Below are 54,808 nucleotides of genomic sequence, written 5' to 3'. Positions count from 1 at the left end.
GACCAGCGTCTCCTTCTCCGTCGGGCGGCCTTCACGCTTGAAGAAGCCGCCGGGAATCTTGCCGGCTGCGAAGGACTTTTCCTGGTAATTGACCGTCAGCGGGAAGAAATCGACGCCCGGCTTCGGCGACTTGGCGCCGACGACCGTGCAGAGGACCGTGGTCTCACCATAGGTGACCAGCACCGCGCCGTCGGCCTGACGAGCGATCTTGCCCGTCTCGAACGTCAGCTTGCGTCCACCCCATTCGATTTCTTTGCGGAAAACTTTGAACATGGATTCTTCCTTCCATCCGACACCTAGGCCCGCCGGATTGCTGGCCTAAGCCGGGGTCATCGGTCGTCGGACCCCGCATGTGAAAACCCCAACAGGGGTGAAAACCCGAAAAGGGCCAAAAACATCAAACGGCCGGTCCCGGAAGGTCCGGGCCGGCCGTCTGACTAGAACATAGCTTCGCTAACAGCCGAACCTCCCGACCAGCACGGCGTCACCCTGTGCACCGGAATGCGGTGCGGCGGGTCGAGCGCTGGTCGGGACGGATGTTCGGTCACCAGGACGGACGCCTTTTTGGAAATCAGCGACGCAGGCCCAGACGCTCGATGAGCGTGGCGTAGCGGCTGTTGTCCTTCTTCTTGAGATAGTCGAGAAGACGGCGGCGCTGGCCGACCATCACCAGCAGACCACGGCGGGAGTGGAAGTCCTTCTTGTGGCCCTGCAGGTGCTCGGTCAGGTTCCGGATGCGCTCGGACAGGATCGCGACCTGGACCTCGGGCGAGCCGGTGTCGTTGGTGCCGCGGGAATATTCCTTAATGAGTTCCTGCTTGCGATCGGGAGTGATCGACATCGGGGTCTCCATCGTTCATAGGTTGAGAACGCGCACCGGACGGACCTCCGCCCCCTCCACGCGCGCCAGCGCCACCGGCTTGCCGCCGAAAAGCGCAATGACGGTGCCTTCCCCACCGGCAGCGTCCCGCAGCGCTGAAAGGCGCTCTCGGTCCTGCCGGGTGAGAAGGGCCACCGTCTGGCCGTGTTTCAGTCGGTGCGCTTCCGCCTCCGTCAGGGCCAGCGCCGGGATGTCGTCCAGCGCGGTCTCGATCGGCAGCAGAAGTCTTTCGACCGCGGCACCTTGCTCCATCGCGGTCAGATCGTCCAGGGAAATCGCCCCGTCCAGCGTGAAAGACCCGACGCGCAGGCGTCGCAGATCGCGGATATGCCCCACCGTCCCCAACCGTTCGGCGAGGTCGCGGGCGATGGAGCGGACATAGGTGCCCTTGCCGCAATCCACCTCCAGCACCGCGTGGTCGGCGTCCGGCGTCTCGATCAGCTCCAGCCGGTCGATGCGGACGGTGCGGGGGGCGATGTCCACCACCTCCCCTTCGCGGGCGATGTCGTAGGCGCGCTCGCCGTTGATCTTCAGGGCGCAGTATTGCGGCGGGATCTGCTCGACGAAGCCCAGGAAACCGGGCAGAGCGGCGCGGATCGCCTCGGTGTCGGGCCGCACGGCGGAGCTTTCCACCGCCGAGCCCTCGCGGTCGTCGGTGGTGGTGCGGGTGCCCCAGGCCACGGTGAAGCGGTAGGTTTTCTCGCCGTCCATGGCGTAGGAGACGGTCTTGGTCGCCTCGCCCAGCGCGATGGGCAGGATGCCTGTGGCGATGGGGTCCAGCGTTCCGCCGTGTCCGGCCTTTTCCGCGTTCAGATGGCGCCGCACCTTGGACAAAGCCTGCGTCGAGGTCATCCCCGCCGGCTTGTCCAGCACGACCCAGCCGTGGATCGGTTGACCCTTGCGCTTACGAGCCACGACGGCCCTCATCCCCGCCGCCGTTGCCCTCATCCTCGTCGTCGTCCTCGTCGTCGATGTCCTCATCGTCGTCAAGGTCGTCCGTCTCGTTCCCGTCCTCGTCCTCGTCCCAGCCGTCGTCCTCGTCGTCATGGTCGTCGTCGCCGTTCACGCGGTCGGCGAGCGAGCGGTAGCCGACGTCGCGGGCGACCGCCGGGCTGTGCAGGATGTCGTCGATGCGTCCGGCGTAATCGAAGGACGTGTCGGCCTCGAAGCTCAGCGTCGGGGCGTGGCGCAGGTTGATGGCGCGGGCGATCTGGCCGCGCAGGAAGGGCGCGGCGCGGCGCAGGGCCGTCAGCGTCTCGTCCATCGGGCCGCCGCCCAGCGGCGTGACGAAGGCGGTGGCGTTGCGCAGATCCGGGCTGATCCGCACCTCGGTCACCGTGACGTTCAGCTCCGCCAGTTCGGGGTCGTGGAAGTCGCCGCGCCGGAACAGGTCCGCCAGGGCGTGGCGAATTTCCTCGCCGACGCGGAGCTGGCGTTGGGACGGCGGCTTTCCGGCCAGATCGTGTTTCTTTCTCATGCTGTCGATCCCGAATGCGGTGCAAGGAGGGATGTGTCCCTCCGCAAAAACACGACAAGGGCGCACAGGCGCCCTTGTCATAGGTAGTCGGGTCCGGCGAGCCGGGGTGCGGCGGCGGGCTTACAGCTCGCGCGCCACCTCCTCGATCTCGAAGGCCTCGATGATGTCGCCGGCCAGGATGTTGTCGTAGTTCTCGAAGGCCATGCCGCACTCGTAACCCTCGCGCACTTCCTTGACCTCGTCCTTGAAGCGCTTGAGCGTCTTGAGCGTGCCCTCGTGGATGACGACGTTGTCGCGCAGCAGGCGGCAGCCGGCGCCGCGCTTGACGGTGCCCTGCGTGACCATGCAGCCGGCGACCTTGCCGACCTTGGTGATGTTGAACACCTCGCGGATCTCGGCGTAGCCGATGAAACGCTCGCGCAGGGTCGGGGACAGCATGCCGGTCAGGGCCGCCTTCACGTCGTCGATCACGTTGTAGATGATCGAGTAGTAGCGGATCTCGACGCTGTCGCGCTTGGCCATGTCGCGGGCCTGCGGGTTGGCGCGGACGTTGAAGCCGATGACCATCGCGTTGGAGGCGTTCGCCAGCGTGATGTCGGACTCGTTGATCGCACCCACCGACGCGTGCAGCACGCGGACCTTGACCTCGGTGTTCTCCGCCGTGAGCTTCTCCAGGGCGTTGGAGATCGCCTCGATGGAGCCCTGCACGTCGCCCTTGATGACGACCGGCAGTTCCTTGGCCTCGCCGGCCTGGATGCGGCTGAACATGTCCTGCAGCGAACCGCGGGCCGAGGCGGCGTTGGCGGCCTCGCGCTTCTTGCGCTGGCGGAACTCGGCGATCTCGCGGGCGCGGGCTTCCGACTCGACGACGGTGAAGTCGTCGCCGGCGAGCGGCGTGCCGTTGAGGCCGAGCACCTCGACCGGGCTGGCCGGGGCGGCCTGCTCGACGCTCTGGCCGCGGTCGTTGACCAGGGCGCGGACACGGCCCCACTCCGACCCGGTGACGAACACGTCGCCGACCTTCAGCGTGCCGCGCTGGACCAGCACGGTGGCGACCGAACCACGGCCGCGCTCCAGCTTGGCCTCGACCACGACGCCCTCGGCGGTCCGCTCCGGGTTGGCCTTCAGCTCCAGGATTTCCGCCTGCAGGAGGATGGCCTCCTCCAGCTTGTCCAGGTTGCGCTTGGCCTTGGCCGAAACTTCCACCGTCTGGATGTCGCCGCCCAGTTCCTCGACGACCAGTTCGTGCTGGAGCAGTTCCTGGCGGACACGATCCGGCTTGGCGTCGGGCAGGTCGATCTTGTTGATGGCGACGATGATCGGAACCTTCGCGGCCTTGGCGTGATGGATCGCCTCGATCGTCTGCGGCATGACGCCGTCGTTCGCGGCGACGACCAGCACCACCACGTCCGTGACGTTGGCGCCGCGGGCGCGCATCTCGGTGAAGGCGGCGTGGCCCGGCGTGTCGATGAAGGTGATGCGGGCGCCCGACTCCAACTGCACCTGATAGGCGCCGATGTGCTGGGTGATGCCGCCGGCCTCGCGGCTGACCACGTCGGTCTGGCGCAGGGCGTCCAGCAGCGAGGTCTTGCCGTGGTCGACGTGGCCCATGATCGTGACAACCGGGGGCCGCGGCATCAGCGCCGTCTCGATATCGTCGTTGAGGCGCAGGCCGACCTCGACGTCCGCCTCCGACACGCGGCGCACGCGGTGGCCGAACTCGGCGATGACCAGCTCCGCCGTGTCGGCGTCGATGGTCTGGTTGATGGTGGCCATCACGCCCATGCGCATGAGCTGCTTGATCACGTCCGCGCCGCGTTCCGCCATGCGGTTCGCCAGCTCCTGGACGGTGATGACCTCGGGCAGCACGACGTCGCGGGTCACTTTCTGCGTCTCCTGACGGCTCATCTGACGGAGCCGCTCGCGTTCGCGGGCACGGCGGACGGCGGCCAGCGAGCGCGTGCGCTCACCACCCTCGTCGCTCAGCGCCTGCGAGACGGTCATCTTGGAGCCCTTGCGGCGGTCGGCGCCCGGAGCGGCCTTGCGGACCGGAGCCGGCGCCGGGGCCTTCTTGTTCCCCGGCTTGCCGCGGCGGTCGTCCTCTTCCTCGCCGAAGCGGGGAGCGGCCGGAGCCCCCGGACCACGGGCGGCCGGAGCCTCCGTGGTGGCCGCGGTGCGCGCACCGGCGCCACCGGCGGCCGGACGGGCACCCGCGCCCTGCGGACGCGACTGTTCGGTATCCTTGCGCTTGGCCTCCTCGGCCTCCTTGCGCTTGGCTTCCTCTTCCTGGCGGCGGCGTTCGGCCTCCTGGGCCTTGGCGCGCTCCGCCTCCTCGATGCCGCGCAACTCGGCCAGCTCGCGCTGGCGCAGCGTCTCGGCGTCGAGAATCTCCGGCTCCTCAACCACCGGGGCGGGCTGGGACGCCGCCTCCTCGGCAGCGCGGGCGGCGGCTTCGGCAGCCAGAACGGCGGCCTCGGCCTCCTCCTCGGCGCGGCGCCGGTTGTCTTCGGCGGCCCCCTGCAAAGCGCGGATGCGCGCCTCGCGTTCCTGGTTGGTCAGTTGGCGGACGGCACCGCCGCCACCGCCGCGCTGGCGCTGGCCCGGCACACCCCGGACGGGGATGCCCTGGGCAGCCTGACGCGCCGCGGCGCCGCCATCGGCCACGCCCGGCAGGGCGCCCTTCTCCACGGCCCGCTTACGCTTGACCTCCACGGTCACGGGCTTCGACCGGCCATGGGAGAAGCTCTGCCGGACCTGGGTCTCGACCGGCTTCTTCAGCTCCAGCTTCCCTTTGCCGGAGCCGGAGAGGTGCAAGACTTTCTTTTGGTCCTGGTCGTTGCTGTCGGTCATCGGTTCCCGAATGGTCAGACGTTGCTTACGTGGCCGGCCGGCGGAGAGCCGGCGACAAAGCCCTTGATACCCTTGAGACGCGCGGAGTCGCGTGCCAATCCCTTGGCCAGCTTCCCGCGCGCCACCACCGCATGCACGGCGTTTTCCCGTCCCAGGGCCGCGGCCATCGCCGCGGCGTCGAACAGGTCCACGACCGGCATATCCGGCGCCAGCGCTGTAATCTTGCCCCGCTGGTCGGGCGATCCGTCGCTGGCTTCGACCAGCAGATAGGGCGGTCCGGCGCGTCCGACCTGATTGGTCTTCAGCGCCTCGCGCACCTTTTCGTATCCGGCCAGAGCCTGCCCGGCCCGGCGCGCCAGCCCGAAGGCATCCAGGCACCGCCGCTCCAGCAGCTTCTCCAGCCGCTCCGCCAGATCGGGCGGGACGCGCACCGCGCGCCGCGCCGCCTTGGCGAACATGTTCTTTCCGATGGCCTTCGCGAAGGCCGCCTTGTCCCCCGACAGCCAGAGGCCGCGGCCCGGAAGCCCTTCCTCCAGATCGGGCACGATCTCGCCGTCGGGTGATACCACGAAACGGATCATGCCGTCCTTCGGCTGCACAGTGCCGTTGGCGATGCAGCGGCGCAGCGGACCTTTTTCCAGGTCCGCCGGCAGCAGCGCCTCCCCTTCGACCGCAAGGTCGTCCGGTTCACCGTCCGCCGGAGTCTGTTCGTTCCTGTCGCTCAGCCCAACCATCCGTACCGTTTGTGAGTCCTGAATTCCGGCTTCAGCTCTGCGCCGCTTGGTCGTCGGCAGAGGGTTGCGCCGCCGTGGGCGCGCCTTCCTCGCCGTCGAACCAGTGGGCACGGGCAGCCATGATGATCTCGTTGGCCTCGTCTTCCGTCGGGGCCTCCTTGCCGAGAATGTCGCGCAGCTCATCCGCGGCGAGGTCGGCGAGGTCGTCCATCGTCTTCACGCCGTTCTCACCCAGCTTCACCAGCAGGGTGGGGCTGAAACCGGTGATTTCCGCCACCGCGTCCTCGACGCCGAGCGCCTGGCGCTTTTCGGTCATGCGGACGTCCTGCTCGTCGAGGAAGTTCAGGGCGCGCTGCTTCAGCTCCTCCGCCACGTCCTCGTCGAAGCCTTCGATCTCGGCCAGCTCCTCGGTCTCGACGTAGGCGATCTCCTCCACGGAGGTGAAGCCCTCGGCGACCAGGAGATGGGCGATCACGTCGTCCACGTCCAGCGCGTCCATGAAGAGCTGCGAGCGGGTGCGGAACTCGTCCGACCGGCGCTCCGACTCCTCCTGCTCGGTCAGGATGTCGATGTCCCAGCCGGTGAGCTGGGTGGCGAGGCGCACGTTCTGACCGCGGCGGCCGATGGCCAGCGACAACTGGTCGTCGGGCACCACCACCTCGATGCGGCTGTTGTCCTCGTCCATCACGACCTTGGCGACCTCGGCCGGGGCCAGGGCGTTGACGATGAAGGTCGCCGGTTCCTGGTTCCACTGGATGATGTCGATCTTCTCGCCCTGCAGCTCGCCGACGACCGCCTGGACGCGGCTGCCGCGCATGCCGACGCAGGCGCCGACGGGGTCGATGGAGCTGTCGTTGCTGATCACCGCGATCTTGGCGCGGCTGCCCGGGTCGCGGGCGACGGCCTTGATCTCGATGATGCCGTCGTAGATTTCCGGCACTTCCTGGGCGAACAGCTTCGCCATGAACATCGGATGGGTGCGCGACAGGAAGATCTGCGGGCCGCGCGCTTCCTCGCGCACGTCGAAGATATAGGCGCGCACGCGGTCGCCGTTCTTGAAGTGCTCGCGCGGCAGCAGCTCGTCGCGGCGCAGGATCGCCTCGGCGCGGCCCAGATCGACGGTGACGTTGCCGTATTCGACGCGCTTGACCAGACCGTTGACGATCTCGCCGGTGCGGTCCTTGTATTCGTTGAACTGGCGCTTGCGCTCCGCGTCGCGGACCTTCTGGACGATGACCTGCTTGGCCGTCTGGGCAGCGATGCGGCCGAAGTCGATGGGCGGCAGCGGATCGACCAGGAAATCGCCGACCTGGGCGCCGGGCTTGCGGCGCTGGGCGTAGGCGAGGGTCACCTGGGTCGCCTCGTTCTCCACCGTGTCGACCACCTCCAGATGGCGGGTCAGGTGGATGTCGCCGGTCTTGCGGTCGATGCGGGCGCGGATGTCGTGCTCGTGGCCGTACTTGGAGCGCCCGGCCTTCTGAATCGCCTGCTCCATCGCCTCCAGGACCTCGTCCCGGTCGATGTTCTTTTCGCGGGCGACCGCGTCAGCGACTTGCAGCAGTTCCATCCGTCACACTTCCTGGACTGGCGTTTGTTCTTGCGAGTTGAGCCCTGGCCGGACCGTCAACCCTGGCCCTGGCTGGCGCGGATCAGTTCGTCCGTCAAAACCAGCTTGGCGCGCAGGATGTTGTCGAATTCCAGGCGGGCTGCTCCCTGTTCCGATTCGATGCACACGAGGCCGTCCTCGACGCCCTTCAGCATGCCCTTGAAGCGCTTGCGGCCATCGACGGCGAGCCGGGTTTCCAGCTTGGCCTCGAATCCGGCGAAACGCTCGAAATCCTTCAGACGGGTCAGCGGCCGGTCGATGCCGGGCGAACTGACCTCCAGCGTGTAGGCGCTCTTGATCGGGTCCTCGACGTCGAGCACCGCGGAGATCGCGCGGCTGATGTCGGCGCAGTCCTCGACCGTCATGGGCGCGCTGTCGGCGCGTTCCGCCATGACCTGCAGAACCATGCGCTGCCCACCGGTCAACTGCACACGCACGAGTTCGTAGCCCATGGCCTCGACCGACGGCGTGATGATCTGTTCGATACGACCGGTTGCTTCCATTCCACCTGACCCGCCCCCGCGGTCTCCCCTGGCACAGCGCCCTGGGACCAACACGGGGATGCCATACGCTGATAAAAAAATAAGTGGGCCAAGGCCCACCCGCAAAGCGTCCCGCCGGCCCGGTTTCCCGAGCCGCCGATCCGTATGGGTTCATGCGGTGAATATAGACATTCCGGAGCAGGCCGCAAGCGCTTTTCCGCATGGTCCTATGCCCACCGCAAGTTCCCATGGCCGCAGGTCGCGGTCTAGCCCCGCGGCTTGCGGATGAATCGCATGAAAACCGGCTTGCGCCCGGCCTCGATGGCCTTTTCCTCGTACCGGGTGGACGGCCAGTCCGCCGTGCGGTTGCGCCAGTCGGAGGGAACGCGGGCGGTCCATTCGAAATCCGGGTGGCGCACCGTGTGCTCCAGCATCCAGCGAACCAGCCCCATGTCGTCGCTGGCCAGCCGCAGCTCGGCCCCGTCCTTCAGAACGCGCGCGAGGCGCGGCAGATTGTCCGGGCCGATGAAACGGCGTTCCCAATGGCGCTTCTTCGGCCAGGGGTCGGCGAACAGGACGAAGGCGCGCCCGATGGAGGCGTCCGGCAAGGCGTCGAGCAGCGGGCGGGCATCGTCCGGAAGGATGCGGACATTGTCCTGCACGCCCTCGTCCTCCACCAGCTTCAGCAGGCCGGCCACGCCGTTGATGAAGGGTTCCGCCCCGATCACCCCGACGTCGCGGTTGTTCGCCGCCTGCCACGCCATGTGGTGGCCGCTGCCGAAGCCGACCTCCAGCCAGACGTCGCGCATGGGTTTCGCGAACAGGGCGTGGGGGTCGATCCGGTCGTCCGGCTGCGGCACCGGGATTTCCAGCGACGGCAGCAGCCCGTCGAGCAGTTCGGTCTTGCGCTTGCGGAGCGGGCGCCCCTTGCGCCGCCCGTAGAGCCTCTTGGACGAGTCCAGGAAGGAGTCGGTCATCGTGAAAGCTAGGTCCCAAAACGAATGCAGGGGCCAAGCGGCCCCTGCATCCCGGACGAACGGGTCCGGTCTTCGAAAAGGCGGGCTTAGAGGAACGTCGCGCGCAGGTCGTTGACGAGGTCGGTCTTCTCCCAGGAGAAGCCGCCGTCGGCCTCCGCCTCGCGGCCGAAATGGCCGTAGGCGGCGGTGCGCGCGTAGACCGGCTTGTTCAGGCCCAGATGCGTGCGGATGCCGCGCGGGGACAGGTCCACCAGCTTCTGCAGGACCTCCGACAGCTTGTCCTCGTCCACCGTGCCGGTGCCGTGGGTGTCGACATAGACCGACAGCGGCTTCGACACGCCGATGGCGTAGGAGAGCTGGATCGTGCAGCGCTCGGCCAGGCCGGATGCCACCACGTTCTTGGCCAGATAGCGCGCGGCATAGGCGGCGGAACGGTCGACCTTGGTCGGGTCCTTGCCGGAGAAGGCGCCGCCGCCGTGCGGGGCCGCACCGCCGTAGGTGTCGACGATGATCTTGCGCCCGGTCAGGCCGGCGTCGCCGTCCGGACCACCGATCACGAAGCGCCCGGTCGGGTTGACGTAGAAGTTCGCCTCGTCGCACATCCAGCCGGCGGGCAGGCAGTTGACGACGTGCGGGCGAACGATCTCGCGCACCTCCTCCTGGGTCAGTCCTTCGGCGTGCTGGGTGGAGACGACCACCGCGGTGGCGCGCACCGGCTTGCCGTTCTCGTACTGCAGCGTCACCTGGCTCTTGGCGTCGGGGCCGAGCTGCGGGGCGGCGCCGGAGTGGCGGGCCTCGGCCAGGGACTTCAGGATGGCGTGGCTGTAATAGATCGGCGCCGGCATCAGGGCCGGGGTCTCGTCGCAGGCGTAGCCGAACATGATGCCCTGGTCGCCGGCCCCCTCGTCCTTCTCACCGGCGGCGTCGACGCCGACGGCGATGTCCGCCGACTGGGAATGGACGAAGCACTTGACGTCCATCTTCTCCCAATGGAAGCCGTCCTGCTCGTACCCGATGTCCTTCACCGCGGCACGGGCGACCTGGACCAGCATGTCCGGCGTGATGCTCTCCGGCCCGCGCACCTCACCGGCCAGAACGATCTGGTTGGTGGTCGCCAGCGTCTCCACCGCCACGCGGGCATAGGGGTCGTGCGACAGGTACAGATCGACGATGGCGTCGGAGATGCGGTCGCACACCTTGTCCGGATGGCCTTCGGACACGGACTCGCTGGTGAACACGTAGTTGAGCTTGGCCACGGCGAACCTCGGCAATGGGAGGGGGCTATTTCACATAAGAATCGGGAAAACCGGCGCAGCACCCACGGTAAGCCGGTCTTTTGCCGTATGTGACAAGCTTTGCGCCGCAGGTCAAGCGATCTCCCCATGGTTGGAAGAGACAAGCGGAACTTCGCTTTGGAAACACAATTGGGGAACGGGCCGGACGGCCGCGTTCCCCAATTCCTGCATGCCGTCCGGATTGATTCCGGTTGTTCGGCCTATTCGTCCGGTCCGCTTATTCCGCGGCTTCGGCCATGCCCGAGTTGGCGACGGCCTTGGTCAGCTCGAACAGGCGCTTGCGCACCGACGGGTCGTTGATGCGGTAGTAGGCGCGCACCAGCTCCAGCGTCTCGCGCTTGGCCATCGGGTCCGGCTCGTAGCCGCCCGAACGCTCCTCGGCACCGGCGGCGACTTCATCGTCGTCAACCGGAGCCGCGGCGGCTTCCGCCGGCATGTCGTCGAAGAAGAAGGACACCGGAACGTCCAGGACGCGGCTGAGGTCGAACAGGCGGGACGCGCCGATGCGGTTGGCGCCGCGTTCGTACTTCTGCACCTGCTGGAAGGTCAGGCCGATGGCCTCTCCCAGCTTTTCCTGGCTCATACCCAGAAGGGTCCGGCGCAACCGGACGCGGGAGCCGACGTGCACGTCGATCGGGTTCGGCTTTCCCGTCTTGGGACGGCCGGCAGTGGCCCGGCGGCCCCGCGCTGGCGTTGCTTGCATTGCTCTAATTCCCTGAAACAGTTGTGCAACCTTGATACGACATATCCATGTATGCAGTCAAGGGCGCCCGAGCGCTCCCCATGCGCGTGATTGAAAAAAGAGTCTCGGTTGCGCTAATTGCGATGTCGTGTGCGCAGGCCCACCGCGAAACAGGTCAAAAGAAGCAACCCAAACGCGCCATCTCCCACTCTGCCGTAAAGTGTGGGGTTGGGCAGCGCCTCAGGCAAGGCCGCGTCGACCACGCCCCTGTGTCCCAGCGGAAGCATGGCTGTGACGCGCCCATGGGAATCCACCACGCCGGAGATGCCGGTGTTGGCGACGCGGACCAGCGGCATCCCCTCCTCCACCGCGCGGGTTTGGGAGATGGCGAAATGCTGATACGGGCCGGCGGTGTTGCCGTACCAGGCATCGTTGGTCAGGTTCAGCATCCAGCGCGGGCGTTCGGCGCCCTCGGCGGCGGCGGGCACCACGGCGCCCGGAAAGATCACCTCGTAGCAGATCAGCGGGCTGACCGGCGGCAGGCCCTTCAGCGACAGCGAGACCGGCCCCGGCCCGGCGGAGAACTCCGCCCCGTTGCCGGCGATGGCCCCCACCGGCAGCCAGCGGCGCAGCGGCATGTATTCGCCGAAGGGGACGAGGTGGAACTTGTCGAAGCGGCCCGTCACCGCCCCGCTGCCGTCCACCGCCGCCAGACTGTTGTAGTAGAGCGGCTCCCCGTCCGGTCCCGGCTCCATCCGTGGGACGCCGGTGACGAGCAGCCCGCCGGACGGGGTGACCGACCCCAGCGCCTGGCGCAGGCGGGCGTCCTGGTCCAAAAACAGCGGCACGGCGGTCTCCGCCCAGATCACATGGGTGATGGGCTCCGTGGCCATGAACTCCGTGGAAGGCGCGGCGGAGAGTTCCATCTGCTGCTGGACGTTGCGCACCCGCTCGCCCGGCGCCCATTTCAGCCGCTGGTCGATGGCCGGTTGGACCAGCCGAAGCCGCACGCCGGGCACCGCCGCGTCCGTCGCACCGGCCAGCCGCTGCCCGCCCCAGACGCCCAGCGCCGCGAACAGCGCCAGACCGGCGGCCAGGGCGCCCCAGGCGCGGCGGCGCGGCACCGCCGGGTCGGCCAACCCCGCCGGCAGCGACGCCACCAGAACGGTCAGCAGGCTGAGGCCGTAGATGCCGATCAGCGAGACGCTTTGCAGCACCGGAAGGAAGCCCGTCCAGCCGTAACCGGTGAGATTCCACGGGAAACCGGTGAAGACATGCCCGCGCAGCCATTCGAACAAGGCCCAGGAGGCGGCGAACAGCACCGCCCGCCCAAGCCCCCTCGCCTTCAGCACCCAGACCAGCAGCGTGGCGAAGCCGGTGAACATCGCCAGAAGGATCGGCAGCCCCGCCGCGGACAGAGGCAAGGCCCACCAGAACCGTTCGATGTCGGTGAACAGAGCCGCGCTGATCCAGTAGAGGCCGAGCAGGTGGTGGGCGAAGCCGAAGAACCAGCCAACCGCGAAGGCTTGCCGCTTCGTCCGCGCCCCGTCGAGCAGCCAGAGCAGCCCCGGAAAGGCGATCAGCAGCAGCGGCACCGCGTTGGCCGGCGGCAGGGCCAGGGTCGCCAGCCCGCCGAAGCCCGCCGCCGCCGCCAACCTGCGCCAGCCGGTCAGCCCTGACAGGCGGGCGGACAGGCGGCCCAGCCGGGCCGGGGTGGTCATGGTGTCGGTGGCGGTCAAGGATCGGAACTCCGGATGCGGTCGTGCTGATCTGGAAAGGGATTCACCACGAAGACACGAAGGCACAAAGACTTTCACCAAGAAGCCCCTCGCATCTCCCATGGTCCTGGGAATGCGGTAGAGCTTCTTTGTGCCGTCTTTGTGTCCTTCGTGCCTTCGTGGTAAAAATCCCTGCCGGGGCCTTACCCCACTTCAGCCAGGGCGGAGTTTTCGGCAGGAGCGCTGCGGACGCGCAGGCGCTTGAGGCGCCGCGGGTCGGCATCCACGATCTCGAACTCCAGACCGGACGGATGGGTCAGAGTCTCCCCGCGGCCCGGCACCCGCCCGGCGAGCGACACGACGAGGCCGCCGAGCGTGTCGATGTCCTCGCGCTCGTCCTCCGTGAGGAAGGTGCCGACACGGTCCTCGAAATCCTCGATGGACACGCGGGCGTCGGCGATGATGGAGCCGTCGGGACGTTCCACGAAATGGGGAGTCGCCTCCTCGTCGTGTTCGTCCTCGATCTCGCCGACGATCTCCTCGACCAGATCCTCGATGGTCACGAGACCGTCGATGCCGCCGAACTCGTCCACCACCAGCGCCATGTGCTGGCGCTTCTGGCGCATCTGCACCAGAAGGTCCACCACCGGCATGCTGGGCGCGACGATGGTCAGGTCGCGCACGATGTCCTTCAGTTCGACGGGCTTCCGGTTCGCCATCGCGGTCAGCACGTCCTTGATGTGGACCATGCCGACGACGTCGTCGAGCGTTTCACGGAAAACCGGCATGCGGGAATGGGCTTCCTCCGCCATGCGCTGGACCAGGGCGGGGAACGGCGTGTCCACCTCCACCGCCACGATGTCCGCGCGGGGCACCATCACGTCGTCGACGGTGCGGTCGCGGAGCTTCAGGATGTTGGCGAGCAGGGCGCGCTCGCCCGCTCCCAGCGATCCCTCGCCGTTGTCCTGCTCCTCGATCAGTTCTTCGATCGTGGCGCGCAGGGTGGCGTCGTCGCGCCCCCCCAGGACGGTCCTCAGCCACCCGCGGAACAGGTGGCCCAAGGATTGTTGATCTTCGGCCCCGTCTTCACGGGGCGTTCGACTGTCGGAAATCTCGCTCATCGGTCCGGCGGTTGTTCGTCCAAATTCGGCTCTCCGGGCGGAGAGCGCGTGGCGGCGTACGGATCGGCGATGCCGAGGGTCGCGAGCACGTCGGTTTCGAGCTGCTCCATCTCCTCGGCCTCTTCGTCCGTCTCGTGATCATACCCGAGCAAATGAAGAACGCCATGCACCACAAGGTGGGTCATATGGTCCGAAGGGGTTTTTCCCTGCTCGGCGGCTTCACGGGCGACGGTTTCCCAGGCCAGGATCACGTCGCCCAGCATGACCGGTGCGTCCTCGCCCAGTTCGGGCTCCTCCGCCTCGGTCAGGGCGAAGGACAGCACGTTGGTCGGCTTGTCCTTGCCGCGGTATTCGCGGTTCAGCCGGTGCACCAGCGCGTCGTCGGCCAGCACGACGGACAACTCCGCCGGGCCTTCGTCCTCGTCGTAGGTGACGGACAACGCGGCGAGCGCCGCGCGTTCGCACAGCCACTCGGCGTTCTCCGCCCAATCGCCCGCTTCACGTGAAACGACGACATCGACGGCCATCACGGTGTTCCCTCCCCGTCTGGACCGCCATCCTTTGGACCGGCCCGCCGGGGCGTGGGCTTGCGCTGGCTTTCGGCGCGGGCACCCTCGGCGCGGTCATAGGCACGGATGATGCGGGCGACCAGCGGGTGGCGCACCACGTCGGCGTCGGTGAAATGGACGAAGCGGATGCCGTCCACCCCGTCCAGGATGTCCAATGCTTCGCGCAGGCCGGACTTCGTGCCGGCCGGCAGGTCGGTCTGCGAGATGTCGCCGGTGACCGCCATGCGGCCCCCCTCGCCCAGGCGGGTGAGGAACATCTTCATCTGCATGGGCGTGGTGTTCTGCGCCTCGTCCAGGATGACGAAGGCGTTGCCGAGCGTGCGGCCGCGCATGAAGGCGAGCGGCGCGATCTCGATCTCGCCGGACTCCAGCCGCTTCTTCACCTGCTCCGCCGGCAGCATGTCGTGCAGCGCGTCGTAGAGCGGGCGCAGATAGGGGTCCACCTTCTCCTTCAGGTCGCCGGGCAGGAAGCCCAGCCGTTCCCCCGCCTCCACGGCGGGGCGGGACAGGATGATGCGGTCCACTTGGCCCGTGGTCAGCAGAGCCACCGCCTGCGCCACGGCGAGGTAGGTCTTGCCGGTGCCGGCGGGGCCGAGCCCGAAGACCATCTCGCTTTCGGCCAAAGCCTGGAGATAGGCGGCCTGCATGGGGGAGCGCGGGGTGATGGCGCCCTTGCGGCGGGTGCGCACCGCAACCTCGCCCCGGCTCAGCGTCGCCAGATTCTGGTCGCGCACCGCCCCGCCGACGCCGGTCGCCATGCGGACGGCGGCGTCCACCTCGCCGGTGCCGACGGCCATGCCGCGCTTGAGGCGCTCATAGAGGGCGTCGATGGCCGAGCGCGCGGACTCCGCCGACTCCGCCGGACCGGCGATGGTCAGCGTGTTGCCGCGGGAGATCAGGGAGACGCCCAATTGGTTCTCGATGCGGGCGAGGTGGCGGTCATGCTCGCCGTACAGCATCGGCAGAAGCCGGTTGTCGTCGAAGTCCAGGTCGATACGCTGATCGGGGCGCTGGTCGGGCAAGCCGTTCAAACGGTCGCCTCCACGGGTTGCGTGCCGGTGGCGGAGCTGCGGTATTCACCGGTCGCCACGCTGCCGGCCAGGCTGTTCGGATGGGCGGCGTCGATGCGGACCTCCACGATGCGGCCCAGAAGCCGTTCGTTGGCGTCGGCGTGCACCGACTGCATGTAGGGGCTCTTGCCCAGAAGCTGGCCGGCGCGCTTGCCGACGCGGTCGAACAGGACCGGCACGGTGCGCCCGACGAAGCCCTGGTTGAAGGCCTGCTGCTGCGCGTTCAGCAATTGCTGGAGCGCGGCCAGACGGGCGTCCTTCACGTCTTCGGGAACCTGCGCGTGCTCCAGCGCCGCCGGGGTGCCGGGGCGCGGGCTGTACTTGAAGGAATAGGCCTGGGCGTAGCCGACGTCGGTCACGAGGCGCAGCGTCTCCGCGAAGTCCGCGTCGCTCTCGCCGGGGAAGCCGACGATGAAGTCGCCCGACAGCGCCAGATCCGGCTTGGCCGCGCGCAGCCGGTCGACGATGCGGCGGTAGTCGTCCGCCGTGTGCTTGCGGTTCATCGCCGCCAGGACGCGGTCGGACCCGGCCTGCACCGGAAGATGCAGGTAGGGCATGAGCTGCGGCACCTCGGCGTGGGCGCGGATGAGATCGTCCTCCATGTCGCGCGGGTGCGAGGTGGTGTAGCGGATGCGCTCCAGCCCGTCGATCCCGGCCAGTTCGCGGACCAACCGGCCGAGGCCCCAGGTGGTTCCGTCCGGCCCGTCGCCGTGCCAGGCGTTGACGTTCTGGCCCAGCAGGTTGATCTCCCGCGTGCCGCCGGCGACGAGGCGCCGGGCCTCCGCCAGGATCTGGGCGCCGGAGCGCGAGAATTCGGCGCCGCGGGTGTAGGGCACCACGCAGAAGGTGCAGAACTTGTCGCAACCCTCCTGCACCGCCAGGAAGGCGGTCACGCCCTGCCCGGCGTTCTCGTCCGGCAGGAAATCGAACTTGGACTCCACGGGGAAGTCGGTGTTCAGGACGCTGCCCGCCTTGCGGCTGGCCTTCGCCACCATCTCCGGCAGGGTGTGATAGGTCTGCGGCCCGAACACCATGTCCACATGGGGGGCACGCGCCACGATCTCCTCGCCCTCGGCCTGGGCGACGCAGCCGGCCACGGCGACGATCATGCGCCCATCCCCGGCGGCGGCCTTGACGTCCTTGAGCTGGCGCAGCCGCCCCAGTTCCGAGAACACCTTCTCGGACGCCTTCTCGCGGATGTGGCAGGTGTTGAGGATCACCATGTCGGCGCCGTCCGGCTCGTCCACCGGCCGGTAGCCCAGGGGTGCCAGGACATCCGCCATGCGGGCGGAGTCGTAGACGTTCATCTGGCAGCCCCAGGTCTTGATGAAGAGCTTCTTACTCAACGATCCCTTCCACACCACTGCGACACGGACCAACCGTGATCTCGGCCAATACAAAAAGGCGCGCCTGGACGGCACCGGTCCGAACGGCGCAATCCGGCGCGCGACCCGCCGCGTTGCGGCATCGCTTTCAGCCGATATGGTAGCACGAGTGCGGCAAAACGAGTCAATCGTGCCGGCAAGCCCGATTTCCATTTCACCGTGTGGAATATCCCGCTCAATGGGCCGGCGGGGAAAACGCCTTGCCGGACACCGCGCGTTCCACGCCCCGGGCGACGGCGCGCTGGCAATGGTCGGCCAGGGCCTTGCGGCTGGAGAATCCGTCGATGGTCACGGGGGGATGGAACTCCACCTCCACCGTCATGCGGCCCAGCGTGAAGACGGTCCACAAATGCGGGGCGAGATCCATGTCGCCGTACCAGGCGTAACAGGGACGGAAGGCGAGCCCCATCGGGATGCCGTCCAGCCGCGTCGGCGCGATGCTGACCGGCTGCACGGTCAGCGGCCGGTCCCCGATGCGCCGGGCGGCCACCGCGAACAGCGCCGTCTTGAAAGGGAGCGTGCGGTTGCCGTCGCTGGAGGTGCCTTCGGGGAACAGGATCAGATTGTCGCCGGAGTCCAGCCGGGCGCCCAGCTCGTCCCGCTGCCTCTCCACCCCGGCGCGGGCCTTGCGCTCCACGAAGACGGTCTGCTGGAGCTTCGCCAGAGCCCCGAAGAAGGGCCAGCCGGCCACCTCGCTCTTCGCCACGAAGGAGCCCGGTATGACCGACCCCAGCACCGTGATGTCGAGGTAGGAGGAATGGTTGGAGACGAACAGCACCGGCCCGTCCGCCGCCCGCTGGCCGCGCACCACGATGCCGATGCCCAGGATGGCGGCACAGACGCGGTGATAGACCCGCGGTATCCGGAAGCGCAGCGGCGAGCGCAGGGCGACGGCCAGGGCCTGCACCGGGATCAGCAGAAGCGTCCACAGCAGATAGAGGGCCAGACGAAGGGCGCCGCGCACCGGCGAACCCAAAGCGCGCGCCCCGGTCGCATCCACCGCCGTCATGCCAGCGCCTCCCGGTGCGCCCACCTTCTGATGCGATTGTGGATCACGCGATCTGGGCGTCGCGGCTGCGCCGCTCGTAATGCCTGGAATATTTGTTGGTGATGAGGTCCGTCTTCACCACGATCGAGACGTCGGTGGTGTTGAACTGGTGATCGATCACCGCGCCGTCGCCGATGAAGCCGCCCAGCCGCAGATAGCCCTTGATCAGCGGCGGCAGGACCGCCAGCGCGCGTTTGGGGTCGATGCGGTCGCGGGGCATCAGATCCATGCCGACATAGCGTTCCGGCAGGGCCACGGGGCGCAGCTCCTCCGGGGCCAGATGGAAATGATGGAGATAGGAGAGCGGCTCCGCCATCGCCTCGGGATCGGTGCCCGGCAGGCTGGCGCAGCCGAACATCACCGCGATGTCGTGGTGGAAGACATAGGCCGCGATGCCGCGCCACAGGAGCTGCATGCTGCTGCCGCGCGTGCGGTAGGCGGCGTCCACGCAGGACCGCCCCAGTTCCAGGATTTCCCCCGGATAGCCGACCAGCCGCCCGATGTCGTATTCGTCGCTGGAGTAGAAGCGCCCGGCCTTGGCCGCCGCCGGACGGCGGATCAGCCGGTAGGTGCCGACCACGGACTCCGGCCCGTTTCCGCGGGCGTGGTCGATGACCAGCAGATGGTCGCAGATCGTGTCGAAATCGTCGAAGTCGCGGTGGCGCGCGGCCATGTCCGGCGAGGGCACCGCCGACATCTCCTCGTAGAAGACGCGGTAGCGCAATGCCTGCGCCCAATCGATCTCGGCGGCGCTTTCGGCCAGCCGCACTTCGAGGGAGCCCATCCGCAGATCCGAAGAACTGCCCTGGTCCGTGCCTGTATCAGCCATACTCGACGCTTCGCTGGCGGTGTTCGGGTGGCGGCAACCGCCGGTTCTCCATCCGGAGCCCGTCGGGCACGGGACAGGGATAACACGAATGGCCGGTTGCCGGTCAACCGCGACGTGACGAACCAACCCCCGACAAGCCCGCTCCCGGGCATGTCCAATGGACCGGCCCCGGCGGATGGGGTCGGCGGCACGGCGGATGGGAGGAGTCACGCGGGAGACGTGGAGGAAGGATCAGATCCGGGCCATGGGGTCCGGGGCATGGGGTTCCGGGGCGGACCGGACCGAACGGCGGCCCGCCGGACACCAACGCACAAGCCCAGTGGTCCTTAGGCGGCGCCGCGGCGGGCGCGGGTGCCGAGACCGATCTGCTTGGCCAGCGAGCTGCGCTGGCGGGCGTAGTTCGGGGCGACCATCGGGTAATCCGTCGGCAGACCCCAGCGGTCGCGGTATTCCTCCGGCGACATGTTGTAGGCCGTCTTCAGATGGCGCTTCAGCATCTTCAGCTTCTTGCCGTCCTCCAGGCATACAATGTAGTCGGGAGTGACGGACTTCTTGATGGGCACGGCGGGCTGCGGACGCTCCTCCGTCGCAACCGGCTCAGTCCCGACATTCGCGAGTGACTTGTACACCTGCTCAATCAGCGTCGGAAGATCGCCCAGAGCGACTGTATTGTTCGAGACATGCGCCGCAACGATCTCCGTGGTCAGAGACAACAGCGCGTTGGAAGGGTTCCCATTGCTCATGTAAGCTTGCTCCGCGGCTTGGCGTTCCTCTCCATATAAAGAGGTTTGTGGCCGCGCGCAATATCCATCCTTTGCTCTTAAAGAGGAAGCAGTGTACGAAAAAAATTCACCGGATTTGTTTTTGGACATCACCTCCGAGGTGTGTCCGTTAACCTTCGTCAAGACCAAGTTGTCGGTGGAGCGGATGGCCGTGGGGCAAACGCTTGAAGTCCGGCTGAACGCTGGCGAACCCTTGGAGAATGTGCCCCGATCCTTGATCGAACTGGGTCACTCCATTCTTGCCGTGACGCCCGAAAATCCGGATGAGCCGGAGGGGGTTCACCGTCTTTGGATTCAAAAAGGTTAATGTTTATTCGTCAGTGTACGAATACCGCAGCACCAGGGCGGCAACCCTTCCGTCCGCTCGGCGGTAATATCCGGGACGGCGGCCCACGGGAAGGAAACCACAGGATTTATACAGGGATTGGGCCGCATCATTGTCTTCGGCGACTTCCAGGAACAGCGCCGTGGCGCCCAGCGCCCGCGCTCCGTCCAGCGCCGCCGCGACCAGACGGCGCCCGACGCCCAGCCCCCGCGCATCGGGGCGGACGCCGACGGCGATGATCTCCCCGTCGTCCGCGGCGACCCGCGCCAGGAGAAAGCCGACCGGGTCGTCGTCCCCGCCCTCCCGCAGGGCCAGCACGGAAAAGAAGCCCGGCTGGCCCATCAGGCTGGCGATGGAGCCGGTGCCCCAGGGGTCCTCCGGAAAGCAGCCTTGCTGGAGGGCGGCCACCACCGGCACGTCGGCCAATCCGGCGGTCTGAAGGCGGACGGGACGGGACGGGACGGACAGGGCGGCGGTCATGCCGTCTTCCGCGGCAGGGAGACGTCGGGCGGACGCAGGTAGAAGGGCTGGGCCGGCAAACCGGCCTCCCGCGCCGCGCCCAGGGCGGCGACCACGGCGGCGTCGGGCGTGCCCGGCCCGGCGGCGAAACGCGTGTCGGGGCGGTCCTCCAGAAGCGTGCGGAGCGGCGTGGCCCCGTCCCCGGCAACCAGCAACGGCACGGCCCCGTCACCGGAGGCCGGCAACAGCCCGTCCAGCCAGCCCGGCACGGCGGCGGGCTCCAGCATCGCCGGTTCTCCCAGCGGGGTCAGATCCGGATGGAAAAGCTGCAGGAACGGCTCGGTACGGCGGGAGTCCACGGCGACCAGCACCGCGCGGCCCTCCCGCTCCGCCACCGGCAGGCCGTGAAGGATCGCGTCGAAACTGGTGACGCCGACCACCGGAAGCCCGGCGGCCAGGGCGAAGCCGCGCGCCGCGGCCAGCGCGATGCGCAGCCCGGTGAAGGCGCCCGGCCCGACGGTCACGGCGACGCGGTCCAAGGCGCCGAAGGCGCAGCCCGCCTCCGCCAGCGCGGCCTGCGCCAGGGGCACCAAGGCTTCCGCCTGCCCGCGGGCCATCGGCTCGCGCCGCCGCACGGTGACGGTGCCATCGTCCCACAGCGCGGCGGAACAGCCGGAGGTTGCCGTGTCCAGTCCCAGAACTCTCATGACCCCCACGCCTTCATCAGATCCGCCATCTTCAAAGCCCCACTTCAGCCCTGGGTCAAGAGCGTGCTAGACAGCCCCGGTCTTCCCTGACGGCATGGATCATGCTCACACCCATCGCACCGCCGGACTTCGATGTCGACATCGACCTGCTCTACGCCACGCCGGACAACCTGACCGGCGTACCCATCTACCGCAACCCGGTCTGCCTGCTGCACCCCGACGCGGCGGCGGCGCTCCGCGCGGCCATCGGGCTGGCGCGGGGCATCGGTTGCCGGCTGCGGCTGTACGATGCCTTCCGCCCGGTCGAGGCGCAATGGGCGCTGTGGCGGGCGCTGCCCGACCCGTCCTACATCGCCGATCCGGCGGGCGGCTCCACCCACTCCCGCGGGATCGCGGTGGACCTGACGCTGGCCGACGGCGCGGGGCGCCCGCTGGACATGGGCACCGGCTTCGACGAGATGACCGAGCGGTCCCACCATGGCCGCACCGACCTGACCGCCGAGCAGCAACGCAACCGCGCCGCCCTTCTGGGCGTCATGACGGCGGCGGGCTGGCGGCACTACGCCTGCGAATGGTGGCATTATCAATTGCCGGACGAAGGGCGCTATCCCCTCGTGACGGACACGGCTCTGGGTGGGCTGATGATGGGCTGACCGGACCCGGCCCCTGCGACCGCATGCCACAGAACTTGTTGCACGGTTGCATCATGGAAAAGCCGGCTCGGCGCGGTTCGTGTTGCGGACTTGTTCCCGCCGGGGTGCTTGTGCCACATCAGCCTTGGCGCAATCCGGAACCCGTCCGGCCGCCCGATCCGCACCGGACCCACCGCACCGGACCCACGACACGCCGCCATGCCGTTCCGCCGCGCCGTCACCCTGTTCGCCGTGGCCGCCGCCTGGGCTTTCCAAGCCCTGGCGGGCAGCCCCGGCGTCGAGGCCGACGGGACGGGAAGCGCCGCCGTCGTCTTCGCCTACGACCGTTTCGGCGAGGATCAGAACCCGTCCATCAGCATCCGGATCGATCAGTTCGAGGCCCATCTGGATGAGCTTCGGGACAGCGATTACCACGTCCTGCCCCTGCTCCGCATCCTGGAGGCGCTGCGCACCGGCGCACCGTTGCCCGACCGGACGGTGGCGATCACCATCGACGAGGCCAGCCGCTCCGCCTTCCGGGAGGCCTGGCCGCGGCTGAAGGCGGCGGGGCTGCCCTTCACCCTGTTCGTGGCGACCGACGCCATCGACCGCGGATCGCCCGCCCACATGAACTGGACGGAGCTGCGGCAGCTCGCCGCCGCCGGGGTGACCATCGGCGGGCTCGGCGCCTCCACCCAGTCGCTGGTCTCCCGCCCCGCCGACGAGGTGCGGGCGGAGCTGCGCCGCATGGCCGACCGGCTGCAGGCGGAGACGGGCCAGCGCCCCACCCTGTTCGCCTACCCGCAGGGGGAGGTATCGTCGGCGGTGCGGGCCATCGTGACGGAGCAGGGGTTCGCCGCGGCCTTCGGCCAGCAGTCCGGCGTCCTGCACCCGCAGGCCGACCGGGTGGCCCTGCCCCGCTTCGTGATGAACGAGAGTTTCGGCAGCGTGGACCGTTTCCGGCTGGCCGCCAACGCGCTGCCCCTGCCGGTGACGGACATGACGCCCGACGACCCGCTGCTGACCGTTAACCCGCCGCCGCTCGGCTTCACCGTGGCGGACGGGTTGGGCGATCTGTCGCGGCTGGCCTGCTTCGCCGCCGGCCAGGGGCGCACGGCGCTGGAGCGGGTGACGGAGGACCGGGTGGAGGTGCGCATCCGCGATCCCTTCCCGCCGGGCCGCACGCGCGTCAACTGCACCCTGCCCAGCGCGGACGGGCGCTGGCGCTGGCTGGGCATGCAGTTCGTGGTTCCGGAATAGGCGCAGGGAAGCCGGGCGGGCGCGGCCCGTGCCGCCGCGCCCATCCGAAGGCCGTCAGCGGACGGCGCGGACCTCGACCACCTCGGGGATGTAGTGGCGCAGCATGTTCTCGATGCCGGCCTTCAGCGTGGCGGTGGAACTGGGGCAGCCGGAGCAGGCCCCCTTCATCTCCAGGTACACCACGCCTTCCTCGAAGCCGTAGAAGGTGATGTCGCCGCCGTCCTGGGCCACCGCCGGACGCACGCGGGTGTCCAGCAGCTCCTTGATCTGGGTGACGATCTCGTCATCGTCGGCGCTGGCGGCGTGGCCGTCGCCGGTCGCCTCTTCCAGAAGCACCGGGCGGTTGGCGGTGAAATGCTCCATGATGACGCCGAGGATCGACGGCTTCAGCAGGAACCACTCCTTGTCGCCGGCCTTGGTGATGGTCACGAAGTCGGCGCCCAGGAACACGCCCTGGACCCCGTCGATCTCGAACAGCCGCTGGGCCAGCGGCGAAGCGGCGGCAACATCGCGGGACGGGAAGTCCGCGGTGCCGCGTCCGAGCACGTCACGCCCCGGCAGGAACTTGAGAGTCGCCGGGTTGGGCGTCTGCTCGGTCTGAATGAACATGGCGATATCCTCCATCGGCGCCGAACAACACTGGCGGCGTAGGCGAAACTTGGGCAGAATCCGCCGACAGATCAAGCATCGCATCCTTATGGTCATCGATCCGTGAGCATGGCACCGCCCGCGGCCACCGCACCGGCCCCCACACCGGCGACCCCTGCGGCCCCATCCATCGACGCCGCCGCGCGGGAGGTCGTCGAATGGCTGCTGCTGGAGGGCCGGCACGCCCCCGGCTTCGAGCCGATGATGGACCGTTTCTGCCGCCGGCTGATGGCGTCGGGCGTGCCGCTGCTGCGCGCCGTCTGCGCCCTGCCCCTGCTGCACCCGCAGATCCGCACCATCGCCTTCTTCTGGCGCCGCAACGCGGACCATGTGGAGATCGCCACCCGCGCCCACGGCACAGAGACCAGCACCGAGTATCTGACCAGCCCCTTCGCCACCCTGATCGAGGACGGCGCCGACGGCCTGCGCTACCGGCTGGAGCAGATGGAGCCGCCCTGGCCTTACCCGGTCTTCGCGGAGCTGCGGGCGCAGGGGGCGACCGACTATGTCGCCATGACCGTCCTGTTCGCCGGCGGGCGGCGCAACGTGCTGAGCTTCACCACCGACCGGCCCGGCGGTTTCTCCACCGCCGATCTGGCGCTGGTGGACGCCGTGCTGCCGGCGCTGGGCGCGGTTCTGGAGACGCTGGCGCTGCGGCGGCTGGCGACGACCGTGCTGGACACCTATGTCGGCCACCGCACCGGCGCGCGCATCCTGTCCGGCGACATCCGGCGCGGCACCGGCGACAACGTCCGCGCGGTGCTGTGGTACTGCGACCTGCGCGGCTTCACCTCGCTGGCCGACCGGCTGCCGCGGGAGGAGCTGATCGCCCTGCTGAACGGCTATTTCGAGATCATGGGCGGCGCGGTGGAAAGCCGCGGCGGCGAGATCATGAAATTCATCGGCGACGCCATGCTGGCCATCTTCCCGCTGGAGGAGGGCGACCCGACCGGCGCCGCCGCCTGCACCAAGGCGCTGGACGCCGCGGAAGAAGCGCTGACCGACATGGACGCGCGCAACGCCGAGCGTGCCGCCTGGGGCCAGCCGACGCTGCGCTGCGGCATCGCGCTCCACATGGGCGAGGTGATGTACGGCAACATCGGCTCCGCGAACCGGCTGGACTTCACCGTCATCGGCCCGGCGGTCAATCTGGTCAGCCGGATCGAGGGGCTGTGCAGCCGTCTGGACCGCAACGTCCTGACCTCCGCCGAGGTGGCGGAGGCCTGCGCCAACCGCGTCGTCTCGGTCGGCTGGCATCCGGTGAAGGGGCTGAACGACCCGATCGAGGTCTATGGGCTGAAGGGAAAACGCAAGGACTGATGGACACAGCCATTCAACGAACGCGCAGCCAACGAACGCGCGGCCAACGAACGAACGGTCAACGAACGCCTGGGCGCCGGCCTTGACCGGCCTTCCTCCCCCCGCCCCCCTGCGTCCTCTCGCGCTGGCCGCCGCCGCCTTCTCCGCGGGCTGGTCGCTGATGATGATGGAGATCCTGGGCGGACGGCTGATGGCGCCGCATTTCGGCTACTCGGTCTACCAGTGGGGCGCCGTCATCGGCGTGGTGATGACCTTCATGGCCGCCGGCTATTGGACCGGCGGGCAGATCGGCGACGGGCCGAAGGCGGTGCCGGCGCTGCGCGCCGCCCTTCTCGCCGGGATCGCCGCCGCGGCGCTGACGCCCTGGCTGGGCAAGCCGATGCTGGCGGACGCCGCGGGCCGCTTCAACGCGGTGGAAGGGTCGGTCGTCGGAGCGGCGCTGATCCTGGGTCTGCCCTCCTTCGCGCTGGCCATGGTGTCGCCCATCTGCGCGGGGCTGAGCAGCCTGTCCGGAGCCGCTGCGGCGGGGCGGATCTACGCGGTCGGCACCTTGGGAAGCATCGGCGGCACCTTCTTCGCCTCCTTCTACGCGATCCCGGAGGTCGGGGTGTCCGCGGGCTACGCCCTGGCGGCGGTCCTGCCGGCGCTCGCCTGCCTGTTCGTTCCGGGTGGGAAACGGATGGCCGCCGCTGCGGCTCTGGCGGTTCCCGTGGCTTGGGCCGCCGGCCATGGCGAGGGGCAGGGCTTCGCCCTCTACCGCGAGACGCCCCACAACACCATCATGGTGCAGGAGGACGCGGAGCAGATCCGGCTGCATCTGAACGTGGCCTGGGCCACCCAGTCGCGGCTGCGCAAGGACGGCGGCCCGACCGGCCTCTATTACGACCTGTTCGCCGCCGTGCCGGCCCTGGGGAACGGCACGCGCGTTCTGGTCCTGGGTCTGGCCGGTGGTGCGGCGGCCAAGGAAATTCTCGATTCCTGGCCCGGCGCCGACATTCTGGGGGTTGAGTTGGACCCGGCGGTGGTCGAGGTGGCGCGCGAGCGGTTCGGCCTGCGGCCCGAGGTGCGCGTCGCCGTGGAGGACGCCCGCCGCCACGTCGAGCGGTCGGAGGAGCGGCACGACGTGGTGATCGTGGACCTCTATTCGACCGCGCTGATCCCCTTCTTCACGGCGACCGAGGAGTTCTTCGCGGCGGTGGAGCGGCGGGTGGCGCCGGGCGGCGTGCTGGTCATGAACGTCGCCTCCCCCATGGACCGCAACGCCCTGGTCGGACCTCTGGCGGCGACGCAGGGGGCGGTGTTCCCGTCGGTGTACGTCGCCGACGCCGGGCGCGGGAATTATCTGCTGATTGCGACGAAGGAGAAACGTACGCTCGAGGATCTGAGCGTACGCCTGCGCGCGGCACCGGCGGGTGCGGCGTACGCGGCCTCCCGCATCCTGGAGACGCTGGCCCCCGCCGAGTTGGAGGGGCACCCCGTGCTGACCGACGACCGGTCGGACATCGACCAGCGCAGCCTCGCCGCGCTTTACGGCCGGTGAAGCGTCACGTGATCGCGTCGAGCGCGTCGATGCCGATGCCGCCCGGCACGATGGTCAGCGGAATGCGCAGCTTCGCCAGGCCCCGGTTGGTGAAGTAGGAGATCAGCGGCCCCGGACCTTCGGGATCGGTGCCGGCGGCCAGAACGAGGATGGAGATGCTCGGCTCCTCCTCGATCAGGGCCAGCACCTCGTCGCGGCGGTTGCCCTCGCGCACGTACAGGGCCGGCAGGGTGCCGGTCAGCCGGTTCACGTCGCGGGCCAGCTTCTGCAGCTTCTGCTCGGCCTCCGCGCGCTGTTCCTCGCGCATCAGGTTCTCCAGGGCCAGCCACTGCTGCACCTCGCCCGGCTCGATGACGTACAGCAGCGCCACCTTGCCCCCCGACTTGCGGGCGCGCAGGCAGGCGTAGCGCAAGGCGAGCTGGAGTTCCGGGCTCTCGTCCACCACGACCAGGAAGATGCGGACCGGCGGCTTCGCCGTGGAGTCCGTACCGGAAGCGGCCTGATCGGTCGTGACCGGATCGGACGTCGTGGATTCGGACGTCATTGGATCGGACGTCATTGGGTCGGACATGGGTCACACCCTCCGGAAGATGGCGCCGGCCAGCCAGCCGGCGGCGATGGCCCCAATCACCGCCGCAACACCGTAGAACATCGGCTGATTGCGCGCAAAGTCGTAGATTTCCGCACTGAAGCCCACTTTGGACACCACCAACGGCGTGGTCTGTGCGCTGACCACCTCGCCATCGCGGATCAGCAGCGCCTCCACGTTGTACAGCCCCGTCGGCACATTGGCCGGGAAGTAGATGTTGGTCCGGAACAGCCGCTCGCCGAGAAAGGACACCTGCCCCAGGGAAATCCCATACAGCCCGGCCCGCTGCTTGTTGCGGATCAGGGCGGAGCGGAACAGGGCGAGCTGGTCCGGGGCCAACTGCTCCCGGGGACCGAGCTGCAGGTTCGGCAGACCGATCTGGTGGCGCTCCAGCACCGGACGGCCGACGAACTGGTCCAGCGGGCGGTTCGTTGCGACCATGTAATAACCGGGAACCTGCTCGAACCGCACGCTGCGCGCGTTGATCCAGATGCCGGCGATGCGCTCCTTCCGGCGGACCGTGACGGGGGTGCGCGGGCCGGTCACCACGATGGCCACGTCGCCCGCCCCGTCGGTGGTGCCGAACAGAACGACCTCCGTCCCGGTGAAGCCGGTGGTGATGGCGATCAGGTGGCTGGACAGGTCGGCGACGAGCTGCTGCGCCCAGACCGTGGCGGCCAGCAGGCCCCCGGCCAGCAGACCCACCAGCCCTCCGGCGACCCGGACGGACCAGAGCCGCCCCGCCCCCTTCGGGACACCGCTCACGATTGCCTCGTGGAGATGGTGAAGATGTCGTTCGGTTCGACCACCAGATCGAATGCAAGCTTCAGCGCGACCGCGACGACCAGCGAGGCCAGCAGGAGGCGCGCCTGCTCGCCGCGCAGTCTGCCGCCCGCCTTGGTGCCGAACTGCGCGCCGACCACCCCGCCGATCAGCAGCAGCAGCGCCAGCATCACGTCCACCGTCTGGTTGGTGGCCGCCTGGAGAAGCGTGGCCATGGCCGTGGTGAAGATGATCTGGAACAGCGAGGTGCCGGCCACCAGTCCGGTGGGCATGTTCAGCAGATAGATCATCGCCGGGACCAGCATGAAGCCGCCGCCGATGCCCATGATCGCCACCAGCATCCCGCCGACCGCCCCGATCGCCGCCGGCAGCAGGGCCGAGATGTAGAGCTTCGACCGCTGGAACCGCATCTTCAGCGGCAGGCCATGCAGCCAGATGTGCCGGTGCAGCTTGCCCCGCTTGGCGGTCGGGGCGCGGCGGCGGATCAGCGCGCGGCTGGCCTCCACCATCATCATCGTGCCGATGGTGCCCAGGAACAGGACGTAGGTCAGCGTGATCGCGATGTCGATCTGGCCGATCCGCTGCAGCATGGAGAAGATCCAGACGCCGACCACCGTGCCGACCATGCCGCCCAGCAGCATGACGACGCCCAGCTTCACGTCCACGTTGCCGCGGCGCCAGTGGGCCAGGACGCCCGACACGCTGGCCGCGACGAGCTGGTTGGCCTGGGTTCCCACCGCCACGGCGGGCGGCACGCCGATGAAGATCAGCAGCGGCGTCATCAGGAAGCCGCCGCCCACCCCGAACATCCCGGACAGAAAGCCGACGAGCCCCCCCATGCCGAGCACGAGCAGGGCGTTGACCGACATCTCGGCGATCGGCAGATACACTTGCATGGGGGCGAAGCCGGCGAACGGAAGGGTCCGCCAGCTTATACCTTACAGGCGTCGTCCGGCAATCAGGCTGGCGGCAATCAAGCTGGCGGCAATCAGGCCGGAACGCCTGCATCCTTCAGCAGATCGGCCAGCAGGATTTCCGGGCGGGCGCCGACATGGCTGATCACCTCCGCCGCGGCCAGCGCGCCGATACGCCCGCACTCCGCCGGGGACATCCCGCGGGTGAAGCCGTAGAGGAAGCCCGCGGCGTAGAGATCGCCCGCACCCGTGGTGTCCACCACGCGGGCCACCGGGGACGCCGGAACCTCCACCACCTCGCCGCCGGACACGATGACGGCGCCCTTCTCGCTGCGGGTCAGGGCGGCGGTCCTGCCCAGCCGCTTCACGGCCTCCAGCGCGTCCTCGAAACGGTCGGTCTTGTAGAGGGCGGTGATCTCGTGCTCGTTGGCGAACAGGATGTCCACATGGCCTTCGACGAGATCCACGAACTCCGCGTGGTGGCGGTGGACGCAGAAGCTGTCGGACAGGGACAGCGACACCTTGCGCCCGGCGCCGTGGGCGGTGGCGGCGGCCTTGCGGAAGGCTTCCTTGGCGCGCGGCGGGTCCCACAGATAGCCTTCCAGATAGGTGACCTGGGAGTTGGCGATCAGCGCCTCGTCGATGTCCTCCGGACCCAGCTCCACGCAGGCGCCGAGGAAGGTGTTCATGGAGCGCTGGGCGTCCGGCGTCACCAGGATCAGGCAGCGGGCGGTCGGGGCGCCGCCGTGGCCGGCCTCCGTCTCGAAATGCACGCCCGCGGCGCGGATGTCGTGGCGGAAGACCTGGCCGAGCTGGTCGCCGTGGACCTTGCCGATGTAGGCCCCCCGGCCGCCCAGCGAGGCGATGCCCGCCATGGTGTTGCCGGCGGAGCCGCCCGACACCTCGATGCCCGGACCCATGCGGCCGTACAGCTCCTCCGCGCGGGCGGCGTCGATCAGCGTCATGGCCCCCTTCTCGATGCCGTTGGCGGCGAGAAAGGCGTCGTCGGCATGGGCGATCACGTCGACGATGGCGTTGCCGATGCCGGTGACGTCGAATTCGGCCGTGGCCATGGGCACTCCTTGAAATGCGGTGTCTGGACCGTTGGGAAAAACAGGCGCGAGTATAGCGGCCCGACTTCACATCTCAAGCGCGGCGCATACCCCCTGGAACGGAGCGGCCTGCCGTCGTAGATAAGCGTCGCTTGGCCGCATCGGCCCAAACGAACGGGAGTCCGGATGTTCCGCGCGCTGCTTCTCGCCATCGGACAACTGTCCGACCCGGCTTCCCGCCGCGTCGTGTGGATCGGCGTGCTGTCCGCCATCACGGCCTTCGCCCTGCTGGCCGGCGGGGTGTGGTGGGCGCTGTTCCACACGGCGCTGACCGGGTACGCCTGGGTGGACGGGGTGCTGGACGTGCTGGGCGGGCTGGCTGTTCTGGTGCTGGCCTGGGTGCTGTTCCCGGCCACGGTGGGCATGGTGTCCAGCTTCTTCCTGGACGAGGTGGTGCAGGCGGTGGAGCGGCGCCACTACCCCCAATTGCCGGCGGCCCGCCAGACCGGCCTGGGGGAGGAACTGCTGACCGCGCTGCGCTTTTTTGCGGTCGTTCTGCTGGTCAATCTGTTCGCCCTGCCCCTGTATCTGATGGTGCCGGGGTTGAACCTGCTGATCTTCTACACCGTGAACGGCTATCTTCTGGGTCGCGAATACTTCGAGATGGTGGCGATCCGGCGGCTGGGGCGGAAGGAAGCGGGATTTCTGCGGCGTTCCATGCCGTTGAAACCATTTTCGGCTGGTGTCGTAATTGCCTTTCTTTCGACAATTCCTTTCGTCAACCTGTTGGTGCCGGTGATCGCAAGCGCCTTCATGGTCCATGTCTATCATTCGATGACCGGGGCTATGACGGGGCCCATGACGGGCCTTTCCCGCCGGGAGGAAGCGTGACGGACCACGGTACGGCACGGCCCCATCCCTGCGCGAAAGCCCACTTGCGGCCGGCCGGATGACCGTGTTACCCCCGCCAGGTGGTCTTTTGGCTGCTGTCGATCGGGCCCGGTCATGCGACGCCGCCTCCGAAACGACCCGACTTCGACGACCTGCCCAAACTTCACGACCTGACTGACCTGGGGATCAACGTTCATGCTGTTCGGACGAAAGAATCCGCCCGTCGGTGCGCCGAAGACCCAAAGCGCCGACCCGGCCATCCCGGCCGCACCGCAGGCGGGCGCCGCCGAACCCGCGGCGGCGGTTTCGCCGCTGGCCTCCCTGAGCAATCCTTCCGCGACGAATCCGCCCGCCGGGAGCGCTGCCGGCCCGGCGGCTCCCCCGGCCCAGCGCACGCCGCACCCCGAGCCGATTTCCTCCAAGGGACCCGAGATGACCACGAGCACCCCGAAGCCGCCGGCCGGCGCCCCGATCCCCGGTTCGAGCTTCAAGCCGACCGACATTCCGCGCCGCACCGTCGATCTGCCGGGAAGCTCGGCGCGTCGCCCCGACGGGTACGGCGCCCCGGCCTCGGCGCCCGCCGCCGCTCCCGCGCCGGCCCCGGTGCCCGCCGCCCCGCTGCCCAGCGACCAGCGCCGCCTGATCGTCGGGCGCGACATCTCCCTGAACGGTGAGATCGGGTCCTGCGACGTGCTGGTGGTGGAAGGCACGGTGGAGGCCAAGCTGCGCGAGGGCCGTTCCATCGAGATCGCCGAGACCGGCCTGTTCAAAGGCGCCGTCGAGATCGACGAGGCCGACATCGGTGGCCGGTTCGAGGGCGACATCATCGTGCGCGGCCGTCTGACCGTGCGCTCCACCGGCAGCATTCACGGCTCGATCAAGTACGGCGAGCTGGCGGTCGAGGCCGGCGCCCTGCTGAACGGCGACATCGGCAAGTACACCCCCGCGGCCAAGCCCGCCGCGGCCCCCGCCGCTCTGGCGGAAACGGCCCCGGTGCCGGCGGCGCTGGACCCCATCGTGGTGGACGGTTAAACGCCGTTAAACGCGGTTTCGCGATCAAGCCCGGCGGGGATCGAGCCCTCGCCGGGCTTTTTCTTTTTGCACATATCGCAGGCGTTTCACGGGAAACATCACACCACCGCCGCCGGCAGGACCTTGTCCTTGAAGCCGCACAGGTCGCTGACCGGGCAGGCGAGGCAGTCGGGCTTTCGGGCCTTGCAGACGTAACGCCCGTGCAGGATCAGCCAGTGGTGGGCGTGCCGGCGGTAGGCTTTGGGGACCACCTTCAGAAGCTTCGCCTCCACCGCGTCGGGCGTCTTGCCGGTGGCGAGGCCGGTGCGGTTGCCCACGCGGAAGATGTGGGTGTCCACCGCGATGGTCTCCTCGCCGAAGGCGACGTTCAGCACCACGTTGGCGGTCTTGCGCCCGACGCCGGGCAGGGTTTCCAGAGCCTCGCGGTCGCGCGGCACCTCGCCGCCATACTGGGCGACCAGGATCTCCGACAGCTTGATGACGTTCTTGGCCTTGGTGTTGAACAGGCCGATGGTCTTGATGTAGCCGCGCAGCCGTTCCTCCCCCAGTTCCACCATCTGCTGGGGCGTGGTGACGATCCGGAACAGCGGGCCGGTGGCCTTGTTGACACCCACATCCGTGGCCTGGGCCGACAGCACGACGGCGACCAGCAGGGTGTAGGGGTTGACGTATTCCAGCTCGCTCTTCGGCTCCGGGTTGGCGGCGCTGAGGCGGCGGAAGAATTCCTGAACGGCGGCGGGCTTCATGGCGCACACCATAGCGGGACCTTGGCCGGCCATGCAAACGCGCCGCGCGGGCGACCGCTGGAACGCGGCCCGGAGGCATAGTATCTTATGCCTATGACCATCACCGGAAAGCCCCCGCCCTCCGCACCCCGCGTCTTCTTCGACGCGATCCTGCACCCACACCGCAGCCTGGGGCGAAGCGGCTACCGGGTTCTGATGGGGGTGGTGATCCTCGCCAACCTGCTGATCGCCATAATCTTCGCCGCCAACGGGGCTTGGCCGGTGGTGCCCTTCTGCGGGCTGGACGTGTTGATCCTCTGGCTGGCCTTCCGCGTCAACAACCGTTCCGCCCGGCTGTACGAGCGGGTGCGCCTGACCGACACCGACCTGACGGTCCAGCGCGTCGCCTGGAACAAGCCGGAGCGGCGCTGGAGCTTCCAGCCCAACTGGCTGCGCGTCACCATGGACGACCCGCCCCGGCACGAGAGCCAGCTCACCCTCACCTCGCACGGGCAGTCGGTAACCGTCGGGGCCTTCCTGACGCCGGTCGAACGGGGGGATGTCGCCAAGGCGCTGCGCGGCGCGCTGGCCGACTGGCGCCGCGCGCCCTGCCACCCCGAACCGGTGCCCTGACGCCACGGCAGGCTTCGCAAGAAACGGGTTGGTCCCCCCTGCCCCGGCGGCGCATCCTGGGCCGGTCATGGAGCCTGGGAGTGAATCGCCATGCCGTGCCTGAATCCCGTCGCCGATCCCGTCGCCGATCCGCTCGACGCGCGGCGCCACCGCGCCATCGCCGCCGCCATCCGACATCTGGTCGAGAACTGGCAGGATCAGCCGGCGCTGGGCGAGCTGGCCGAGGTGGCGGGCATGAGCCCCTTCCATTTCCAGAGGCTGTTCACCCAATGGGCGGGGATCAGCCCGAAGCGCTTCCTGCAATTCCTGACGCTGGACAACGCCAAGCGGCGGCTGGCCGAGAACCACAGCGTCCTGGACGTGGCGCTGGACGTCGGGCTGTCCGGCCCGTCACGGCTGCACGACCTGTTCGTCGCCTGCGAGGCGATGACGCCCGGCGAGTACAAGGCGCTGGGCGGCGGGCTGACCATCCGCTGGGGCCTGCACGCGACCCCCTTCGGCCCGTCACTGGTCGCCACCACCGGACGCGGCGTCTGCTGGCTGAGCTTCGCCGAGGAGGAGGACGGGCGCGACGCGCTGGCCGAGATGGCCGCCGCCTGGCCCGCCGCCCGTCTGGTGGAGGACGCCGACGCCACCCGCCCGGCGGCGGCCCGCGCCTTCCGCTGGGACGGCGCGGCCGGGATTGAAAACGGCGGAGCCGAGCCGCTGCGCCTGCTGATGAAGGGCACCAATTTCCAGATCAAGGTGTGGGAGGCGCTTTTGCGCATCCCCGCGGGCGCCGTCGTGTCCTACGAGGACGTGGCCCGCGCCATCGGCCAGCCGACCGCCATGCGGGCGGTGGGCGCGGCGGTGGGACGCAACCCGGTCTGCGTGCTGATCCCCTGCCACCGGGTGATCCAGAAATCGGGAATCATCCACAACTACCGCTACGGCATCCCCCGCAAGCGCGCCCTGCTCGCCTGGGAACAGGGGCGCGCCACACCGGAAGAGGAAGCGGCGTAGGGGTCAGATCCCCAGCACGTCCTTCATGCTGTAGAGGCCCGGCTGCTTGTCGTTGGCCCACAGCGCCGCGCGGACGGCGCCCTTGGCGTAGATCTGGCGGCCCGACGCCTTGTGGGTCAGCTCGATCCGCTCCCCATCGGCGGCGAAGACCACGGTGTGGTCGCCGATCACGTCGCCGCCGCGCAGCGTGGCGAAGCCGATCTCGCCGCGCGGGCGGGCGCCGGTGTGGCCGTCGCGCACCTTCTGCCAGACATCCTCCAGCGCCACCCCGCGCCCCGCCGCCGCCGCGTGGCCGAGGCCGAGCGCGGTGCCCGAGGGGGCGTCCACCTTCCGGCGGTGGTGCATCTCCAGGATATCGATGTCGTAGTCCTCGTCCAGCGCGCGGCTCACCTGCTCGACCAGGGCCAGCAACAGGTTGACGCCCAGCGACATGTTCGGCGACTGGACGATCGGGGTGTGGGTGGCGGCCTGGACGATGGCCTCCTGCTGGGCCGGGCCGATGCCGGTGGTGCCGATGACCAGCACGGTTTCCGACTGGGCGGCCAGCGCCGCGTGGCGGACGCTGGCGTCGGGGCTGGTGAAGTCGATCACCGCGTCGGCCTCCGCGAACAGCGCCGCCGCGTCGTCGATGGCCGTCACGCCCAGCGGCTCCAGGCCGGCGAGGGTGCCGATGTCCTTGCCGAGCGCGGGGCCGCCCACCCGCTCCGTGCCGCCGGCCAGCGTGCAGCCCGGCGTGGCGGCGATCTCGCGCACCAGCATCTGCCCCATGCGCCCCGCGCACCCGACGACCCCGATCTTCATGCCTGCCTCCCTGGGAGAATTCCGACATGGGTCTAGCACAGGCCGGGGCAAGGCTTAAGGGCCGTCAGGAGCCGAGGCAGCCTTTCAGCGCCGCGGCAAGGTTGCGCATCAGCGCGGGGTAGAGGCCGGGACCGTCCGCCAGATCCGCCCCCTCGGGGTCCAGCACGCCCTTCTTCGCCTGGGTGCCACCGACGACGGTGTCCACCAGCGTCGGTTCGAACTGCGGTTCCGCGAAGACGCAGACGGCGTCCAGCGAGGTGATCTTGGCGCGGATTTCCGACAGGCGCTTGGCCGAGGGGCGGCGCTCCGGATTCAGGGTGATGGCGCCGACGCCGGACAGGCCGTAATGCGCTTCGAAATACTGGTAGGCGTCGTGGAAGACGACGAAGGGCTTGCCGGTCACCGGGGCCAGCGCCGCCTTCAGCTCGGCGTCCAGCGCGTCGATGGCCTGGACGGTGCGCGCGGCGTTGGCCGTGTAGGCGGCGGCGTTGGCCGGGTCCTTGGCCGACAGGGCCTCGGCGATGGCGGCGACCATGGCGCGGGCGTTGTCGGGATCGAGCCAGATGTGGGTGTCCGTCTCGTCGTGATCGTGGCCGTCGCCGGGGGCGTGATCGTGCTTGTGCTCGTGCCCATGGCCGTCGGCGTGGCCGTGGGCGTCCCAGGCGCCGCCTTCGCGGGCGTCGAGCAGGGCGATGCCCGGCGCTTCCAGCAGCTCCACGGCCTTGGCCTTCTTCGCGTTGGCCTTCAGCGGCTTGGCGAGGAAGCCCTCCAGCTCCGGCCCGACCCAGAAGACGAGATCGGCGGCGGCCAGCGCCTTCGCGTCCGACGGCTTCATGGCGTAGGTGTGGGGCGACGCGGCACCGCGCACGATCAGCGCCGGTTCCCCAACCCCCGCCATCACCGCGGCAACCAGGGAATGGACCGGCTTGATCGAGGCGACGACCTTCGGCGCATCGGCCAGCGCCGGGGATGCGACGGCCAACGTTGCCAGAAGAGCAAGGGACGGCAGGTGACGCATCACGAAGCGCATGGGTGGGTTCCTCAACGTCTGACTGGACAGCCGGGTCTTTCCGGCGCATAGCTTTCTTCGACCCCAGAAATGTCACGTTATAACATAACATGTCAATCCATCACGCGGCCCACCACGCAGCGCGACCGCCGGCGGCTTCCCTTTCGCCTCCCCTCGTCGACGCGAGGCATCTGACGGTGCGGCTGGGCGGGCGGACGATCCTCGACCGCGTGGACCTGGAGGTGCGGCCCGGCGAGATCGTCACGCTGATCGGCCCCAACGGCGCGGGCAAGACGACTCTGGTGCGCGCCGTCCTGGGCCTCGTCCGCGCCTCGTCCGGGGTGGTGGAGCGCCGCCGGGGCCTGCGCATCGGCTACATGCCGCAGCGCCTGACGGTCGACGCGACCCTGCCGCTGACGGTGCGCCGCTTCCTGGCGCTGTGGCGCCCGGTGACCGACGCGCGCATCGCCGACGCGCTGGAGGAAGCGGGCGTCACCCACCTCGCCGCCAGCCCGGTGCAGAGCGTGTCCGGCGGGGAGATGCAGCGGGTTCTGCTGGCCCGCGCCCTGCTGGGCGACCCGGAATTGCTGGTGCTGGACGAGCCCGACCAGGCGGTGGACGTGCATGGGCAGGCGGAGCTGTTCGGGCGCATCGAGACGCTGCGCCGGACCCGCGGCTGCGGCGTGCTTCTGGTCAGCCACGACCTGCACACGGTGATGGCCCGCACCGACCGCGTGCTGTGCCTGAACGGCCATGTCTGCTGCCAGGGCGCGCCGGAGGACGTGCAGCGCCACCCGGAATACCGCGCCCTGTTCGGGCGCCACGCCGACGCGCTGGCCGTCTATGTCCACCACCACGACCACGCGCACGCCGCGGACGGCGCCGTGATGCCCGGCCATGACGGGGATTGCTGCCATGGATGACTTCGTTCTGCGCGCGCTGGCCGCCGGCTGCGGCATCGCGCTGGTGGCCGGTCCGCTGGGTTCCTTCGTGGTGTGGCGGCGCATGGCCTATTTCGGCGACACGCTGGCCCATTCCGCCCTGCTGGGGGTGGCGCTTGGCTTCCTTCTGGGCGTCAACCCGCTGGTCGGGGTGGTCGCGGTCTGCGTCGCGCTGGCGCTGGCTCTGGTCGGGCTGCAAGGACGCCGGACGCTGGCCTCGGACACGGTGCTGGGCATCCTGTCGCATTCGTCGCTGTCGCTGGGCCTCGTCGCCATCGCCTTCCTGGAGACGCTGCGCGTCGATCTGGTCGCCTATCTGTTCGGCGACATCCTGAGCGTCACGCACGCGGATCTGGCCTGGATCTATGCCGGCGGTGGAGCGGCGCTGGGCGGGCTGCTGCTGCTGTGGCGGCGGCTGCTGGCCGTGACGGTGAACGAGGATCTGGCGCGGGTGGAAGGCATGCCGGTGGAGGCGCTCCGGCTGGCCTTCATGCTGCTGATCGCGCTGGTGATCGCGGCGGCGATGAAGATCGTCGGCATCCTTCTCATAACCTCGCTTCTCATCATCCCGGCGGCGGCGGCCCGCCGCTTCTCACGCACGCCGGAGACGATGGCCGCACTGGCGTCGGTCTTCGGGATCGCCGCGGTTCTGGGCGGGCTGTTCTCCTCCCTGAATTGGGACCTGCCGGGCGGGCCGAGCATCGTGGTCGCCGCCGCGGCCCTGTTCCTGGCGAGCGTCATCGTGCCGGCGGGCAACCGCTAGCCGTCACGCTTGCGTCAAGTGGGCGCGCGCCGTCGTCAACACCGCCCGCGTGATGCCCGCCAGGGTGCGGCTGGCGATGCGGCTGCGTTGCCAGAACAGCGGCACGTCCAGCGGCTGGCCCGGCACCAGCGCCACCAGCCGCCCGTCGCGCAGGGCACCGGCGACCAGACTTTCCGGATTCATCCCCCAGCCGAGCCCGGCCAGCGCCGCATCGACGAAAGCGTGGGTGGAGGGCATCCAATGGGTCGGCGAGGCGATCTCCGCCCCGAACGCCTGCCGGGTCCACTGCGTCTGAAGCCTGTCCTTGCTGTTGAAGGTCAGGCGCGGCGCGCGGGGGAGCGACGCCGCATCCACCCCATCGGGAAAATGCCGCCGCAGGAAGGCCGGACTGGCCGTCGCGACGTAGCGCAGCGCGCCCAGCGGGGTGCTGTCGCAGCCCTGCACCGGCTTGCCGCCGGACGTCACCGCGGCCAGGACCTCGCCCCGGCGCAGCCAGTCGGCGCTGTGGTCCTGATCGTCCAGGACGAGGTCGAAGAGAAGGTCCGGAGTTTCGGCCATCGCGGCGACGAACCATGTGGCGAGGCTGTCGGCGTTCACGGCCATGCGCACGGTCACCGGCGGCCCGTCCTGCGGAACACCGGGAAGCGCTTCCCGCAATTCGCTTTCCAGGAGGGACACCCGCTCCGCGTGCTGGCTCAACAGCAAGCCGGCGGGTGTGCCGGTGCAGGGCGATCCGCGCACCACCAGGATCGCTCCCATCCGCTCCTCCAGCAGCTTCACGCGCTGGGACACGGCGGAGGGGGTGACGTGAAGCTGCTGCGCCGCCCGCTCGAAACTGCCGCTGCGGACGACCGCCGCCAGCGCGGCGAGCAGGGCGTAGTCCAGCATGGATCAGCGTTCCTTAATTGGGGTAAGGGACTTTAGTTATTCTAATCCAAACCGCCATGGTATCGGAACGGCCTCTTTCAAAGAACGGGGCCGTCATGCTGTCCGCTTTCCTTCCCGGTCTTCTGCTGGGCCTCAGCCTGATCGTCGCCATCGGCGCGCAGAACGCCTTCGTGCTGCGCCAGGGCCTGCGCGGGGAGCATGTGCTGGCCGTCTGCCTGACCTCCGCGGTGTCGGACGCCCTGCTGATCCTGGCCGGGGTCGGCGGCTTCGCCCAGGCCAGCCGGTGGCTGCCGTGGCTGGAGACGGCGACCCGCTACGCCGGGGCGGCCTTCCTGCTGGTCTACGGGCTGCGCAGCTTCCGCTCGGCCTTGCGGGCGGGCGGCGCTCTGACCCCGGCAGCGGCGGTTCCGGCGGGGCTCGGCGTGACGCTGGCGACCTGTCTGGCTCTGACCTGGCTCAACCCGCACGTCTATCTGGACACGGTGGTGCTGGTCGGCTCCGTGTCCACACAGTTCGCGGAGGGCAAGTACGCCTTCGCGCTGGGGGCGATGACGGCGTCCTTCCTGTTCTTCTTCGCGCTGGGCTATGGCGCGCGTCTTCTGCGCCCCGTCTTCGCCCGGCCCGGCGCATGGCGGGTGCTGGACACGGGCATCGGCGGCGTCATGTGCATGATCGCGGTGGGATTGGTCGTCTGAGCAGGGCAACGAGGTCAGGTCAACAGGTTCAGTCGGAGCGACGCCCACTCCTTCTCCCCCTGGGGAGAAGGTCGGGATGAGGGGGCGGCCGAAGGCCGGAAAAGCCCAGCATGGAGCAACGTTCCCCCCTCACCGGCCCTTCGGGCCACCCTCTCCCCAGGGGGGAGAGGGCTATTCGATGCCTTTGGGACAGAAATCAACCTGACCTCGTTGCCCTGGTCGCCTGAGCCGCGGGACCCTGATACGGGACCGGCGCGGGGACACGCCCCCGCGCCGGATTTCCATCAGGACGCCTTCAGCGCCTGCAGGAAGGTCTCGACCTGATGCTTCAGGCTGTCGGACTGGCCCGAGAGGTCGGAGGAGGAGCGGATGACGAGGCCGGAGGCCTGCGCCGTCTCGTTCGACGCCACGCTGACCGCCTCGATGCTGCGGGCGATCTCATCCGTGCCGCGGGCGGCCTGGGCGACGTTGTTGGAAATCTCCTGCGTCGCCGCCGCCTGCTCCTGAACGGCCGAGGCGATGGTGGTGGAAATCTCGTTGATCGAGCGGATCGTCTCGCCGATGCCCTGGATGGCGCCGATCGTCTGGTTGGTCGCCGCCTGGATGCCGGCGATCTGGGCGGAGATGTCCTCGGTCGCCTTGGCCGTCTGGTTGGCGAGGCTCTTCACCTCGCTTGCCACCACGGCGAAGCCCTTTCCCGCCTCGCCGGCCCGCGCCGCCTCGATGGTGGCGTTCAGCGCCAGCAGGTTGGTCTGGCCGGCAATGCCCTGGATCAGCTTCACCACGTCGCCGATGAGCTGCGCCGACTGGGCGAGGCTGTCGGCGGTGCCGCCGATCTGCTCGGTGCGCGACACCGCCTCGCGCGCGATGGCGACCGACCGTTCGACCTGCTGGCCGATTTCCCCGATGGAGGCGGAAAGCTGCTCCGCGGCGGCGGCGACCGCCTGGACGTTGGACGCCGCCTGGGCGGTGGCGGTGGCGGCTTCCGCGCTCTGGCGGGTCGACCGTTCCGACAGGGCGCCGAGCTGCCGCGACACGCCCTGCATCTCGGTCGAGCTGCCGGACACCGCCTGCACCACGCTCTTGACCTTCGCGTCGAAGTCGGCGGCGAGGGAGGCGGCGCGCCGACGCATCTCCTCCTCCTCCTGGATGTCGATCAGCGAGCCGCAGGCGCGCAGCGCCACGCCGGCCGCGTTGCGCCGGCAGCCGCCGATGGCGCGGAACCAACGGTAGGAACCGTCGCGCATCTTCACGCGGTAGCGCACGTTGAACGGCGTGCGGCCGCTGGCGTCGGCCAGGAAGGCGCCGAAGGCGGCGAAGGTCGGGGCGCTGTCGTCCGGGTGCAGGCGGTCCGACCAGGAGGTCATCAGATTCGGGAAGTCCTGCTCCCCCTCGAAGCCGAGCAGGCGGCGGAACTGCCCGGACCAGGTCCAGCGGCTTTGCGGATGCGCCGGGTCGCCGTTGTGGAACACCGCGTCCCACAGGCCGACGCCGGCATGGTTGCCGTAAAGGTCGAGCGCTTCGGTCAGCTCGGCCAGCTCAGCGCCGCGCTGGTTGCCACCGGCGGACCCACCCCGGAAAAAACTCATCAGACTCATCGCCTTGCCCCTTACCCTCGCACGATAACCGGTACAACCCTTAGCAGAGAGCCATGGCCGAACGACCGGCCGTCCTATTCTCATATACGGAAAATATGTGAATTTAGATTTCAATTCGGTAAAAATTTTTACGATGATTTCCAGACAGAAAGCGTGCCTGTCGCATCGTTTCTTTCACTTTATTTTTGATCCGTCATCCTTTTTGATTGGGCAACTCTCGGTTGCTTCGCGACGCGGTGCGAATGGACGCCACCGGCCCGGCCCGTTGCCATCCCCGGCGGGACGACCTACAGTCGCCACCGTGAGGGGATCAGCACACAAGAAGAAACGGGACATCATGACCGACACGCGCCCCGCCCCCCGAGTGGGGCTGTTCGTCACCTGCCTCGTCGATCTCTACCGCCCGACGGTCGGCTTCGCCGCGGTGAAGCTGCTGGAGGACGCCGGCTGCACGGTCGAGGTGCCCGCCTCCCAGACCTGCTGCGGCCAGCCGGCCTTCAACGCGGGGGACCGGGCGACCGCGCGGGATCTCGCCCGCAGCACCATCGCCGCCTTCGAGGGGTTCGATCATGTGGTCGTCCCCTCCGGTTCCTGCGCCGGGCAGATCCGCAAGCATTACCCGGAGCTTCTGGCCGACGACCCGGCCTGGGCGGCACGTGCGCGGCATGTGTCGGCGCGCACGCACGAGCTGGTGTCCTTCCTGACCGACGTGCTGGGGGTAACGGACACCGGCGCACGCTACGACGGGACGATCACCTACCACGACAGTTGCTCGGGCCTGCGCGAGCTGGGCGTGAAGGAGCAGCCGCGCCGCCTGCTGGCGAAGGTCGAGGGGCTGACTCTGAACGAGCTTCCGGGGGCGGAGGTCTGTTGCGGCTTCGGCGGGACCTTCTGCGTCAAGTATCCGGACATTTCCAACCGCATGGTCGAGGCCAAGACGGCGGACATCAAGGGCACCGGGGCCGACACGCTGCTGGCCGGCGACATGGGGTGCCTGCTGAACATGGCGGGCAAGCTGAAGCGCGAGGGCTCCGCCGTCCGCGTCCGCCATGTGGCGGAGGTTCTGGCCGGCGTCACCGACGCTCCCCCCATCGGCGAGAAGGCGTGAAGACGATGCAGCCCACCACCCACGCCTTCCCCGAGAACGCCCGCAAGGCGCTGAGCGACGAGCGGCTTCAGAAGGTCCTGGCCATCGCGCCCGCCGGTTTCGTCAACCGCCGCAAGCAGGCCGCCGACCGCCTGCCGGAGTTCGAGGCGTTGCGCGACCAGGGCCGCGACCTGAAGAACCACGTCCTGGCCAACCTCGACACCTATCTGGAGGCCTTCGAGGGCAAGGTCACGGAGCAGGGCGGCCATGTCCACTGGTGCCGCACCGACCAGGAGGCGCGCGACGCCATCCTGGGCATCTGCCGCAAGGTCGGGGCGAAGACCGTCACCAAGGGCAAGTCGATGATTTCCGAGGAGATCGGGATCAACGACCACCTGGAGGCCAACGGCCTGACCCCCATCGAGACGGATCTCGGCGAATACATCATCCAGCTCCGCCGCGAGCCGCCCAGCCACATCATCGCCCCGGCCTTCCACCTGTCCAAGACGGACGTGGAGGGCACCTTCCGGCAGGCCCACACCGACCTGCCCCCGGACCGCGTGCTGGACGAGCCGAAGGTGCTGATCGCCGAGGCGCGGCAGGTGCTGCGCCGCAAGTTCCAGCAGGCCGACGTCGGCATCACCGGGGCCAACATCATGGTGGCGGAGACCGGCTCCACGGTCATCGTCACCAACGAGGGCAACGGCGACCTGACGCAGATCCTGCCGCGCGTCCATGTGGTGATCGCCACCATCGACAAGGTGGTGCCGACGCTGGAGGACGCCGCGCTGGTGCTGCGCCTGCTGGCGCGCTCCGCCACGGGGCAGGAGGCGTCGGCCTACACCACCTTCTCCACCGGCCCGCGCCGCCCCGGCGACCTGGACGGGCCGGAGGAGTTCCACGTCGTGCTGCTGGACAACGGGCGGTCGGCGCTTCTGGGCACGGAGTTCCAGGACGTGCTGCGCTGCATCCGCTGCGGCGCCTGCATGAACCACTGCCCGGTCTACGGCGCGGTCGGCGGGCACGCCTACGGCTGGGTCTATCCGGGGCCGATCGGGTCGGTGATGCAGCCGGCCCTGCTGGGCGTAAAGGAGGCCGGGCACCTGCCCAACGCCTCCACCTTCTGCGGGCGGTGCGAGGCGGTCTGCCCAATGCGCATCCCCCTGCCCAAGATGATGCGCCACTGGCGGGAAAAGGAGTTCGAACAGAATCTTCAGCCCGCCGCGATGCGCCGGGGGCTGGCCCTTTGGGGCTGGTTCGCGCGGCGCCCGGCGCTGTACCACGCCGCCACCCGTATGGCGGTGCGGGCGCTGGGTGCCTTGGGCCGCGGCAAGGGGCGCTTCGCCAGCCTGCCGCTGGCCCGGAGCTGGACGCAGCACCGCGACATGCCGGCGCCGGAGGGCAAAACCTTCCAGCAGATGTGGGCCGAGAAACAGGCCGCCGAGAAGAAGGGGAAGCGCTGACCATGGCCGACACCGGCTCCGCCCGCGCCCAAATCCTGGGCGGCATCCGCAAGGCGCTGAACTCCGCCGAAGGGTCCGAGGAAGCCCGCAAGCGGCTCGCCACCCACCCGCGCAACCTGATCCCGGCCCGCGCCCGGATTCCCCACGACCGGCAGGTGGAGCTGTTCGCCGCCATGGCCACGGAGGTCTCCGCGACGGTCGAACTGCTGGGCGGCATGGCGGACGTGCCGGGGGCGGTGGCCGACTATCTGGCCGGGCTGAACCTACCCGCCGAGGTCCGCGTCGCCCCGGACGCCGCGCTGGACTCCATCCCCTGGGACCGGCGCCCGACCCTGACCGTGACCAAGGGCCGCGCCCGCGACACCGACGGCGCCTCGCTCAACGGTGCCTTCGCCGGGGTGGCGGAGACCGGCTCGCTGATGCTCCTTTCGGGGGCGGAACGACCGACCACGCTGAACTTCCTGCCCGACACCCACATCGTCGTGCTGCGGCGCGGCCAGATCGTCGGCACCATGGAAGACGCCTGGGACCGCCTGCGCGCCGCCGGAGGAGACGGCGCCCTGCCCCGCACCGTCAACTTCATCACGGGACCGTCGCGGACCGGCGACATCGAGATGCGGATCGAGCTGGGCGCCCATGGGCCGCGGCGCCTTCACATTCTGCTGGTGGAGGATTGACACGGCTGAGCGTTCAAGGGTTTATCGGAGCGTTGTCCGTGCCGGAACCTCTGCAGCCGTGTTTGATCCGCTCCGCCTCCTGACCAGCGCGCCTGAAAGGTTCGCGCCATGAGCCGCCGCCGCTCGGTCACCACCGAGGAACGGCGCCTGTGGCGGATCGCCATGCGCGACGCGGAGCCGATGCCGGGCCGGGCCGCCGAGGACCCGGAGCCGCCCGCCACCCCCGCCGCGGAGCCGGAACCGGTCGCCACCACCGCCTCCCCTCCCCCGACCCTGCCGCCGCGCGGCGGCGTGCCGAAGGGCGGACGACCGTCCCAGCCGCCGCTGAGGGTCGGCAACGTCGACAACATCGACCGCCGCACCGCCGACCGCTTCTCGCGCGGCGAGATGGAGATCGACGGGCGCATCGACCTGCACGGGATGAGCCAGTCCCAGGCCCACGGCGCCCTGTCGGGCTTCGTCCACCGCGCCTGGCACGAGGGGCGGCGCTGCGTGCTGGTCATCACCGGCAAGGGCACCTACACCGGCGGGGCCGGCGTGCTGCGCCAGTCGGTGCCGCGCTGGCTGGCCGACTCCCCCCTGCGCCCCATGGTGCTGGCGGTGCGCCCGGCGCAGCCCCGGCACGGCGGCGACGGGGCGCTGTACGTCCTCATCAAGCGGCGCCGCGACCAGCATCAGGGCGGTCATCAGGGCTGGCACCGGTAGGACGGGACGGCGATGACACCCTTCGGCGAACGGGTCCGCGCGCTGCGCGAGGGCAAGGGCGTGACGCTCAAGCAGATGGCGGCGGATCTGCACATCTCCTCCGCCTACCTGTCGGCGCTGGAGCATGGCAAGCGGGGCCAGCCCTCCGCCCAGCTCGTCCGGCAGATCTGCGCCTATTTCGGCATCATCTGGGACGAGGCGGAGGAGCTGGAACGGCTGGCCGACCTGTCGCACCCGCGGGTGACGGTGGACACCGCCGGCCTCAGTCCCAAGGCCACCGAACTGGCGAACCGTCTGGCTGAGCGCATCCACGACCTGGACGAGGGCACGCTGGACCGGCTGCTGCTGCTGCTGGACGAGGCGCCGGCCCGCAGCGGCGCAGTGGTGCGGCGGCGTGCGTCGCCCCGGCGCCGGTAGGACCGCAACGTCCCGAGTCGCCTTGTGGGTTAATCCGTCGCACCTTCGCCGAAGGCAACCGGACGTTTCGCGTTCGCTTTCGCCGCCCCGAATCCTTTAAATTCCGCTTCGGGATGCCCCGAACCCAGGCTTGACCAGACCGGATTATCGCATGACCGCCGAGGTCGGGTCCGTGACGCCGCCGAACGGTGTCACGGACGCCCAATTCCGCTCCATCTTCGAAAACGCGTCGGTCGGCATGGTCGTGGCCGGCCTGGACGGCCGCATCCTGGCCGCCAACGACGCCTTCGCCCGCAACCTGGGGTACAGGGCGGAGGATATGGTCGGGCGGCATCTGGCCGACATCACCCACCCCGAGGACTGGGCCTGGGAAAGCCTTCGTTTCGGGCGGGTGGCGCGGGGCGAGGCGGAGCCGAGCCCCTTCGAGAAGCGGTTCCTGCGCCCCGACGGCACCGTGATGCGCGCCGCCATGCGCCCTTCCCGCCTGCATGATCCGGACGGTCGGCCGCAGGCCTTGGCCGCGGTGATCGAGGACGTGACGACCGTTCGCGCCGCCGATGAGGAGCTTCAGCGCAGCGAGGCGCGCAACCGCGCCATCGTGCAGCAGGCGGTCGAAACGATCCTGACCGTGGACGCCCGTGGGATCATCCTTTCCGCCAACCACGCGGCGGAACAGCTTCTCGGTTACGGCCCGGAGGAGCTGATCGGCCGGCACATCACCGTCCTGATGCCGCCGGACGAGGCCGCGAAGCACGGCGGCTACATGCGCCGCTACGCGGAGACGGGGGTGCGGCAGGTCATCGGCTTCGGGCGGGAGGTGACGGCCCTGCGGCGGGACGGCAGTTCCCTGGTGGTCTGGCTGTCCCTGTCGGAGATCGACCTGCCGGGCTTCCACGTCTTCGTCGCGATGCTGCGCGACCTCAGCGCCTTCAAGGCCGCCGAGCAGGCGCTGATCGAGGCCAAGGAGGCGGCGGAACTGGCGAACCGGGCCAAGTCCGCCTTCCTCGCCAACATGAGCCACGAGCTGCGCACGCCGCTGAACGGCATCCTGGGCTTCGCCGACGTGATCCACCAGCAGATGCTGGGGTCGCTGGAAAACCCCATGTACGTCACCTTCGCGGCGGAGATCAAACGGTCGGGCGAGCTGCTTCTGGCCAACATCAACGACCTGCTGGAGATGGCCACCATCGAGGCCGGTCAGGTCGGCCTGGAGGAGGCGCTCTGCGATTTCCGCGACGTGGTGGTGTCCTGCCTGCGTCTGGTCGCCAAGCGCGCGGAACGCGGCAAGCTCCATGTGGAGGCCGACATCGCGACGGAGCTGCCGCCCCTGCTGGCCGATCCCCGCGCGCTGAAGCAGGTGCTTCTGCATCTCCTGTCCAACGCCATCAAGTTCACGCCGGAAGGCGGGCGCATCGGCGTGTCGGCCCGCGTGGATTCCGCGGGCGCCCTGGTGGCGGAGGTGTTCGACAGCGGCGTGGGCATCCCGGACGATCGGCTGGAGACCGTCTTCCAGCCTTTCTTCCAGGGCGATTCCACACTGGCCCGCCGCTTCGAGGGCATCGGACTCGGCCTGTCCATCGCCAAGTCGCTGGTGGAACGGCACGGCGGCAAGCTGGAAATCCGCTCCCTGGAAGGCACCGGCACGTCGGTCGTCATCCACCTGCCGAGGGAACGGTTCCTGACGGATTGGTGAGAGTGGAAAAAGGCCGCTTTTCAGAGTGACGAAAGGTCAGCGAGCCCCTTGGCCGAAACATGGACCCGCACACGGTCGAGAACCCCGAAAAGGACGTCGATGGCCTCATAGGCGCGGTTCAGGCGCTCCACTTGGATATCCGGTTCGCGCGGGTATTCGTGGGCCAGCGTGTTCCGCAGATCGCGCATTTCCCGCCAGACGGCGGCAGACTCGATGATCCCCCACTTCTCCAGGAGGTTGGACAGATCGCGTGGCGTCTTGCCGGACAGCTCGACCTCCTCCAGGACCATAAGCCCACGGAGTATCTGCGAATCCAGCATGTCCTGAAGATTTTCGAAGCGCTTGATGAAAGCATCGAAATGGGTGCGCTCCATATCCGACAAGGCGTCCATGCGCACCGCGTCGAGGGGCATCAGATGCCGGAGCGCGCTTTTGGACTGGCTGAGCCGATGCGCGATCGACTGGGCCGACGCCAGATTCCGAACGAAAAGCCGGGCCTTGGCATCCATCACAACGTCATCCCCATGTCGCGTGCGATCTCCGCGATGGGCGACGGGGGGCGCCCTTGCGGATGCAGAACCACGTCGATCTTCTGTTCGCCGATGCGGTCTTCCAGACGGTGCCGGAAGAGGCATTCGTTGCGAAAGTTTGCCTGGGCCGGCTCCACCTCCAGAAATAGGTCGATGTCTCCACCGCGCCGGGCGTCGTCCAAGCGGGAGCCGAACAGCCGCACGGTGACCGCCGGGCCGAAGACCTCGGCGGCTGTCTGCTTGATCGCGGTGACTTCGGCGGTGGTCAGACGCATGTCGCCAGTCTACACCCGTTGCCGGACAGCCTTACAGAATGAACTTCGACAGGTCGGCGTTCTTGGCGAGGCCGCCCACCTGGGCGCGGACGGTCTCCGCGTCGATGGTGACGGTCTGGCCGGCCTTGTCGCTGGCGGTGAAGCTGATGTCCTCCAGCAGCCGTTCCAGGACGGTGTGCAGGCGCCGCGCCCCAATGTTCTCCACCGTCGCGTTGATCTCCGCGGCGAGACGGGCCAGCTCGTCGATGGCGTCGTCGGTGAAGACGAGATCGACCTCCTCGGTCTTCAGCAGAGCCTTGTACTGCTTGATGAGGCTGGCTTCCGGCTCGGTCAGGATGCGGCGGAAATCCTCCTGCTCCAGCGCCCTCAGCTCCACGCGGATCGGCAGGCGGCCCTGGAGTTCCGGCAGCAGGTCCGACGGCTTGGACAGGTGGAAGGCGCCCGACGCGATGAACAGGATGTGGTCGGTCTTCACGGCACCGTGCTTGGTGCTGACGGTCGTGCCCTCGATCAGGGGCAGCAGGTCGCGCTGCACGCCCTCGCGGCTGACGTCGGCTCCGCCCTTGTAGTCGGAGCGGGCGGAAATCTTGTCGATCTCGTCCAGGAAGACGATGCCGTTCTGCTCGACCGCCTGGATCGCTTCCGAAACGACCTTTTCCTGGTCCAGCAGCTTGTCCGACTCTTCCGCCATCAGAACGTTGTAGCTTTCGGAAACGGTCATCCGCCGGGTCTTGGTGCGCCCGCCCAGCGCCTTGCCGAAGATGTCGTTCAGGTTCAGCATGCCCATCTGGGCGCCCGGCATGCCGGGGATGTCGAAGGTCGGCAGGCCGCCGGCCCCGGTGTCGGCCACCTGGATTTCGATCTCGCGGTCGTTCAGCGTGCCTTCGCGCAGCATCTTGCGGAACTTCTGCCGCGTCTCCGGGCTGGCGTTCTCGCCGCAGAGCGCGTCCACGACCCGCTCCTCCGCGCGCAGCTCGGCCTTGGCGGAAACCTCCTTGCGCAGCCGCTCTTTGGTCAGGCCGATGGCGGCCTCCACCAGATCGCGGACGATCTGCTCCACGTCGCGGCCGACATAGCCGACCTCGGTGAACTTGGTCGCCTCTACCTTCAGGAAGGGCGCCTGGGCCAGCTTCGCCAGACGGCGGGCGATCTCCGTCTTGCCGACGCCGGTCGGGCCGATCATCAGGATGTTCTTCGGCAGAACCTCCTCCCGCAGCCCTTCGGGAAGCTGCTGGCGGCGCCAGCGGTTGCGCAGCGCGATGGCGACCGCGCGCTTGGCCTCGTGCTGGCCGACGATGTAGCGGTCGAGTTCGGAGACGATCTCGCGCGGGCTGAATGCGGCGGTGGCGGCGGCGATGCTGGGGGCAGTCATGGTGGCGGACCCGGTCTGAGGGTTAGAGCTTTTCGAGCGTGACGTTCTCGTTGGTGTAGACGCAGATTCCGGCGGCGATCTTCATCGCCTTGCGGGCCACGGCCTCGGCGTCCAGACCATCGACGTCGATCAGCGCGCGCGCCGCCGACAGGGCGTAGGCGCCGCCGGAGCCGATGCCGATCAGCCCGCCCTCCGGCTCCAGCACGTCGCCGTTGCCGGTCAGGATCAGGCTGACGTTGCGGTCGGCCACGGCCATCATGGCCTCCAGCCGGCGCAGGTAGCGGTCGGTGCGCCAGTCCTTGGCCATCTCCACGCAGGCGCGCAGGAGTTGGCCGGGATGCTTCTCCAGCTTGGTCTCCAGCCGTTCGAACAGGGTCAGCGCGTCGGCGGTGGCGCCGGCGAAGCCGCCCATCACCGTGCCGCCGGCAAGCCAGCGCACCTTGCGGGCGTTCGATTTCATGACCGTCTGGCCGACGGACACCTGGCCGTCGCCGGCGATGACCACCTGCCCGTTCTTGCGGACCGAAAGGATGGTGGTGCCGTGCCACTGGATGGGATCGTGGGAAGTCATCGGGACCGTGTTCGAAGGAAGAGGCGCCCGTGCCCGAACGGACCGGCGCGGGACCGGCCGATATAGGCACATCGGAACACGGGTCTATGTGGGGGGACGGCGGGTCCCGTCAAGACCGGCGTCACGGGCCGGCCTACCGTCTGGTGAAATAGGGCCATATGGCCGGATGGGACGCGGAACGGCGTGCGTCACCTCCACCCCCATGCGGGTCAGCGCCTCCGTCACCGGGACGAAGGCAGACAGGCCGGACCCGGCGCCCGGCCGCGGACCGGAACGGGCGACACCCAGCAGGTTGCCCGCCTCGTCCACCAGCGGGTCGCCCGGCCCCGGGTCCGGCCCGGTCAGGTCGGCCTGGAGCAACGTGGCCTTCACCCCCGGTGCGGCGTCCGGATCGGCGCGCCGGGATGCCAGGATGCCCGCCGCCGCGTCGTCGCCACGCTCCAGGACCGCCGTCACCGGCTCGCTGACCGCCGGATCGTCCAGCCGCAGCGGCGCCGCGCGCAGCCGCGCCGGGACGCCGACCAGGGCGATCCCGCCCATGCGGTCGCGCGCCAGCACCGTCCCATCCAGGGCCACGCCGCGGGATGGGGTGACGGCGACCGTTGCGTCAAACCCGGCGTCGAGCGTCAACAGGACCGACTGCCCATCCAGTTCCCCCAGCACGATCCCCCTGCCCTTCCGCTCCTCCGGCCCGACGCTCACGGTGGCGGAGGCCACGCGGGCCGTGGGATCGTCGGCATAGCCGCGGAGCGGGTCCGGAACGCGGAGCAGCAGCGTCGGGCGGCGGGCCGCCTCAAGGAAGGGAGCGGCCCCGAGCGAGGCCCCGCCGGGATCGACGCGGGCTGTTGGGAGTGTGGCGGTTGACGCTACGGCTGGTCCACTTGACACATCCGGAACGGCACTTGACGCTACAGCAGGCCCGGTTGACACTATGGCGGGGCCGGTTGACACTCCCTCAGGCCGACTTGACACTACCGCTCCGCCCCGGGACACGGCGGCTCGGAAGCCCGGATCGGCGCCCAACGCCTCCGCCGCCGTGCCGAAGGCGTCCTCCACCAGCAGAACGTCGCCCTGCGGCACGCCGCTGTCCTTGCGGGCCACGCCGGTGGTGGTGAGGCGGTGGACGAGCCGGCCCGTCACGGCGTCGTACACCGTCCAGTCCACCCGCAAGCTTCCGGTCCCCGAAACACCCTCGTTCCGGCCCGTCAGCCAGCTTCGGCGGCGGCACAGGTCGCTGTTCACCGCGCGCAGGTCGCCCCGCAGGATGTAGCGGGCGCGCTTGCGGTCGAACTCCGCCTCGTAGTCGCTGCCCTGGACGCCCGCCACGTCGTAGCCGGCGTCGGCCATCACCTCGCCGAAGCGCTCCCGGAAGGTGGAATTCTCGTGCAGGCTGCGTCCGCTCGTCCAATAGACGTCCTCGTAGGGCGGCCAGCAGTCCAGCGCCCAGACATAGCGCCCGATCAGCATTCCCCGCCGCATGGAACCGAGCGACAGGCCATCGAAGCGGATCGGCTCCGTCGAACCCCGGGCGACGGGCGGGGCGGGGCGGGTCTGCGGCAGGTCTCCACCCATGCAGGCGGCCAGCGCCGACAGGGCCGTGAGAAGCAGGAGAAGGCGTCCGGGCGGCGGCATGTCCGGTGACATATCCCATTATGCGCGTCGAGCGTGTGCGGCGGTCGTCACACACACGCATTATGCGGCAACGGGTCCGCGGGTCATAGGCGTTTTCGGAGGCGGCACCTCTGGCGCGTCCGCCTGCTTCCTGATAAAACCCGGACTCATGGACCAGAGCCTTGCCAATGGCGTCCGCCGCGCCTCGATCGAGCGGAACACCACCGAAACCCGGATCAGGGTCGCCGTGAATCTGGACGGCACCGGCGTCTATGACGTGAAGACCGGCGTCGGCTTCCTCGACCACATGCTGGAGCAGCTTTCCCGCCACAGCCTGATGGACCTGACGGTGGCGGCGGAAGGCGACCTGCACATCGACGCCCACCACACGACCGAGGACAGCGGCATCGCCATCGGACAGGCGGTGGCGAAGGCGCTGGGCGACCGCAAGGGCATCCAGCGCTATGGCCACGCCTACGTCCCGATGGACGAGACGCTGACCCGCGTCGCGCTCGACTTCTCAAACCGGCCCTACCTGATCTGGAAGGTGTCCTTCAGCCGCGACAAGATCGGCGACATGGACACGGAGCTGTTCCGCGAGTGGTTCCAGGCCTTCGCGATGGCGGCGGGTGTGACGCTGCACGTCGAATGCCTCTATGGCGAGAACAACCACCACATCGTGGAAAGCTGCTACAAGGCGCTTGCCCGCGCGCTGCGGGCCGGGATCGAAATCGACCCGCGCAAGCGCGACGCCGTGCCCTCCACCAAGGGGACGCTGGGCGGCTCCCTCTGAAAGCCGGCTGCTTCGAACTCTGAAATACCGGCTGCGCCGAAAAGGCCGGGTCTCTGCTGAAGGCTCTCGTTTCATGGAAACCGTTGCGCTGATCGATTACGGCTCCGGCAACCTTCGTTCCGCCGCCAAGGCGCTGGAGCGCGCGGCGGCGGAGTCCCATGCCTCCTTCCAGGTCCTGGTGACCTCCGACGCCGACGCCGTGCGCAAGGCCGACCGCGTCGTCCTGCCGGGCGTGGGCGCCTTCGCCGACTGCAAGCGCGGCCTGTCGGAGGTTCCCGGCATGCTCGACGCGCTGGACGAGGTGGTGCACGTCAAGGGCCGTCCCTTCCTGGGGATCTGCGTCGGCATGCAGCTGATGGCGGAGCGCGGGCGCGAATACGGCGTGACGGAGGGGCTGGGCTGGATCAAGGGCGAAGTGGTGAAGCTGGAGCCCGCCGACCCGACGCTGAAGATTCCCCACATGGGCTGGAACGAATTGGACCTGCGCCGGGAGCATCCGGTGCTGGCCGGGCTGCCGGAGCGGGCGCACGCCTATTTCGTCCACTCCTACCGCTTCGCCGTCGAACGGCCCGAGGATGTGATCGCCACCGCCGACTATGGTGGACCCTTCGCCGCGGTGGTCGGGCGCGACAATCTGGTCGGCACCCAGTTCCACCCGGAAAAGAGCCAGGAGACCGGCCTCGCCCTGGTCGCCAACTTCCTGACCTGGCGGGTCTGACCATGACCGACGTCACGGTCGAACGCATCGACACGCTGAAGACCGGCGACCTGCACGACCTGTGCGACGCCGCCGACGACGCCATCAAGGCGGGCGGCGGCTTCGGTTGGGTGGCGCCCCCCGCCCGCGAGATCATGGAGCGCTACTGGAAGGGCGTTCTGGTGGTGCCGGAGCGCATCCTCTTCGTGGGCCGGCTGGACGGCGTGATCGCCGGGTCCGCCCAGTTGGTGAAGCCCGCCCGCAACAACGAGGCGCAGGCCCACGCCGCCACCCTGACCACCAGCTTCGTCGCGCCCTGGGCGCGCGGCCACGGTCTGGCCCGCCGCCTGACCGTGGCGGTGGAGGAGGAGGCGCGGGCGTCCGGCTTCCGCGTCCTGAACCTGGACGTGCGCGAGACCCAGACCGCGGCCATCGCGCTCTACGAGGATCTGGGTTTCCGGCGCTGGGGCACGCATCCCTTCTATGCGCTGGTGGACGGCAACAGGCTCGCCGGACATTTCTATGTGAAAGACCTCACCCCCGACACGCTTCACGACACGCCATAGGACGAGACACCGCGATGATCATCTATCCCGCCATCGACCTGAAAGACGGTGCCTGCGTCCGGCTGCTGCGCGGCGAGATGAGCCAGGCGACCGTCTTCAACACCGAACCCGCCGATCAGGCCCGCCTGTTCGAGAGCCAGGGCTTCGAATGGCTGCATCTGGTCGATCTGAACGGCGCCTTCGAAGGCAAGCCGGTCAACGGCAAGGCGGTCGAGAGCATCCTGGGCGCCGTGACCATCCCGGTGCAGCTCGGCGGCGGCATCCGCGACCTGAAGACCATCGGCATGTGGCTGGAGAAGGGCGTCAGCCGCGTCATCCTGGGCACCGTCGCCCTGCGCGAGCCGGATCTGGTCCGTGAAGCCTGCAAGGAATTCCCCGGCAAGGTCGCCGTGGGCATCGACGCGCGGGAAGGCTACGTCGCCGTCGCCGGCTGGGCCGAGACCTCGACCATCAAGGCGCTGGATCTGGCGCTGAAGTTCGAGGACAGCGGTGTTGCCGCCATCATCTACACCGACATCAACCGCGACGGCGCCATGGGCGGCGTGAACGTCGAAGCGACCTCCGACCTCGCCTTCCATCTGACGACGCCGGTGATCGCGTCGGGCGGCGTGTCGTCCATCGACGACCTCGTGGCCCTGAAGAAGGAGGAGCACACGGGCATCCAGGGCGTCATCTGCGGCCGCGCGCTCTACGACGGGCGCATCGAGCCGAAGGCGGCGCTGGACCTCCTTTCCGCCGCTCCCGTCACCGGAAAGGCCGGCTGATGCTGAAGATGCGCGTCATCCCCTGCCTGGACGTCAAGGACGGGCGGGTCGTCAAGGGGGTCAACTTCGTCGATCTGGTCGACGCCGGCGACCCCGTGGAGCAGGCCCGCGTCTATGACCGGGAAGGCGCGGACGAGCTGACCTTCCTGGACATCACGGCCAGCCACGAGAACCGCGACACCATCTACGATGTGGTGCGCCGCACCGCCGAGCAGGTGTTCATGCCGCTGACCGTCGGCGGCGGCGTGCGCACGGTGGAGGACATCCGCAAGCTGCTTCTGGCCGGCGCCGACAAGGTGTCGATCAACACCGCGGCCATCCACCGTCCGGAGTTCGTGCAGGAGGCGGCGGAGAAGTTCGGCGCCCAGTGCATCGTCGTCGCCATCGACGCCAAGCAGGTGGAGCCGGGCCGCTGGGAGATCTTCACCCACGGCGGGCGCAAGGCCACCGGCATCGACGCGGTGGAATGGGCCAAGCGCATGGAGTCCTACGGCGCGGGCGAGATCCTGCTGACCTCCATGGACCGCGACGGCACCAAGAGCGGCTTCGATCTCGCCCTCACCCGCAAGGTGGCGGACGGGCTGCGCATCCCGGTCATCGCGTCGGGCGGCGTCGGCACGCTGGACCATCTGGTGGAGGGCATCCGCGAGGGCCACGCCACGGCGGTGCTGGCGGCCTCCATCTTCCATTTCGGCACCTACACCATCGGGCAGGCCAAGGCGGCGCTGGCCGCCGCCGGCATCCCGGTGCGCCCGGCCCGTGCAACGGCGTCTTCCGTGGCGGAGGCGGCCCATGGCTGACGAGAAGAAAGCGCTCAACGGCAAGGTCCTGGACCGGCTCTACGCCACCGTCCAGTCGCGCAAGGGCGCCGATCC

60 protein-coding genes (2 of these 60 running past the window's edge) are annotated in these 54,808 nt (G+C 69.0%); 24 read left to right on the top strand and 36 right to left on the bottom strand.

Annotation, left to right across the window (positions count from 1 at the left end; all coding sequences use genetic code 11):
• The 19 genes from pnp to DS843_RS05800 form a co-directional block, all read right to left on the bottom strand.
• A protein-coding gene (gene pnp, locus DS843_RS05890) for a polyribonucleotide nucleotidyltransferase (protein WP_149467950.1) crosses the window boundary here: on the bottom strand, window positions 1-273 show its start. Its footprint begins 1,848 nt before the window's first position; 273 of the gene's 2,121 nt are visible here — the first part of the coding sequence; it begins with the start codon at window positions 271-273; the stop codon falls past the left edge of the window.
• A gap of 298 nt (window positions 274-571) precedes the next feature.
• On the bottom strand, window positions 572-841 hold the full coding sequence (rpsO, locus tag DS843_RS05885) for a 30S ribosomal protein S15 (protein WP_149467949.1): 270 nt from the start codon (window positions 839-841) through the stop codon (window positions 572-574).
• Window positions 842-856: 15 nt separating this feature from the next.
• Entirely contained in the window at window positions 857-1,807 is a 951-nt protein-coding gene (gene truB, locus DS843_RS05880) for a tRNA pseudouridine(55) synthase TruB (protein WP_475849045.1), read from the bottom strand.
• Entirely contained in the window at window positions 1,785-2,357 is a 573-nt protein-coding gene (gene rbfA, locus DS843_RS05875; protein ID WP_149467947.1) for a 30S ribosome-binding factor RbfA, read from the bottom strand. Before rbfA ends, truB begins: the two co-directional genes overlap by 23 nt.
• A gap of 120 nt (window positions 2,358-2,477) precedes the next feature.
• Entirely contained in the window at window positions 2,478-5,207 is a 2,730-nt protein-coding gene (infB, locus tag DS843_RS05870; RefSeq protein ID WP_149467946.1) for a translation initiation factor IF-2, read from the bottom strand.
• A 14-nt stretch (window positions 5,208-5,221) separates the two neighbouring features.
• Window positions 5,222-5,941: an RNA-binding protein gene (locus tag DS843_RS05865; RefSeq protein WP_149467945.1), complete on the bottom strand. Its 720-nt coding sequence runs from the start codon at window positions 5,939-5,941 to the stop codon at window positions 5,222-5,224.
• A gap of 31 nt (window positions 5,942-5,972) precedes the next feature.
• Complete coding sequence (gene nusA, locus DS843_RS05860) at window positions 5,973-7,508, bottom strand: transcription termination factor NusA (RefSeq protein WP_149467944.1); 1,536 nt, start codon at window positions 7,506-7,508, stop codon at window positions 5,973-5,975.
• Window positions 7,509-7,564: 56 nt separating this feature from the next.
• The gene (rimP, locus tag DS843_RS05855; protein ID WP_149467943.1) at window positions 7,565-8,050 is read right to left on the bottom strand and encodes a ribosome maturation factor RimP; all 486 of its coding nucleotides are present in this window, start codon (window positions 8,048-8,050) and stop codon (window positions 7,565-7,567) included.
• Window positions 8,051-8,295: 245 nt separating this feature from the next.
• On the bottom strand, window positions 8,296-9,006 hold the full coding sequence (gene trmB, locus DS843_RS05850) for a tRNA (guanine(46)-N(7))-methyltransferase TrmB (protein ID WP_149467942.1): 711 nt from the start codon (window positions 9,004-9,006) through the stop codon (window positions 8,296-8,298).
• An 86-nt stretch (window positions 9,007-9,092) separates the two neighbouring features.
• Entirely contained in the window at window positions 9,093-10,262 is a 1,170-nt protein-coding gene (gene metK / locus DS843_RS05845; RefSeq protein ID WP_149467941.1) for a methionine adenosyltransferase, read from the bottom strand.
• 256 nt (window positions 10,263-10,518) lie between these two features.
• Window positions 10,519-11,004 carry a helix-turn-helix domain-containing protein gene (locus DS843_RS05840; RefSeq protein WP_149467940.1) on the bottom strand — a complete coding sequence of 162 codons (486 nt, stop codon included), beginning with the start codon at window positions 11,002-11,004 and terminating at the stop codon, window positions 10,519-10,521.
• A 113-nt stretch (window positions 11,005-11,117) separates the two neighbouring features.
• Entirely contained in the window at window positions 11,118-12,722 is a 1,605-nt protein-coding gene (gene lnt / locus DS843_RS05835; RefSeq protein WP_149467939.1) for an apolipoprotein N-acyltransferase, read from the bottom strand.
• A 182-nt stretch (window positions 12,723-12,904) separates the two neighbouring features.
• On the bottom strand, window positions 12,905-13,762 hold the full coding sequence (locus DS843_RS05830; protein WP_475849044.1) for a transporter associated domain-containing protein: 858 nt from the start codon (window positions 13,760-13,762) through the stop codon (window positions 12,905-12,907).
• Window positions 13,763-13,818: 56 nt separating this feature from the next.
• Entirely contained in the window at window positions 13,819-14,349 is a 531-nt protein-coding gene (gene ybeY, locus DS843_RS05825; protein WP_149468086.1) for an rRNA maturation RNase YbeY, read from the bottom strand.
• Window positions 14,349-15,422 carry a PhoH family protein gene (locus tag DS843_RS05820; RefSeq protein WP_149467937.1) on the bottom strand — a complete coding sequence of 358 codons (1,074 nt, stop codon included), beginning with the start codon at window positions 15,420-15,422 and terminating at the stop codon, window positions 14,349-14,351. Before DS843_RS05820 ends, ybeY begins: the two co-directional genes overlap by 1 nt.
• Window positions 15,419-16,807, bottom strand: a complete 1,389-nt coding sequence (miaB, locus tag DS843_RS05815; RefSeq protein ID WP_149467936.1) for a tRNA (N6-isopentenyl adenosine(37)-C2)-methylthiotransferase MiaB — start codon at window positions 16,805-16,807, stop codon at window positions 15,419-15,421. Before miaB ends, DS843_RS05820 begins: the two co-directional genes overlap by 4 nt.
• A 214-nt stretch (window positions 16,808-17,021) precedes the next feature.
• Window positions 17,022-17,855: a lysophospholipid acyltransferase family protein gene (locus DS843_RS05810; RefSeq protein ID WP_149467935.1), complete on the bottom strand. Its 834-nt coding sequence runs from the start codon at window positions 17,853-17,855 to the stop codon at window positions 17,022-17,024.
• A 43-nt stretch (window positions 17,856-17,898) separates the two neighbouring features.
• Window positions 17,899-18,723 (bottom strand): GNAT family N-acetyltransferase, encoded by an 825-nt coding sequence (locus DS843_RS05805; RefSeq protein ID WP_149467934.1) that lies wholly within the window; start codon window positions 18,721-18,723, stop codon window positions 17,899-17,901.
• 326 nt (window positions 18,724-19,049) lie between these two features.
• Entirely contained in the window at window positions 19,050-19,466 is a 417-nt protein-coding gene (locus tag DS843_RS05800; RefSeq protein ID WP_149467933.1) for a Ros/MucR family transcriptional regulator, read from the bottom strand.
• 91 nt (window positions 19,467-19,557) lie between these two features.
• Here DS843_RS05800 and DS843_RS05795 point away from each other — a divergent pair, with 91 nt between their 5' ends.
• The gene (locus DS843_RS05795; protein ID WP_149467932.1) at window positions 19,558-19,812 is read left to right on the top strand and encodes a sulfurtransferase TusA family protein; all 255 of its coding nucleotides are present in this window, start codon (window positions 19,558-19,560) and stop codon (window positions 19,810-19,812) included.
• 3 nt (window positions 19,813-19,815) lie between these two features.
• On the opposite strand, the gene DS843_RS05790 is transcribed toward DS843_RS05795, so the two are convergent.
• Window positions 19,816-20,310, bottom strand: coding sequence for a GNAT family N-acetyltransferase (locus tag DS843_RS05790; RefSeq protein ID WP_149467931.1), 495 nt, complete (start codon window positions 20,308-20,310; stop codon window positions 19,816-19,818).
• Window positions 20,307-20,996, bottom strand: coding sequence for a tRNA (adenosine(37)-N6)-threonylcarbamoyltransferase complex dimerization subunit type 1 TsaB (gene tsaB, locus DS843_RS05785; RefSeq protein ID WP_149467930.1), 690 nt, complete (start codon window positions 20,994-20,996; stop codon window positions 20,307-20,309). The genes DS843_RS05790 and tsaB overlap by 4 nt, the downstream gene beginning before the upstream one ends.
• A gap of 101 nt (window positions 20,997-21,097) precedes the next feature.
• On the opposite strand from tsaB, the gene ddpX reads away from it, so the two are divergent.
• Together ddpX and DS843_RS05775 are read left to right on the top strand one after the other, a co-directional pair.
• The gene (gene ddpX, locus DS843_RS05780; protein WP_149467929.1) at window positions 21,098-21,649 is read left to right on the top strand and encodes a D-alanyl-D-alanine dipeptidase; all 552 of its coding nucleotides are present in this window, start codon (window positions 21,098-21,100) and stop codon (window positions 21,647-21,649) included.
• Window positions 21,650-21,847: 198 nt separating this feature from the next.
• Complete coding sequence (locus DS843_RS05775) at window positions 21,848-22,888, top strand: polysaccharide deacetylase family protein (RefSeq protein WP_149467928.1); 1,041 nt, start codon at window positions 21,848-21,850, stop codon at window positions 22,886-22,888.
• Window positions 22,889-22,942: 54 nt separating this feature from the next.
• Here the strand turns inward: DS843_RS05775 and DS843_RS05770 are convergent, their stop codons facing one another.
• Complete coding sequence (locus DS843_RS05770) at window positions 22,943-23,497, bottom strand: NifU family protein (protein ID WP_149467927.1); 555 nt, start codon at window positions 23,495-23,497, stop codon at window positions 22,943-22,945.
• Window positions 23,498-23,605: 108 nt separating this feature from the next.
• Here DS843_RS05770 and DS843_RS05765 point away from each other — a divergent pair, with 108 nt between their 5' ends.
• Complete coding sequence (locus DS843_RS05765) at window positions 23,606-24,856, top strand: adenylate/guanylate cyclase domain-containing protein (protein WP_149467926.1); 1,251 nt, start codon at window positions 23,606-23,608, stop codon at window positions 24,854-24,856.
• A gap of 82 nt (window positions 24,857-24,938) precedes the next feature.
• Window positions 24,939-26,396, top strand: a complete 1,458-nt coding sequence (locus DS843_RS05760) for a fused MFS/spermidine synthase (RefSeq protein WP_149467925.1) — start codon at window positions 24,939-24,941, stop codon at window positions 26,394-26,396.
• Between the two features lie 4 nt (window positions 26,397-26,400).
• Here the strand turns inward: DS843_RS05760 and DS843_RS05755 are convergent, their stop codons facing one another.
• From DS843_RS05755 to DS843_RS05740, 4 genes are all read right to left on the bottom strand, one after another.
• The gene (locus DS843_RS05755) at window positions 26,401-26,940 is read right to left on the bottom strand and encodes a universal stress protein (RefSeq protein WP_286191955.1); all 540 of its coding nucleotides are present in this window, start codon (window positions 26,938-26,940) and stop codon (window positions 26,401-26,403) included.
• Between the two features lie 30 nt (window positions 26,941-26,970).
• The gene (locus tag DS843_RS05750; RefSeq protein WP_149467923.1) at window positions 26,971-27,750 is read right to left on the bottom strand and encodes a TIGR02186 family protein; all 780 of its coding nucleotides are present in this window, start codon (window positions 27,748-27,750) and stop codon (window positions 26,971-26,973) included.
• A complete protein-coding gene (locus DS843_RS05745; RefSeq protein WP_149467922.1) occupies window positions 27,747-28,664 on the bottom strand; it encodes a sulfite exporter TauE/SafE family protein in 918 nt (305 codons plus the stop codon). Before DS843_RS05745 ends, DS843_RS05750 begins: the two co-directional genes overlap by 4 nt.
• Before the next feature lie 92 nt (window positions 28,665-28,756).
• A complete protein-coding gene (locus DS843_RS05740) occupies window positions 28,757-29,755 on the bottom strand; it encodes an adenosine kinase (RefSeq protein WP_149467921.1) in 999 nt (332 codons plus the stop codon).
• Between the two features lie 165 nt (window positions 29,756-29,920).
• Between DS843_RS05740 and DS843_RS05735 the strand changes: the two genes are divergently transcribed.
• Together DS843_RS05735 and DS843_RS05730 are read left to right on the top strand one after the other, a co-directional pair.
• A complete protein-coding gene (locus DS843_RS05735) occupies window positions 29,921-30,625 on the top strand; it encodes an EI24 domain-containing protein (RefSeq protein ID WP_149467920.1) in 705 nt (234 codons plus the stop codon).
• Between the two features lie 195 nt (window positions 30,626-30,820).
• On the top strand, window positions 30,821-31,657 hold the full coding sequence (locus DS843_RS05730) for a bactofilin family protein (RefSeq protein ID WP_149467919.1): 837 nt from the start codon (window positions 30,821-30,823) through the stop codon (window positions 31,655-31,657).
• Window positions 31,658-31,755: 98 nt separating this feature from the next.
• Here DS843_RS05730 and nth read toward each other — a convergent pair whose 3' ends face one another.
• Window positions 31,756-32,403, bottom strand: coding sequence for an endonuclease III (nth, locus tag DS843_RS05725; protein WP_167525201.1), 648 nt, complete (start codon window positions 32,401-32,403; stop codon window positions 31,756-31,758).
• 87 nt (window positions 32,404-32,490) lie between these two features.
• Here nth and DS843_RS05720 point away from each other — a divergent pair, with 87 nt between their 5' ends.
• Both DS843_RS05720 and DS843_RS05715 read left to right on the top strand, forming a co-directional pair.
• On the top strand, window positions 32,491-33,015 hold the full coding sequence (locus DS843_RS05720; RefSeq protein WP_286191954.1) for a DUF2244 domain-containing protein: 525 nt from the start codon (window positions 32,491-32,493) through the stop codon (window positions 33,013-33,015).
• Between the two features lie 90 nt (window positions 33,016-33,105).
• On the top strand, window positions 33,106-34,017 hold the full coding sequence (locus DS843_RS05715) for a methylated-DNA--[protein]-cysteine S-methyltransferase (RefSeq protein WP_149467918.1): 912 nt from the start codon (window positions 33,106-33,108) through the stop codon (window positions 34,015-34,017).
• 3 nt (window positions 34,018-34,020) lie between these two features.
• On the opposite strand, the gene dapB is transcribed toward DS843_RS05715, so the two are convergent.
• Window positions 34,021-34,818 carry a 4-hydroxy-tetrahydrodipicolinate reductase gene (dapB, locus tag DS843_RS05710; RefSeq protein ID WP_149467917.1) on the bottom strand — a complete coding sequence of 266 codons (798 nt, stop codon included), beginning with the start codon at window positions 34,816-34,818 and terminating at the stop codon, window positions 34,021-34,023.
• A 64-nt stretch (window positions 34,819-34,882) separates the two neighbouring features.
• Complete coding sequence (znuA, locus tag DS843_RS05705; protein WP_149467916.1) at window positions 34,883-35,848, bottom strand: zinc ABC transporter substrate-binding protein ZnuA; 966 nt, start codon at window positions 35,846-35,848, stop codon at window positions 34,883-34,885.
• A gap of 89 nt (window positions 35,849-35,937) precedes the next feature.
• Here znuA and znuC point away from each other — a divergent pair, with 89 nt between their 5' ends.
• Complete coding sequence (gene znuC / locus DS843_RS05700) at window positions 35,938-36,750, top strand: zinc ABC transporter ATP-binding protein ZnuC (protein WP_149467915.1); 813 nt, start codon at window positions 35,938-35,940, stop codon at window positions 36,748-36,750.
• Window positions 36,743-37,531, top strand: a complete 789-nt coding sequence (gene znuB, locus DS843_RS05695; protein ID WP_149467914.1) for a zinc ABC transporter permease subunit ZnuB — start codon at window positions 36,743-36,745, stop codon at window positions 37,529-37,531. Before znuC ends, znuB begins: the two co-directional genes overlap by 8 nt.
• 3 nt (window positions 37,532-37,534) lie before the next feature.
• Here znuB and DS843_RS05690 read toward each other — a convergent pair whose 3' ends face one another.
• On the bottom strand, window positions 37,535-38,419 hold the full coding sequence (locus DS843_RS05690) for a LysR family transcriptional regulator ArgP (RefSeq protein WP_149467913.1): 885 nt from the start codon (window positions 38,417-38,419) through the stop codon (window positions 37,535-37,537).
• 95 nt (window positions 38,420-38,514) lie between these two features.
• On the opposite strand from DS843_RS05690, the gene DS843_RS05685 reads away from it, so the two are divergent.
• Window positions 38,515-39,114: a LysE/ArgO family amino acid transporter gene (locus tag DS843_RS05685; protein ID WP_149467912.1), complete on the top strand. Its 600-nt coding sequence runs from the start codon at window positions 38,515-38,517 to the stop codon at window positions 39,112-39,114.
• Window positions 39,115-39,398: 284 nt separating this feature from the next.
• Here DS843_RS05685 and DS843_RS05680 read toward each other — a convergent pair whose 3' ends face one another.
• Complete coding sequence (locus DS843_RS05680) at window positions 39,399-40,703, bottom strand: methyl-accepting chemotaxis protein (protein WP_149467911.1); 1,305 nt, start codon at window positions 40,701-40,703, stop codon at window positions 39,399-39,401.
• A 346-nt stretch (window positions 40,704-41,049) separates the two neighbouring features.
• Between DS843_RS05680 and DS843_RS05675 the strand changes: the two genes are divergently transcribed.
• The 6 genes from DS843_RS05675 (at window position 41,050) to DS843_RS05650 (ending at window position 46,754) form a co-directional block, all read left to right on the top strand.
• Window positions 41,050-41,820, top strand: a complete 771-nt coding sequence (locus tag DS843_RS05675; protein WP_149467910.1) for a (Fe-S)-binding protein — start codon at window positions 41,050-41,052, stop codon at window positions 41,818-41,820.
• 5 nt (window positions 41,821-41,825) lie between these two features.
• The gene (locus DS843_RS05670) at window positions 41,826-43,262 is read left to right on the top strand and encodes a LutB/LldF family L-lactate oxidation iron-sulfur protein (protein ID WP_149467909.1); all 1,437 of its coding nucleotides are present in this window, start codon (window positions 41,826-41,828) and stop codon (window positions 43,260-43,262) included.
• A 2-nt stretch (window positions 43,263-43,264) separates the two neighbouring features.
• Window positions 43,265-43,939 (top strand): LutC/YkgG family protein, encoded by a 675-nt coding sequence (locus DS843_RS05665; protein ID WP_149467908.1) that lies wholly within the window; start codon window positions 43,265-43,267, stop codon window positions 43,937-43,939.
• Between the two features lie 108 nt (window positions 43,940-44,047).
• Window positions 44,048-44,644 carry a Smr/MutS family protein gene (locus DS843_RS05660; protein ID WP_149467907.1) on the top strand — a complete coding sequence of 199 codons (597 nt, stop codon included), beginning with the start codon at window positions 44,048-44,050 and terminating at the stop codon, window positions 44,642-44,644.
• A 12-nt stretch (window positions 44,645-44,656) separates the two neighbouring features.
• Window positions 44,657-45,061: a helix-turn-helix domain-containing protein gene (locus DS843_RS05655; RefSeq protein ID WP_149467906.1), complete on the top strand. Its 405-nt coding sequence runs from the start codon at window positions 44,657-44,659 to the stop codon at window positions 45,059-45,061.
• 151 nt (window positions 45,062-45,212) lie between these two features.
• Window positions 45,213-46,754, top strand: a complete 1,542-nt coding sequence (locus tag DS843_RS05650) for a sensor histidine kinase (RefSeq protein WP_149467905.1) — start codon at window positions 45,213-45,215, stop codon at window positions 46,752-46,754.
• A gap of 20 nt (window positions 46,755-46,774) precedes the next feature.
• On the opposite strand, the gene DS843_RS05645 is transcribed toward DS843_RS05650, so the two are convergent.
• The 5 genes from DS843_RS05645 to DS843_RS05625 all read right to left on the bottom strand — a co-directional run bounded on the left by DS843_RS05645 (window position 46,775) and on the right by DS843_RS05625 (window position 51,134).
• Window positions 46,775-47,263, bottom strand: coding sequence for a hypothetical protein (locus DS843_RS05645; protein WP_149467904.1), 489 nt, complete (start codon window positions 47,261-47,263; stop codon window positions 46,775-46,777).
• On the bottom strand, window positions 47,263-47,559 hold the full coding sequence (locus DS843_RS05640; RefSeq protein WP_149467903.1) for a nucleotidyltransferase domain-containing protein: 297 nt from the start codon (window positions 47,557-47,559) through the stop codon (window positions 47,263-47,265). The genes DS843_RS05645 and DS843_RS05640 overlap by 1 nt, the downstream gene beginning before the upstream one ends.
• A gap of 31 nt (window positions 47,560-47,590) precedes the next feature.
• Window positions 47,591-48,931 (bottom strand): ATP-dependent protease ATPase subunit HslU, encoded by a 1,341-nt coding sequence (gene hslU, locus DS843_RS05635; RefSeq protein ID WP_149467902.1) that lies wholly within the window; start codon window positions 48,929-48,931, stop codon window positions 47,591-47,593.
• A gap of 22 nt (window positions 48,932-48,953) precedes the next feature.
• Window positions 48,954-49,502, bottom strand: a complete 549-nt coding sequence (gene hslV, locus DS843_RS05630) for an ATP-dependent protease subunit HslV (protein WP_149467901.1) — start codon at window positions 49,500-49,502, stop codon at window positions 48,954-48,956.
• Between the two features lie 84 nt (window positions 49,503-49,586).
• Window positions 49,587-51,134, bottom strand: coding sequence for a serine protease (locus tag DS843_RS05625; RefSeq protein WP_149467900.1), 1,548 nt, complete (start codon window positions 51,132-51,134; stop codon window positions 49,587-49,589).
• A gap of 148 nt (window positions 51,135-51,282) precedes the next feature.
• Here DS843_RS05625 and hisB point away from each other — a divergent pair, with 148 nt between their 5' ends.
• The 6 genes from hisB to DS843_RS05595 all read left to right on the top strand — a co-directional run.
• On the top strand, window positions 51,283-51,906 hold the full coding sequence (gene hisB, locus DS843_RS05620; RefSeq protein ID WP_149467899.1) for an imidazoleglycerol-phosphate dehydratase HisB: 624 nt from the start codon (window positions 51,283-51,285) through the stop codon (window positions 51,904-51,906).
• A 73-nt stretch (window positions 51,907-51,979) separates the two neighbouring features.
• A complete protein-coding gene (hisH, locus tag DS843_RS05615; protein ID WP_149467898.1) occupies window positions 51,980-52,624 on the top strand; it encodes an imidazole glycerol phosphate synthase subunit HisH in 645 nt (214 codons plus the stop codon).
• Window positions 52,625-52,626: 2 nt separating this feature from the next.
• Window positions 52,627-53,169, top strand: a complete 543-nt coding sequence (locus DS843_RS05610) for a GNAT family N-acetyltransferase (RefSeq protein WP_149467897.1) — start codon at window positions 52,627-52,629, stop codon at window positions 53,167-53,169.
• A 14-nt stretch (window positions 53,170-53,183) separates the two neighbouring features.
• Window positions 53,184-53,933 (top strand): 1-(5-phosphoribosyl)-5-[(5-phosphoribosylamino)methylideneamino]imidazole-4-carboxamide isomerase, encoded by a 750-nt coding sequence (gene hisA, locus DS843_RS05605; RefSeq protein ID WP_149467896.1) that lies wholly within the window; start codon window positions 53,184-53,186, stop codon window positions 53,931-53,933.
• The gene (hisF, locus tag DS843_RS05600; protein WP_149467895.1) at window positions 53,933-54,733 is read left to right on the top strand and encodes an imidazole glycerol phosphate synthase subunit HisF; all 801 of its coding nucleotides are present in this window, start codon (window positions 53,933-53,935) and stop codon (window positions 54,731-54,733) included. Before hisA ends, hisF begins: the two co-directional genes overlap by 1 nt.
• Window positions 54,726-54,808 carry the beginning of a phosphoribosyl-ATP diphosphatase gene (locus DS843_RS05595; protein WP_149467894.1) on the top strand. It continues 259 nt past the right edge of the window, so 83 of the gene's 342 nt are visible here — the first part of the coding sequence; the start codon lies at window positions 54,726-54,728; the stop codon falls past the right edge of the window. Before hisF ends, DS843_RS05595 begins: the two co-directional genes overlap by 8 nt.

The organism is Roseomonas genomospecies 6 (assembly GCF_008365375.1).
GTDB lineage: Bacteria > Pseudomonadota > Alphaproteobacteria > Azospirillales > Azospirillaceae > Azospirillum.
The sequence above is the reverse complement of the archived record's forward strand: the minus strand, read 5'-3'. Positions and strand labels throughout refer to the sequence as shown.

Coding starts and splice junctions, on each gene's coding strand:
- DS843_RS05800 (WP_149467933.1), bottom strand. CDS start 19,466: ATGAGCAATGGGAACCCTTCCAACGCGCTGTTGTCTCTGACCACGGAG.
- hisH (WP_149467898.1), top strand. CDS start 51,980: ATGGAAACCGTTGCGCTGATCGATTACGGCTCCGGCAACCTTCGTTCC.
- hisB (WP_149467899.1), top strand. CDS start 51,283: ATGGACCAGAGCCTTGCCAATGGCGTCCGCCGCGCCTCGATCGAGCGG.
- dapB (WP_149467917.1), bottom strand. CDS start 34,818: ATGAAGATCGGGGTCGTCGGGTGCGCGGGGCGCATGGGGCAGATGCTG.
- rbfA (WP_149467947.1), bottom strand. CDS start 2,357: ATGAGAAAGAAACACGATCTGGCCGGAAAGCCGCCGTCCCAACGCCAG.
- DS843_RS05660 (WP_149467907.1), top strand. CDS start 44,048: ATGAGCCGCCGCCGCTCGGTCACCACCGAGGAACGGCGCCTGTGGCGG.
- ybeY (WP_149468086.1), bottom strand. CDS start 14,349: ATGGCCGTCGATGTCGTCGTTTCACGTGAAGCGGGCGATTGGGCGGAG.
- truB (WP_475849045.1), bottom strand. CDS start 1,807: ATGAGGGCCGTCGTGGCTCGTAAGCGCAAGGGTCAACCGATCCACGGC.
- trmB (WP_149467942.1), bottom strand. CDS start 9,006: ATGACCGACTCCTTCCTGGACTCGTCCAAGAGGCTCTACGGGCGGCGC.
- DS843_RS05715 (WP_149467918.1), top strand. CDS start 33,106: ATGCCGTGCCTGAATCCCGTCGCCGATCCCGTCGCCGATCCGCTCGAC.
- znuA (WP_149467916.1), bottom strand. CDS start 35,848: ATGCGCTTCGTGATGCGTCACCTGCCGTCCCTTGCTCTTCTGGCAACG.
- DS843_RS05735 (WP_149467920.1), top strand. CDS start 29,921: ATGTTCCGCGCGCTGCTTCTCGCCATCGGACAACTGTCCGACCCGGCT.
- infB (WP_149467946.1), bottom strand. CDS start 5,207: ATGACCGACAGCAACGACCAGGACCAAAAGAAAGTCTTGCACCTCTCC.
- DS843_RS05755 (WP_286191955.1), bottom strand. CDS start 26,940: ATGACGTCCGAATCCACGACGTCCGATCCGGTCACGACCGATCAGGCC.
- DS843_RS05840 (WP_149467940.1), bottom strand. CDS start 11,004: ATGCAAGCAACGCCAGCGCGGGGCCGCCGGGCCACTGCCGGCCGTCCC.
- hslU (WP_149467902.1), bottom strand. CDS start 48,931: ATGACTGCCCCCAGCATCGCCGCCGCCACCGCCGCATTCAGCCCGCGC.
- znuB (WP_149467914.1), top strand. CDS start 36,743: ATGGATGACTTCGTTCTGCGCGCGCTGGCCGCCGGCTGCGGCATCGCG.
- hisF (WP_149467895.1), top strand. CDS start 53,933: ATGCTGAAGATGCGCGTCATCCCCTGCCTGGACGTCAAGGACGGGCGG.
- DS843_RS05775 (WP_149467928.1), top strand. CDS start 21,848: ATGCCGTTCCGCCGCGCCGTCACCCTGTTCGCCGTGGCCGCCGCCTGG.
- DS843_RS05625 (WP_149467900.1), bottom strand. CDS start 51,134: ATGCCGCCGCCCGGACGCCTTCTCCTGCTTCTCACGGCCCTGTCGGCG.
- DS843_RS05670 (WP_149467909.1), top strand. CDS start 41,826: ATGCAGCCCACCACCCACGCCTTCCCCGAGAACGCCCGCAAGGCGCTG.
- DS843_RS05765 (WP_149467926.1), top strand. CDS start 23,606: ATGGCACCGCCCGCGGCCACCGCACCGGCCCCCACACCGGCGACCCCT.
- DS843_RS05790 (WP_149467931.1), bottom strand. CDS start 20,310: ATGACCGCCGCCCTGTCCGTCCCGTCCCGTCCCGTCCGCCTTCAGACC.
- znuC (WP_149467915.1), top strand. CDS start 35,938: ATGTCAATCCATCACGCGGCCCACCACGCAGCGCGACCGCCGGCGGCT.
- DS843_RS05650 (WP_149467905.1), top strand. CDS start 45,213: ATGACCGCCGAGGTCGGGTCCGTGACGCCGCCGAACGGTGTCACGGAC.
- DS843_RS05730 (WP_149467919.1), top strand. CDS start 30,821: ATGCTGTTCGGACGAAAGAATCCGCCCGTCGGTGCGCCGAAGACCCAA.
- DS843_RS05720 (WP_286191954.1), top strand. CDS start 32,491: ATGCCTATGACCATCACCGGAAAGCCCCCGCCCTCCGCACCCCGCGTC.
- nth (WP_167525201.1), bottom strand. CDS start 32,403: ATGAAGCCCGCCGCCGTTCAGGAATTCTTCCGCCGCCTCAGCGCCGCC.
- DS843_RS05665 (WP_149467908.1), top strand. CDS start 43,265: ATGGCCGACACCGGCTCCGCCCGCGCCCAAATCCTGGGCGGCATCCGC.
- DS843_RS05690 (WP_149467913.1), bottom strand. CDS start 38,419: ATGCTGGACTACGCCCTGCTCGCCGCGCTGGCGGCGGTCGTCCGCAGC.
- DS843_RS05810 (WP_149467935.1), bottom strand. CDS start 17,855: ATGACGGCGGTGGATGCGACCGGGGCGCGCGCTTTGGGTTCGCCGGTG.
- DS843_RS05740 (WP_149467921.1), bottom strand. CDS start 29,755: ATGGCCACGGCCGAATTCGACGTCACCGGCATCGGCAACGCCATCGTC.
- DS843_RS05645 (WP_149467904.1), bottom strand. CDS start 47,263: ATGGATGCCAAGGCCCGGCTTTTCGTTCGGAATCTGGCGTCGGCCCAG.
- hisA (WP_149467896.1), top strand. CDS start 53,184: ATGATCATCTATCCCGCCATCGACCTGAAAGACGGTGCCTGCGTCCGG.
- DS843_RS05640 (WP_149467903.1), bottom strand. CDS start 47,559: ATGCGTCTGACCACCGCCGAAGTCACCGCGATCAAGCAGACAGCCGCC.
- DS843_RS05865 (WP_149467945.1), bottom strand. CDS start 5,941: ATGGTTGGGCTGAGCGACAGGAACGAACAGACTCCGGCGGACGGTGAA.
- tsaB (WP_149467930.1), bottom strand. CDS start 20,996: ATGAGAGTTCTGGGACTGGACACGGCAACCTCCGGCTGTTCCGCCGCG.
- DS843_RS05610 (WP_149467897.1), top strand. CDS start 52,627: ATGACCGACGTCACGGTCGAACGCATCGACACGCTGAAGACCGGCGAC.
- rpsO (WP_149467949.1), bottom strand. CDS start 841: ATGTCGATCACTCCCGATCGCAAGCAGGAACTCATTAAGGAATATTCC.
- DS843_RS05655 (WP_149467906.1), top strand. CDS start 44,657: ATGACACCCTTCGGCGAACGGGTCCGCGCGCTGCGCGAGGGCAAGGGC.
- nusA (WP_149467944.1), bottom strand. CDS start 7,508: ATGGAACTGCTGCAAGTCGCTGACGCGGTCGCCCGCGAAAAGAACATC.
- DS843_RS05675 (WP_149467910.1), top strand. CDS start 41,050: ATGACCGACACGCGCCCCGCCCCCCGAGTGGGGCTGTTCGTCACCTGC.
- ddpX (WP_149467929.1), top strand. CDS start 21,098: ATGCTCACACCCATCGCACCGCCGGACTTCGATGTCGACATCGACCTG.
- DS843_RS05685 (WP_149467912.1), top strand. CDS start 38,515: ATGCTGTCCGCTTTCCTTCCCGGTCTTCTGCTGGGCCTCAGCCTGATC.
- DS843_RS05680 (WP_149467911.1), bottom strand. CDS start 40,703: ATGAGTTTTTTCCGGGGTGGGTCCGCCGGTGGCAACCAGCGCGGCGCT.
- hslV (WP_149467901.1), bottom strand. CDS start 49,502: ATGACTTCCCACGATCCCATCCAGTGGCACGGCACCACCATCCTTTCG.
- rimP (WP_149467943.1), bottom strand. CDS start 8,050: ATGGAAGCAACCGGTCGTATCGAACAGATCATCACGCCGTCGGTCGAG.
- DS843_RS05805 (WP_149467934.1), bottom strand. CDS start 18,723: ATGGCTGATACAGGCACGGACCAGGGCAGTTCTTCGGATCTGCGGATG.
- DS843_RS05770 (WP_149467927.1), bottom strand. CDS start 23,497: ATGTTCATTCAGACCGAGCAGACGCCCAACCCGGCGACTCTCAAGTTC.
- DS843_RS05745 (WP_149467922.1), bottom strand. CDS start 28,664: ATGCAAGTGTATCTGCCGATCGCCGAGATGTCGGTCAACGCCCTGCTC.